The following is a 54,840-nucleotide window of genomic DNA, read 5'->3' on the forward strand; positions in this document are numbered from 1 at the left end:
AGCAGGCTGCAGGCGGCCGCGCAGGCACAGGTGGACTCGACGGCCGGGGCCAATCCGGCCAAATGGGGCTCGTCCCTGGTCTCCGTCCAGCCGGGAACCGGCAAGATCCTCGCCATGGCGCAGAATACGGTGTTCCTTCCCCAGCGCGGGAAATTTGATAGCCAGCTGAACTTCAACGTGGATTCCAAGGACGTCAACGGCAACGACCTCAACGGCGCTGGCGGCTTCCAGCCGGGTTCCACCATGAAGCCGTTCACCTTCGCCGAATGGCTGCACGAAGGCAGGACCATGACGGAAGTCGTGGACGCCAGCAAGCGGGAGTACCCGCTGGGATTCCGCTGGCGGTCTTCCTGCGGGAAAGTGCTCGGCGCGTACAGCACGAAACAGCGAAGGGCCGGCCTGGAAGCCGCCGACGACCTTCAGAACGCCTCGGACGGCTACTACCGGAAGATGCCCGTCAATTACGGACTGTACAACTCCATCAACACGGCCACGTTTGCCTCAGCGGCGCAGCTGGACTTCTGCGGGATCCAGAACATGGTCGACGCCGTAGGCATCCACAGCGGCCTGGACGGCGCCCCGCTCAACATGCACCAGCTGGGCAATCTGCTGGGCGCCACCGGCGTGGCACCGCTGCACATGGCCAATGCCTTCGCGACTTTCGCCGCCGATGGCCGCTACTGTGAGCCGTTCGCGGTCCTGCGGGTGGCGGACGTTGCCGGCCAGCCGCTGCCGGGTCAGGCCCCCAGCTGCCGCGACGCCGTAGACAAGGACGTGGCCCGCGGAGTGAATGCGGCGCTTCAGGATGTGCTTAAGGTGGGATCGGGCATCTACATCAACCCCAAGGTCCAAAGCCGGGTCCCCGTCGCGGCCAAGACAGGAACGAACAACAGCAACGGCGCCACGTGGGTCCTCGGTTACACCACCGGGCTGGCCACAGCGTCCTTCTTCGGCGACGCGCTGGAGGGTCAGCAGCGGCCCGGCAGGAACCTGACCATCAACGGAAAGTTCTACGGCCGCATCGACGGGTACATGATCGCCGGACCCCAATGGGCAAATTACATGCTCAGGGTGGCCAGCCTCTACCCGGCGGCGGCCTTCCCCAAGCCGCCCGCTGCAATGGTCAGGAAGCCTCCCCCCGCTCCGCGGCCGCCCGCAGCTAAACCTGCCCGCCCGCCGGCCAGCCCGGCCACGAGCCGGCCTGCCACGCCGGCCCCGCGCCGCTGAACGGTGCCGAACGGTGCTGACGTGACTTGCGGACCCGCCCGCTGGCCTACGCCAGCAGGCTGTTGACGAGCCGCGCCGCCAAGCGGGCCGTGCGGTTGTCGAGGTCCAGTGCCGGGTTGAGTTCCGCCACGTCCGCGTGCAGCAGCTTCCCGCTGGCAGCGGCCTGGCGGCACACAGCGCTGATCACCGGCAGCGGGACGCCGAACGCCGCCGGCGCGCTCACCCCGGGGGCAACCGACGCCGGCAGCACGTCGAGGTCGATGGTCAGGTACAGGACATCAATGTCAGCAAGAAAGTCCGCAACGAACCCGTGCACCGCGTCCGCTGTGCAGTCCTCATCCAGGAGATATTCCACCCCGAGGCGGTGGGCGGTGTCGAACAGTGCACGCGTGTTGTTCGGTTCGGAAATGCCGACGACGGCGTACTTCAGTTCGCGCCCCGCGGCGGCTTCCGCCCGGGCCATCTGGAGGAACGGCGTGCCCGAGCTGGGCGCGGCTTCGTCGCGGAGATCGAAGTGGGCATCCAGGTTCAGCACCCCGAGCCGCTTGCCCCCTCGGACGGCCTCGGAGCCGGCCACACCGAGGTAGCTAGCGAAGGCGGTTTCGTGGCCGCCGCCCAGCAGTACGGTGAGGTTGCCGGCGTCGAGCAGTGCTGCCACCGCCGCCCCGGCCCGGGCCTGTCCGGCTTCAAGTCCGCGGTCCGTGACTGCAACGTCCCCGGCATCAAGGACAGGCCTGCGCAGGTGGAAGGCCAGGGGCCCCAGCGCCTTCCGGATGACGGCAGGCGCTTGGGCGGCGCCGGTCCGGCCCTTGTTGCGCCGCACGCCCTCATCGCTGCAGAAGCCGAGGATCACTGCCGGGCGGGCAGCCTTGTCTGGAGCGGTGGCTCCGCCGGCGGCCGCCGCGTAGGGGGCCACCGCCTGCCACCACCGGCGGTGCGCATCGCCGTCGCCGTCGAAACGCCCCGTCCAGGGCTGGGGCTGGGCATCGACGGAAAGCGCGGGAAAATCCATGCTTCAAGCTCACCGCATGCAGTCAGCGAAAGCCAGCCAGGCCGCCGTCGTCCTGTCTGAAATCCCGGAACCGCGCCCCGGGCCAACCCGGCTTAAACGGCGAGGTGGCATTTCACGGCAATGTTCTCGAAAAACACTGCCGCCAAATGCCACCTCGGCGAAAGGGAACGCGGTTAGGCCATGCCCAGGGCCTGCTCGAGGGTGCCGATGCCGAAGAACAGGAGGAACGCGGCGGCGACGGCCCACATGAGCGGGTGAACGTCCCGTGCGCGGCCCTGGAAAGTGCGGACCAGCACATACGCGATGAAGCCCGCGCCCAAGCCGTTGGCGATCGAGTACGTGAACGGCATCAGGATAAAGGTCAGGAAGGCCGGAAGGGCGATGCCCCAGTCCTTCCAGTCGATCTTGCCCACCTGGGCCACCATCATGAAGCCGACCACCACCAGGGCGGGGGCCACGGCTTCGAAGGGCACCAGGTTGATGAGCGGCGTGAAGAACATGGCCACCAGGAACAGCAGCCCGGTCACAATCGAGGCCAGGCCCGTCCGTGCGCCTTCGCCGATGCCTGCGCCGGACTCGACGAAGATCTGGTTGGAGGACACGGACGCGCCGCCGCCCACGATCGCGCCGAGTGCGTCGACCTGCAGCACCCGGTCAACGTTGGGGATGTTGCCGTCCTTGTCCACGGTTCCGGCCTCGTTGGCCAGGCCCACCATGGTGCCCATGGCGTCGAAGAAGATGCTCAGCAGGATCACGAACGCCAGCAGTGTCGCGGCGATGAAGCCCAGGTGTTCGAAGGCGCCCAGCGGGTTGGCCTTGCCAATCAGGGACAGGTCCGGGGCAGCCCACTCCGTGAACGTGGGGGCAACGAGGGACCAGCCCTGCGGGTTGACGTTCTTGCCGTCGAAGCTCGGGCCGATGTGCAGGGTGAATTCCAGGATGACGGAGAGGATGGTGGAGGCGATGATGCCGATCAGGATGGCGCCCCTGACCTTGCGGACCAGCAGGCCGATGGTCAGGATGAGGCCGAACACGAATACCAGCGTGGGCCAGCCCAGGAGCTTGCCGTCAAAGCCCAGGCCCACCGGGACAGTGGTGCCGGCCGCATCCGGGATGCGGCGCACGAACCCGGCGTTGACGAGCCCGATCAGGGCGATGAACAGGCCGATGCCCACCACGATCGCCGTCTTGAGTCCGTCCGGAACAGCCTTGAACACCGCGGTGCGGAATCCGGTGAGGACCAGGATCAGCATGGTGACGCCGGACAGCAGGACCAGGCCCATCATGTCCGGCCAGCTCAGCCCCGGGTTGGTGGCCACGGTGACGGCCACGAACGCGTTGACGCCCAGCCCCGTGGCCATGGCGAATGGGTGCTTGGCCCAGGCGCCCATGAGGATGGTGAGGATGCCCGCCACGAATGCGGTGACAGCAGCCACGGCAGGAAAGCCGAGTGTGGCGCCGGAGGAATCCGGGCCGGAAAGAATCAGCGGGTTCAGCACCACGATGTAGCTCATGGCGAAGAACGTGGCAAAACCGCCGCGGATCTCGCGGGAGAAGTTGGACCCCCGTTCGGAAATCTTGAAATACCGGTCCAGTGCAGAGCCCTGCTTAAGCATTAGTCCTCCGGGAGTTTTGGGGTTGGTTGAATCCTATTGGGTTGCAGGCATCCTCCCAGGCAAATTCGCCTAGTCTGTAAGGAAGCCAACACGAGGAGAAATCCGCCCATGCGTTCCACCCGCCAGCTGCTCATCGCCGTACTGGGCGCCGTCGCTTTTGCCGCGATGCTTTTCAGCGCCGGCCCGGCCTCAGCCCATGACGCCGCCGAGTCCAGCAGCCCGGCCGCTGGTGCCACCGTGGCCACGCCTCCCGCGAAGGTGTCCGTCACGTTTAACAACAACCCGCTCGGTTTGGGCTCGCAGATCAAGGTCAGCGACGCGTCCGGAAGCGACTGGGCAGACGGCAAGGTGGAGATCGTTGACAACGTGGCCTCGCAGAAGCTGCGGGACGGCGCGCCTGCGGGCAGGTACACGGTGGTCTGGCGCGTGGTCAGTTCGGACTCGCACCCCATTGAGGGGACTTTCACTTTCACTGCAACCGCCGGGGCTGCAGGCTCGACGGCGGCCGCTCCGGTTCCCACGGCAGGCACACCCCAGCCGGGAATCACCCCGGCTCCGGACAAGGTGCCGGACGCCTCGGAACCGTTCCCGTGGAGCCTTGTGGTGTTCGCCGCCGTGGCGCTGGGGCTGCTGGTTGCACTCGGTGTCCTCGCTCGCCGCAGGCTCGTGGCCGGGAGCGACGACGAGGATTCCGGCGCGGGGGATGCGGCTGACTCCGAAGGCGAGGGCACCGGGGCGCGACCGGGAGGCCGGTCGTCGTAGCCGGGTTACACGGCTTGGACGGAGGCCGGGAGGGCCGCGAAGCTTCCCGTGAGGACTGACGGGACGCTGTCCGGGTGAACCTTGGCCGAGATGGCCTGGCCTACCACCTTGGCCTGGCGGAGCACTTCCTTGGGTGTCGGGGTGATGAGCCCACCCACCCCCACCAGATAGATGCCGATGGCGCGCATGGCAGCCACCAGGTTCTGGCCCACCGAGATGCCGAGATCAGTGAGCATCCTGCGGAGCTGGCTGTTGGCGCAGCGCGTGAGCACGATATGGTCCGCCAGCAGTACGCCGTCGGGGGTGTGGACGGCCCACCGGTGGAGGGTGGGTCCGGCTGTCCCGGGTCCCATCTTGTCCAGCAGCACCGCAGAGGTGTCGCTGCGGATGTCCAGCTGGTGGCTCGAAGCATAGTTGCGAAGGTGGCGCAGGATCTCGTTGCGCTCCTCCCGCGAAGAGCCATCGGCCGCGTCGCACCGTTGAAGGGGTGCCGGCTGGGACGTCTGGCCGCCGCCCGGGGACTCCAACCCGCTCACGATGATGGAGTCCACACCTCGCCGCCGCAGCTCGGTGGCGACTGCCAGGCCGGGAAGGCCGGCGCCGATGACCACAGTGGTGGTCCGTTCAGCTCCGCTGAGACCGGGCATGCTTGACACTAGAGCTTCCTCCTCGAGATTTTCGAAGCGCAGGGCGTCCGAGCCCTGCACGGTCCGCTGCCCCAGCAAGCAGACACAAAATATCGTCCGGACGTGTTCTGAAACACAAATCTCGGATCAACAGTGCCTCGAAGAATACAGACTTTTTCGGACTCTGGATAGCCCTCCGGGAACATTGGCGGGGAACGGCCCGGGGTCAGGGTAAAGCCCCCTGGCAGCCATGCATAACAGGGCCTGAGATTCAGTCGCCGGAGGCACGATTGCTGTGCTCCGGGCATGCTTGCTAAGTACTCTCTGACCGAGAATAGTTGTGTCAAAGAGCACGTTTTCTACACCCGGGTAAAGAAGGCCTGGCGGGTGACGGCGATTGTGCCTCTGTCTGGCAGAATAGCCGCATCATCAGGGCAGTATCGCGAGGAGGCGGACCGAATGGGCGCACACGAGTTGCATCCGGACCCGGCACGGGATGGGGACGGCAGGTCCGCCAGGCCCCAGGGGATAGTGGTCGGCGTCGACGGTTCAGATCATGGGCAGTGTGCGCTGGTGTGGGCAGCCCGCGAAGCCGAGCGCCGGCGTCGTCCGCTTCACATCGTCACCGCGTACTCCGTCCCCATTTTCGCGGCGTCGGGCCTCGACGGCGGGTACGCCACCGTGGACGACTCGGTGATCCGCGAGGGTGCGGAGGCCATCCTGAAGCATGCGGTGGACAAGGTTGCCGGCTACAACGTCGACGTCAGCGCCGCCGTCGAGAACGGCGACGCCTCCGGGGTGCTGCTGGAAATGTCCGAAACCGCCGAGCTTCTGGTGGTCGGAACGCGCGGCCGCGGAGGCTTCGTGGGACGGCTCCTCGGCTCGGTCAGCAGCGCGCTGCCGGCACACGCCAAATGCGCCACAGTAACCGTCCCCCTGATCTGCTCGGACCGCCTGGGGGAGACCACGCAGGACAAGCACATCAGGGCTGAACAGGCCAAAGCCGGCCGCGCTCCCGTGGAGAACGTCGTTGTGGTGGGCGTGGACGGCTCCGAGCAGGCCCGCGTCGCCGTACTTGAAGCCGCGGCCCAGGCCGAGCGGCTCGGAGCGCCGCTTCGGGTGATCTGCGCGGTGCCCCAGTACAGCGGATCGCTGGCGTGGGTGCCGGCGCCGCTGGACAGGGAAGCGCTGTTTGCTGACATCCAGATCCAGCTCAAGGCCGGCGTCGCCTGGCTGCAGAGCCACTTCCCCCGGCTCGCCATCGAAACCCGGCTCCTGGACGGCTCGCCTGTGGAAGTGCTCGTTGAGGCAAGCCGCCACGTGGAGCTGGTAGTCGTCGGCACCCGCGGCCGCGGCGGTTTCGCCGGAATGCTCCTGGGTTCCACGTCGGACGGCGTCCTGCACCACGCCAAGAGCCCGGTCATGGTGGTGCCGGACAGGGAGGATCTGCGGCTTGCCGACCGCGCCAGCTTCGGCCCCATGCTCGGCGCCTCGTAGCCGATGGGCGCGCTGGTTCTCGGCCTCGGTGACATCAGCGCCAACATGTTGCCCCTGGTGGGCGGCAAGGCCGCGAACCTCGGCGAGCTCCTGTCCGCCGGCCTGCCCGTGCCGGACGGCTTCTGCCTTACCACCGAGGCGTACGTTGAAGCGGTGGCCCCGCTCGGGCTCGCCGACGTGCACCGCACCCTGGAGGCCACCCCGGCGGATGACCTGGACAGGCTCGCCGAGCTGGCAGGCCGGGCCCGCAGCCTGATTGAGGCGGCCGAGCTCCCGCCCGGGATCGCCGCCCAGGTGCAGGCCGCCTACGGGGCGATGGGCGGCACGGACCGGCCGGACGTTCCGGTGGCGGTCAGATCGTCGGCCACGGCCGAGGACCTGCCGTTCGCCAGCTTCGCCGGCCAGCAGGACACCTATCTCAACGTGGTGGGGGCGGATGCGTTGGTGGCCGCCGTGCGGAAATGCTGGGCGTCCCTCTGGACGGACCGCGCGGTCGCCTACCGCGCCAGCCGCGGCATTGACCCGTCCACGGTGGCGCTCGCCGTCGTTGTCCAGCGCATGGTGGACGCCGCATCGGCGGGCGTCATGTTCACAGCGAACCCCGTGACCGGCCGCCGCCGCGAGTCGGTGATCGATGCCAGCCCGGGCCTGGGCGAGGCGGTGGTGTCCGGCGCGGTTAACCCGGACCATTTCGTGGTGGACATCGCGTCCGGGAAGATCCTGGAGCGCCGGCTGGGAGACAAACGGCTGGTGGTCCGCGCGTTGCCCGGGGGCGGCACTGAAAGCGTGGACCAGCCTGCTGCGGCAGGGAAGCCCTGCCTGACGGACCCGCAGATCCGGGAGCTGGCCGCGCTGGGCGGCCGGGCAGAAAACCACTACGGATCGCCCCAGGATACCGAGTGGGCGATCGACACGCGCGGCAAGGCCTGGCTGACGCAGTCCCGCCCCATCACCACGCTGTATCCGATGGCGGACAAAGCCAGGCCGGGGGAGGACCTCCGCGTCTACCTGTGCTTCAGCCTCGCCCAGGGGCTGACCCGGCCCATCACTCCGATGGGGCTCGCGGCCTTCCGGATCATTGCGTCCTCCATTGCGCGGGCGGCAGGCTTCGACGTGCCCGACGCACGGAATGGCCCCTCTCCCTACGTCGAGGCCGGCCAGCGCATCTTCTTCGACCTGACCACCGTGGCGCGGAGCACCGTGGGACGCCGCATCGTCCCTAAGGTGTTTGATGTGATGGAGGCGCGCTCCGCGGCGGTCCTGCGCCGGGTGTTCGCGGACCCGCGGTTTTCCATCACCCGGCGAACTCCCTTGGGGCTCATGAAACACGTGGGGCCCGTGGCGGTGCGTGCCCGCGTGCCGGAATCCCTGCTGCGCGCGCTGTTCCGCCCGGAAGCCGCACTGCGGCGCCTCGAAGCGTTCACCAGGAACTTCAGCGATTCCCTGAACCTGCCTCCGGGGGCTTCGCCGCGGCAGCGTCTTGACTACGCTGAGCAGGTCCTGGCCCGTATGTTTCCCATAGTCACCGCCATCCTTCCCCTGCCTGCCCTCGGCTTTGCGATGCTGGCGCTCGCGGGAAAACTTGCGGGAGGGAAGGAACGTTCCGGAAGTGAACGGAGCATCGAGCTCCAGCCGATTCTCCGGGGCCTGCCCAACAACGTCACCACCGCGATGGACCTGGAACTGTGGCGGCTGGCAGCGGCGATCCGTGCCGACGACGGGTCCGCCCGAATGTTCTCCGGGCAGCCGCTGACCGTACTCGCGCAGCGTTTCAGCGCCGGCGAACTTCCCGCCGTGGCGCAGGCGGGCCTGGCCGGGTTCCTGGAGCGGTTTGGCCACCGGGCGGTGGCTGAAATCGACGTCGGCATGCCCCGATGGCGGGATGACCCGACCCATATCCTTGGGGTGCTCGCCAATTACCTGCGGCTCGGCGACCCGGACCTGGCCCCGGACCGCCAGTTCCGCAAAGCCGAAGACGAAGCGGAGGCACAGGTGGCCCGGCTGGTGGCCGAGACCACGGCCAGGAGCCGGGTCCGGGGCACCCTCGTCCGCGCGGCGCTCCGGCGGGCCCGGCTGTTCGCAGGCCTGCGGGAACTTCCCAAGTACCAGCTCGTGGTGGCGCTGGCCGAAGTCCGGCGGCAGGTGGCCGAGGTGGGCGCCACTCTGGCGGCCGAGGGCCGGATCGCCCGCGCCGACGACGTCTTCTTCCTGGACTTTGCCGAGGCCGGGCAAGCACTGGACGGCGCGGACATGCAGGAACTCGTGGCCCGGCGGCAGGGGGCCTACTACCTCGAGCTGGAGCGGCGGCGAATCCCGCGGCTGCTTCTCTCCGACGGCACCGAGCCCGAGACCCTGCTTTCGTCGGACGGGGCTGCCGGGAAAGGTGCCCTGACGGGAAGCCCGGCATCGGCGGGAACTGTGACTGCTCCGGCCCGGGTCATCCTGGATCCGGTGGGCGCGCACCTGGAGCCGGGTGAGATCCTTGTGGCGCCCTCCACCGATCCGGGCTGGACGCCGCTCTTCCTCACCGCCGGCGGCCTCGTCATGGAAATGGGCGGCCCCAACTCGCACGGCGCGGTGGTCGCCAGGGAGTACGGCATCCCCGCTGTGGTGGGCGTCGCGGACGCCACGTCGGTTCTCCGGACGGGACAGAGCATAACGGTCGACGGCGGTGCGGGCACCATAGTGCCCGGAAGCTGACGGCTCCCGCGCACCCAAACTGGCTCACTTAATGTCGTTTTGCGGGCTCAAAGCGGCTTTAGATGCGAGTCAATTTGGGTCCTCCGCCGACTTCCTCCGCCGGATGTAGCGGATGACCAGCCAGACAACGGCGACTGCCAAGGCGGCGTACACCCCGTAGTTCAGATAGCGGGCGTACTGTTCCACCATCGAATACTGTTTGCCCAGCAGGACACCCAGACCGATCAGCAGCCCGTTCCAGATCCCGCTTCCGGCGATGGTGAAGACGCTGAACGTTCCCAGATGCATCTTCTCGGCGCCGGCAGGCAGCGAAATGAGGCTGCGTACGCCGGGAAGGAGCCGGCCGAAAAAGACGGCGGACTTGCCGTGGCGCCGGAACCAGCGCTCGGCGGTTTCGAAGTCCTCCCGGTCGACCAGCGGCAGCTTGGAGAGCCAGCGGATGGACCGTTCCAGCCCGAGCTTCGCTCCGAGGAAATACAGTGCGAGCGCACCCACGTAAGCGCCCAGGGTGCTGGTGAGGAAGACCAGGCCCAGGCTCATTGATCCTTGCCGGGTCAGGAATCCGGCGAGGGGAAGGATGACCTCGCTGGGGATCGGCGGGAAAACCGTTTCTGCGAGCGTGAACAGCCCTACGCCCCATTCGCCCAGCGCGTCCATGGACTGGGCGGCAAAGCCGACTATCCCGGTCAGCTCGTCCGCCGGGGTGGTTGAGGCAGCATAGATGCTCATTTGCTCAGGCTCCCACGGCTGGATGACGGCGTCCCGTCCAGTCTGGCCCAGTACGTTCGCGGGCGAAAGCGCGGCGCCGGAATTAGGGGCTGTCAGGGGATGTGCCGAGGCGTACCCTGAGGATATAACCTGCGACGTCGGAGTGGAGTTGAGATGGCCTCCAAGTGGCTGCGGTGGACGCCCGCCGTGGCCGTACCTGCTGTAATTGCTGCCGGAGTGCTGGCAGGGTCCGTTCCCGCCAGCGCCCGGGATCCCCTGCCCGACAAGACGCCTGCCCAGGTGCTCGCCATGATCGGACAGCACACTACCAAGTCCCTGTCAGGAACGCTGGAACAGACGTCCGAGCTCGGCTTGCCCGATGTTCCCCAGATCGGTCCCTCGTCCGGTGCCGGCACGGGCTCGATTGCGGAACTGCTGGCGGGACCGCACAGCGCGCGCGTCTACGTCGACGGCCCCACCAAAGTGCGGGTCCAGGTCATGGACCGGCTCGCCGAGCGTGACGCGGTGCGGCAGGGCAACGACGTCTGGCTGTACAACTCCAAGGACAACACCGCCACCCACGTGACGCTGCCGGAGAAGGCCGCAGTCCACAAATCGCCCGACTCCCGCACGCCGGGAACCATGGCAACGCCGGAGGAGCTCGCGGCCCGGATGCTGGCAAAGATCGACTCGTCCACGGACGTGACCGTCGGTAACGACGTCGAGGTGGCGGGACGCGCTGCCTACAATTTGACGCTGACTCCGCGCTCGCAGGGGACGCTGGTCGAATCCGTGGCCATCGCCGTGGACGGTGAGAAGGGGCTGCCGCTCAGCGTGGAGGTGCGGGCACGCGGCCAGGCCGAGCCTGCGTTCCGGACCGCGTTCTCCAGCCTGACGCTGGGTGCCCCGGATGCCGGCCTCTTCAACTTCACGCCGCCGCCCGGTGCCACGGTCAAGAACCTGGCGCTGCCGGCAACGCCCCATGCCGCGAAGGACATGGGCAAGCACCACACCAAGGGTAAAGCTACGAACGCGACCGGAAAGTCCCCGTCACTGACGGGCTCCGGCTGGGAGACCGTGGTCGGGTTCCCCGCCCGTGCCGGCGGTGCGAACGCCGGTGCGCCGTCCGCCGATACCCTGCTGAAGGACCCGCTGCTTCGGCAGGCCACAATCGCTGTTCCCGGCGGCCGGGCGATCTCGACGTCCCTGCTGAACGTCCTGATGACCGACGACGGCCGCGTCTTTGCCGGGTCTGTACCCCTGGAGCGGCTGCAGGCCGCCGCTGCCACGAGGTGACTCCCGCTGACCGCGGCGCCGGACTCGCCATCGAGACCAGGGGGCTGACCAAGCGCTTCGGCCACCAACTTGCCGTGAACGCCATCGACTTGGCCGTGCCCCGGGGATCCGTGTTCGGGTTCCTGGGCCCCAACGGCTCGGGAAAGACCACCACCATCCGGATGATGCTCGGCCTCGCCGCGGCCACGGCAGGTTCGGTCACCGTGCTCGGGCTCGACATGCCGCGCCGGCTCGACGAGGTCCTGCCGCAGGTGGGCGCCCTCGTCGAGGGCCCGGCGTTCTATCCGTTCCTCTCCGGCGCAGCAAATCTGCACCGCTTTGACGCCGCGGACCGGCATGCAACGCCTGGCACGCGGCGCGCCCGGGTGGCGGAAGCCCTCGAGCGGGTGGGGCTATCACACGCTGCCAGGAAGAAGGTGCGGGCCTATTCGCTGGGCATGAAGCAACGGCTCGGAATCGCCAACGCCCTGCTTTCCCACAGGGAACTGCTGGTCCTGGACGAACCCACCAACGGACTGGACCCCCAGGGCACCAGGGAGGTGCGCAGCCTGGTCCGGTCGCTGGCCGCCGACGGCGCCACGGTGTTCGTTTCCAGCCACCTGCTCGCCGAAGTGGAGCAGATCTGCACGCACGCGGCGATCATGAGTGCTGGTCGGCTGGTGGCACAGGGGCCGCTGCCGGAGCTCCGCCAGGCGGGTTCAGCGCAGCTCCGCCTGCTAACGCCCGACGCCGGTGCGGCCTCGGGCGTTCTGGTCCGGTTCGGCATGGCCCCGGTCGTCGGTCATCCGGACGGTGCCGGAGCGGTCATCACCGCAACTTTGCCCGACGGCGCCGGCGGCCTGCCGGGGAATGGCGCCCGCAGCACGGAGACCTTCGCCCCGGAATCGATCGTCGCCGCGCTGGTGGCTGACGGCGTCCGCGTCCGCGGCTTCACCGTGGAGCGGGGCAGCCTGGAAGACCGCTTCGTGGCGCTGACGGGGGAGGGCTTCGATGTCGCGCAGTGATGACACCGGCATGGCCGTGCGTGAGGCCCGGCGGTCGCCGTCGAGCGCTTCGCTGGTTGCGTCGGAGCTGACGCTGCTGTTCCGCCGCAGGAGGACCCAGGCCCTGCTGCTGGCACTGGCTGCGATCCCGGTGTTGATCGCCGTCGTCGTCCGGGTCTCGACGGCGGTGCCTGCGGGCCGCGGGCCCGCGTTCCTGGACCGCATCACCCAAAACGGGCTCTTCGTCGGAGTGACGGCGCTGATCGTTTCGGTGCCGCTGTTCCTGCCGCTGACCATCGGAGTGGTTGCGGGCGACACTATCGCGGGGGAGGCCGGCCTCGGAACCCTGCGGTACATGCTCGTGGCTCCCGCGGGGCGGGTGCGCCTGCTTATTGTGAAGTATGTGGGGGCGGCTGCCTTCTGTATTGCGGCCCCGGTGGCCGTGGCGCTCGCCGGCGCGGCTATCGGTGCGGCGCTTTTCCCCGTGGGGCCGGTAACCCTGCTGTCCGGCGACGTCGTGGAGCCCGGCGAAGCAGTGGGGCGGATGCTCCTGATCGCCGCCTACCAGATGGTGTCGCTGCTGGGACTTTCCGCAATCGGGCTCTTTCTGTCCACGCTTACCGATGTGCCGGTGGGTGCCATGGCCGCCACGATCGTGCTGTCCGTCGGCTCCCAGGTGCTGGACCAGTTGCCGCAGCTGGAGTGGCTGCATCCATGGCTGTTCAGCCATTACTGGTTCGGTTTCGCGGACCTGCTGCGCCAGCCGATCGGGTGGGACTCGTTCACCAGCAACGCCCTCCTGCAGGCAGGTTACATCGCCGTGTTCGGGGCACTGGCGTACGGCAGGTTCGTCAGCAAGGACGTGCTGTCCTGACGTGCACCGGCTGGCGCACATTGCACGGAAAACCTTCGGGCTAGTAGCGCGCAGCCACCGGATAGAGCTGCATGCCGGCCATCGCGCTCAGGTCCGTCACGGTGATGCCTGCGGCGGGGTTGAGGGCCTGAACTACCCTGCCGCCGCCCAGGTAGATGGCCACGTGATAAAAGCCCGGGGCGGATCCCCACACCAGGAGATCGCCGGGCTCCGCCTGCGACAGGGGAACGTGGACGGGCGCCTGGGCGAACTGCTCCGACGCCGTCCGCGGGAGGTATTTCCCTGCCGCGGCGAAGGCGTTCTGAACCAGTCCCGAGCAGTCAAAGCCGTAGGCGCCGGTGCCGCCCCATTGGTAGAAGTAGGGCTTGCCCACCTTGCCCAGGGCCACGGAAATGGCGGTCTGGGTGGAGCCTCCGGGTGAGGGGGCAGGTTGCACTGGAGCTGGGGCAGGAGCAGGTGCCACTGGGGCGGGTCGGGCGGGCACTGCCGGGGCAGGCACTGCCGGAGCCGGCACTGCCGGTGAGGGCGCTGCGGGACGTGCCGGCGCGGGCGCCGCCGGCGCTGCCGGGGCGGGCCTGGCAGGCGCAGGCGCCGCAGGCTGCGCTGGAGCCGGTGCCGCCGGAGCAGCCTGCTGCGCGGAGGCGCCGGTCAGGCTTTCCTGTGCCGGCCGGGGGGACGCCGGCGGATTGGATGCGGGCTCATTGGACGCCGAATGGGCAGCCGCAGGCTGATCCGCTGCGGCCTGCTGGGCTGCCGCGGTTATCGCGGCGAGGCGTGCCTGCTGCCGCTGGCGGTCCAAGGCATCAACCCTGGCTGATTCCAGCGCGGCCGTGGTGTGCCTCAGCGAGGCGAGCTGGCCGACCAGGACTGTCCGCTGCGCCGTCGCATCGGACACTGCTTTCAGTTGCGCTTCGTTGGCCTGTTCGGCCTCGGCCCTGAGCGATTCTGCGGTCTTCGCAGCGTCGTCTGCCGCGCGCCGGGCATCAGCCGCTGCCGCGGTAAGTGATTCTGCCGCGGAAGCGCTGTTCACGGCCGTTTCGAAGGCGCGGCTGCGTCCGGCGGAGAGGGCCTGCAGTGTGGAGGCCTGTTGCAGCACATCGCCCTTTCCGGTGACCAGGCTGCTCAGGGCCGGGTTCAGCCCGCCATTGCGGTAGAGATCTCCCGCCAGCTGGCCGATCTCCTTGCGGCTCTTTGCCTGCTCCTTGTCCGCTGCCTCGGCCCGGGCGGTCGCCTCCGCCGCGGCGTCGCCGCGTATGCGCAGCTCCACCAGCGCGTCGCTGTACGCGTTGTTCGCTTCGAGGGTTCGCGCAAAGGTGCCCTCCTGGGCGGCGGCCGCATCGGCAAGGATGTGCTCAATGCTGGTGACCTCCTTTGCCGTCGCGCGTTCACTGGACTTTGCAGCGGCGATGTCCTCGGGAGAGGGGACTTTCGGTGACGCCGGAACCGTGACAACGGCGGCGAGAGCGGACGGCGCTCGGTCAGCCTGCGCCGGCCCCGCGAGGGTTCCAAGAAGGACGACGGCGGTGCACAGTACGGCCGCCTTGCGGCCGGGACCGGACAAACTCATTCGCAAACCTCGCAGCATCTAGGGCCGGGACGAACGAGTAGGGAGGCGGCACGGAAGTGCCCCTCTGCAGATCACCCAGCAGCACTGAGGCTACGTGCCAATAATCACTTTTGCAACACGAGTCACATCAGTATCCTAAACAACACGAGTGTCATTCTGTCGGATTTTGGATGTGCGTGTTGCGCCAAGGGCGGCGCTCGAGCCGCCGTGCGCTCAGGCGTGCTGGTGCGACTCGTGCTCCGAGTGGCTGGCGGGTTCGAGCTGGAACGTGCAGTGTTCGGTGTCGAAATGCGAGCCGAGGCAGGTGGTGAGCTTGTCCAGAACCTGGTCAGCGCCGCGCGCACTCAGGACCGCGTCCTCGACCACCACATGCGCGGAGAACACGGGCACGCCGGAGGTGATGGTCCAGATGTGGATGTCGTGGACGGCAACCACGCCGGCGACGGACAGGATATGTTCGCGGATCATCCGCACTTCCACGCCCTTCGGCGTGGCCTCCAGCAGGACATCCACCACATCCCGCAGCAGGTGCCAGGCGCGGGGAAGTATCATCACGGCAATCAGCACGGACGCGATGGTATCCGCGGCCCGGAAGCCGGTGAGCATGATTACAAGTGCTGCGGCGATGACCGCGAACGATCCCAGCAGGTCGCCCAGCACTTCCAGGTAGGCGCCGCGCACATTGAGGCTTTCCTTCTGGGCGCCGCGCAGGATCAGCAGGGACGCAAGGTTGGCCGCCGCGCCGAGGATGGCCGCGTACAGCATGATGTCCGTCTGGACGTCCGGCGCGGCCCCGATCCGGCGGATGGCCTCACTGAAGATGACCACCGAGATGACGACGAGGATGAGGGCATTGGCCAAGGCGGCGAGGACCTCGGCACGCTGGTAGCCGTAAGTCCGCAGATCGCTGGCCGGGCGGGCGGCGATCCACGCCGCCAGGAGGGCGATGAAAATGCCGGCGGCGTCGGAGAGCATGTGTCCGGCGTCGGCCAGCAGCGCCAGGGAGCCTGACAGGGCTGCTCCGATCACCTGGACGAGCACCACGGCCACTGTGATGGCAAGGACGGCGATCAGTCGGTTGCGGTGCTTGCCCGTCGCCGTAAGGCCGTGGGAATGGTTGTGGTCGTGTCCCATGCCTACAGGCTAGTCCCAACCGAGCTCGTGGAGCCGCTCGTCGTCGATGCCGAAGTGGTGGGCGATCTCGTGGACCACCGTCACGGCCACTTCGTCCACCACGTCCTCGCGCGTGGAGCAGATGTCGAGGATGGGCTGGCGGTAAATCGTGATGCGGTCCGGCAGGGAGCCCGCGTCCCACCACGAGTCGCGTTCCGTCAGCGGGACACCCTCATAGAGCCCCAGCAGAACGGTGTCCGGGTCCTCGCCCGGCTGCGGCGTGTAGTCGTCCTCGATGAAGACCGCCACGTTGTCCATGGCCCGCGCCACATCGGCCGGGATCCGGTCCAGGGCGTCGCTGACAGCCGCTTCGAAATCAGTCTCTGACATGTCGAAGCCAGAGGAATCACCGGCTCCGTCAGGAACGATGGGAAGTCCTGGCGGCAGGTTTGCGGGCATATCCAAACTCTAGCGGGATCTCCTCCGCGTGAGCCCCACGCCCACCAGGCAGATGGCGCCGCCCACGAGTCCCCAGACCGTGGGGATTTCGCTCAGCACGAGCCACGAGATCAGCACGGTGGTGCCAGGTACCAAGTATGTGGTGGCCGCCAGCTTTCCGGCGTCGATCAGGGAAAGGGCGTAGGCCCATGTGGTGAACGCAATGGCGGTGGGGAAGATGCCGAGGTACACGAGGCCGAGCGTGGCCGGCAGCGGCGCTGCCTGCAGTTCGGTCACCAGCTGGCCACCGAAGGGCAGGCAGCACAGGAACCCCACCATGATCCCGAACCAGGTGGCCTGCGCGGCGGGGAACTTCCGCAGTACCGGCTTCTGGACGATGACGCTGACGGCGGCGAGCGCAGCAGCGAGGAGGCAAAGAAGCACGCCGGCCACATCCGCCGTCGACCGCTGCCCCGAACCCAGCGCGATCACGGCAACGCCACCGAACGCAACGAGGCTTCCGATGATCAGCCAGCGCGGGAACCCCTCCTTGAGGATGACGCCGGCCATAACCGCGATGAGAATGGGGTTGACGTTGATCAGCAGGGCGCTGGTTCCGGCGTCGAGGAGATGTTCGGCGGCGTTGAGGGCCACGTTGTAGCCGCCGAACCACATCACGCCGTAGGCCAGGATCGGCCACCACTCGCGTCCCCGCGGCAGCACGCGGAGTTTGGGCAGGACCACAGCCCCCAGCACGACGGCGGCGATCGCCAGCCGTCCAAGCGTCAGAGATCCGGGGGAGAAGCTGGGTCCGACGGCGCGGATGCCGACGAACGCGGAGGCCCAAAGGACCACCGTGATGACGACGGCGGCGACGCCCAGTTTGTTGACTGGCCCCCTGGCCGGGTTATCCGGTGTCGGCGCACCGTGAGGCCGTGAAACATCGCCGGTCGCGGAGGGGGCAGGGGCGGGTGCGGCTGACGGAGATCCCTTGTGAGGACGTGCGGGCTGCATGGGGCTGGTGTCGGCGGTGGTTGCCATGGTGCCAATGTAGTCCTGTTCCACGTTCAAGGGCTGGCGGAAATCGGTCACGTCTAACCGAGAAACTGCCAATTTTCGGCAGCCCACTCCAGTGCCTCCGAAGTGCCATTCCGGCCAATTTTGGATTTCCCCGGGGTAGGCCCTATAGTTTTAGAGGTCCAGTTCGGAGCAACTCGGAGGGACAAAAACGAATGGCTTCGGCCCTTTATTTTTGCCCTGAATGAGCCGGATTGAGTTCAGGCCCCCATCGTCTAGCGGCCTAGGACACCGCCCTTTCACGGCGGCGGCACGGGTTCGAATCCCGTTGGGGGTACGCAAGGAAGTGGTCAAACCAGGTGTGAAAGTCTGGTAGGCTAAAGGCCTTGAAAAATTGCAGTAGCGATACTGTGAACAGCAAGAAACAAGCAAGGCCCTGTAGCGCAGTTGGTTAGCGCGCCGCCCTGTCACGGCGGAGGTCGCGGGTTCAAGTCCCGTCAGGGTCGCTCTGATTGCCAGAAGAAATTCCGGCTCTCATGGTGACATGTCACCTAGGCTCTGTAGCTCAGTTGGTAGAGCGTTCGACTGAAAATCGAAAGGTCACCGGATCGACGCCGGTCGGAGCCACCACTGGGAAGCACCAGTTCTTCGGAACTGGTGCTTTTCTTCTTTAACCCCGCGACCGCTCTGGCGCCCCACAAGCGCTCCGAAGACGCGCGGGTGGTCTAGGGTCGGGCGAAGTCGGGTGGCGCCAAATCATTGCCGTGGATCTGTGCGGTTCGCGCGTCCTCAGGATGCGCCGGCCCTCCCTCGCGGCCGCTTGAAGCCCCGAGGGGTGGGACCGCTCCGCCCTGGATATCTTCGCGAACGCCAAGCCGCTGACGGCATGCGCCTGCCCGACACGCGCGCCTGCCCGACACACGCCTGCCCGACACCGGGCGGGGTCTTGTTCGGGCTCCTCCACTGGAGCGGTGCAGCTGCACCAACTGGATGCGTGGCGGATGGCAACTATCTTCCATGATCCCCGTCACCTCTCCCCGTGATGTCGATTGCTCCGTAACGGCCCTTTTGCAGACCGAATAGGGCCGTTACGGAGCAGTGGTTAGGTAAAGGAACAGTGGATGACGAAAAGAAATCATATTTGTTAAGCAACATTTGACTCGGATATGTGATCGTGGCACGCGCGCGCTAACGGAAGATGTAAGCGCTTGCACAAATTATGGGCTGGGCCGACGGCACTCCGAAAACCGTGTTGAACTCGGGTGACAACGTTGTCTACCGTTGAATGTGGGCCGGGAAAAGCACAAACCTTCCGAGCCATCCAAGCGGGGTTCTACCCAAACCCCGCTCTCCCTCGACACAACGGCGTCCTCGATGACGCATGCCGTGTCAGCGAGGCCTCCGGAGTGCGGGGGACAGGGCGTCAGCCCGTCTTCCACGAAATTTATCTCCGCGAGAAGAGCAAAAAATGCACAAGCACCCCAACATCACCCGGATGCTGCGGTGGCGACCAGCCGCCGCAGCACTGACGGCCGCTGTCGCTGCCACGGCTTTCCTGGCAGTTCCCTCGGCGCAGGCCAATGAGCCGTCGGATCCGCCGTCGAACACCCAGATGCCGGCCCCCGCCCCGGGCTTTCCGCTGCCGACCAAGCACACGCAGAAGGCGCACGATCCGGCGTCTGACTTCACCTCGAAGTGGACCCGCGCTGATGCCAAGCAGATCATGGCGCAGAGCGACTCCACGGTAAAGCCCGGCCAGAACTCCATGAGTCCGGACGTCACCATGCCGGAGATCCCCCAGGATTTCCCGGCCATGAATGACGACGTGTGGGTTTGGGACACCTGGTCCCTGACCGATGAGCACGCAAACCAGATCAGCTACAAGGGTTACGACGTGATCTTCTCGCTGGTCGCCGACCGCCACGCAGGCTACGGCTTCGACCAGCGCCACTGGAATGCGCGCATCGGCTACTTCTTCCGCAAGACCAACGCTGACCCGGCCAAGGACAAGTGGAACTACGGCGGACACCTGTTCCTGGACAACACCTCCATCGGCAACACCGAATGGTCCGGTTCCACCCGGCTCATGAAGGGGAACGAGGTGAACGTGTTTTACACGGCCACCACGTTCTACGACGTCAAGGAGCGCAACTCCGGCGGCGGTGGAATTGCCCCTGACGCCGTCATTGCCAAGGCGCTGGGTAAGATTCACGCCGACAAGAACGGCGTCACCTTCGACGGCTTCAAGCACACCAAACTGCTGGAGCCGGACGGAAAGATGTACCAGAACAAGGCCCAGAACCCGGGCTTCGCGTTCCGGGACCCCTACACCTTCGCCGACCCGGCACACCCCGGCAAGACCTACATGGTGTTCGAAGGCAACACCGGCGGAACCCGCGGCGACTACAAGTGCAAGGACGAGGACCTGGGCTACGCTCCCGGTGACCCCAACGCGGAGAAGCGTGACGAGGTCAACAGCAAGGGCGCCTACTATCAGACTGCAAACGTCGGCCTGGCAGTAGCAGACAACAAGGACCTGACCAAGTGGCACTTCCTGCCTCCTGTCCTCTCCGCCAACTGCGTCAATGACCAGACTGAGCGCCCGCAGATCTTCATCCAGAATGAAGGCGGCAAGAACAAGTACTACCTGTTCACCATCAGCCACCAGTTCACCTACGCGGCCGGCATGCGCGGCCCGGACGGCGTCTACGGCTTCGTGGGCAACGGCATCCGCTCCGACTACCAGCCGATGAACAACAGCGGCCTCGCACTGGCTTCCCCGACGGACCTGAACCTGCCGTCGGAATCCCCGGAAGCGCCGACCCCGAACCAGAACGGCCGCCAGTTCCAGGCCTACTCGCACTACGTGCAGCCGGGCGGACTGGTCCAGTCCTTTATCGACAACGTGAACGGCGTCCGCGGCGGTTCGCTGTCGCCCACCGTGAAGATCAACTTCCGGGACGGTGTCTCCAAGGTTGACCGCAGCTTCGGCCAGAACGGCCTCGGCCCGTTCGGCTACCTGCCCACCAACGTCCGTGTTGGCGGCGAAGGCCACTACAAGTAACGCCGGGCTCACCCGTAGAACGGCAACACTGCAGTAAATCGGCGGAGGCGCCCGGACCAGTTCCGGGCGCCTCCGCTGTTAAACACCTGCGCCTCGTACGCCCCGTCAGCCAGAAACCTTGGGCTGTCAACTTGGAAAGCAGGGTGTCGCCCCGGCTAGACTCGCACGCCGGGGGACACACGGCCGGCGCCTCCGCCGGCCAGACAAGGCCGCCGTTCGGCGGCGGAACCGATCCAGGAAATGTGAACTGTGAAAAACTTTGCCCGTCCGCTGACCGCCGCCGCACTCTTCGCCACTGTGGCACTGACCGCCTGCTCCGCCCCGACAGCCGGCAGCGCGCCGTCGCCGTCCTCTTCTCCAGACAGTTCCGGCTCTTCGAGCAGCAGCCCCGCCGCGGCGCCGACCCCGGGCGCGACATCCGGAGCTTTTGGAGGCTTCGCCACCGCCGCGGAGGCATGCACCACGATTTCCCAACAGGCCACCGGTGCCTCCCTCCTGCCTCTGTCCGCTGCCCAGGGCAAGACCGCGGAACTTGAGCAGAAGAAGGCGGAGCTGAGTGAAACGGCGGAACGCGTACCGGAATCTCTGAAGGCAGACTTCGCCAGGCTTAATGAAGTGGCTGTGGCCGGGCTGAGCGACCAGACGGTGTATTCCAGCGGTAAGTTCCAGGACGCCATGGCCCCCGTGGCCAAATGGCTGGCCAGCAACTGTTCCTAGTTTTAGTTCCTAGTTATTAAGGGTGCTTCCTGAGGTCAAGGAACGGTGCCGGAACGGAAGGGCGAATCGCGGCTCTACCCCTGACGATGTCGGACCTAGGGGATAGGGTTGTGATCAACGGAAGGGGAGCGCCTGATGGAATACCCGAACACGGATCCTGCCGGCATGCGCACACAAACGGCCCTCAGTCGGGCCGGCGGCAGCGGCCGGACGGTCATCTCTGAAACGGCAGTAGCCAAGGTGGCCGGAATCGCCGCCCGCGCCGTGCCAGGGGTTTACTCCCTGGGCACCGGTTCCTCCAGGGCGCTGGGGGCCATCCGGGACGCGGTAGGCAGTTCAGACCACGCAGCGGGGGTACATGCCGAGGTTGGCGAAACCCAGGTCGCGGTTGATATCACCCTGGTCGCGGCGTACGGCACGCCGCTGCACTCCCTGGCCAATCAGGTCCGGGCCGCCGTTTATTCGGCCGTCGAGAAACTCGTTGGCCTGCAGGTCATAGAGGTGAACGTCGAAATCACCGATGTCTATATTGCCCCGCCGGTTAAACCGGCAGGGGCAGCGGCGGCACCTGAGAGGGAGGCGATCCTGTGAGCCTGACGGTCGTGGGAATCGGAATCGGCGCCTTCGTGGCGTTCATGTCGCTCCAGTTCGGCCTGTGGGGGTTCCTGATTTCCCTCCTGTTCATGGGCATAGGTGCCCTTCTGGGCCGCGCCGCAGAAGGGAAACTGGACCTGCGCAGCGTTATCGATGCCCTCAGCGGCCGGCGCTCCTCATCATGAGCGCGGAAGCCGGGGCGGCTCCCAGCCAGCTCTACAACGGCCACAACCGGATCAGCACCCAGGCCCTGACCAGCCTGGCCAAGGCTGCAGCCGGTGACGCCTTGGGGATTCCGCCGCACGACGTCCGAGCAGAGTGGTCGGACGACGACGGCCTGCTGGCCTTGTCACTGGTCACTCCTATCAAGATTCCCGCCCTGACTGCTGTCCTCCGCGATCCGGCACGGGTGCCGGCTTTCGGTGGCTCCATCTGGGACAGGGCCATTGCCGCCAAGTCCGAGATCCTGGCCAGGGTCACCGAACTCAGCGGTGCTCGGCTGAGCAGGGTGGATATCCGCATCAGCGGTGCCCACGTCACGGAAAGGGGCCGGGTCCGTTGAGCTCCGTCATCGAACAGCAGAACCCAACCGGCGAGGAACCGGCGGATGCCTCCGGCGGGCCGGGCCACTCCGCGTCGTTGGACATGCGCCGGATTATGGACCGGGAAACCCATTCCTCCCGCGCTGCGGCGGCAGGGATCGCCGCCGCCCTCGTCATCCTCTTCTGCCTCTACGCACTCCTCGAATCGGCTGTCCGGGCCGTCGGCCAGCCGCCCTGGCTTGTCGATCCCCAGACGGCAGCCGAACGGATCGTTTCGCTTCCGAACGGCATTCCGCCCCTCCTGCTGGGGGTTACCGGCGCAGTGGTCACGGCTGCGGGCCTCTTCTTTTTCCTCAGCGCCATACTGCCCGGGCGCCGGGCACGGCACTTGCTGGACGACCCCCGGGTGGCCGTGGTGGTGGACGACGAAGTGATCGCGTCCGCCCTGGCCCGCCGGGCGCGCCTCGCGGCAAACGTCACGTCGGAGCAGGTCATGGTGGTGGTATCCCAGCGGCAGGCCTTGGTGAATGTCCGCCCGACCTCCGGTGTACCGGTGAGTGAGAACGCCGTCCGCGAAGCAGTTGAGGACGAACTCCGCTCAATGGCGCCGATTCCCATGCCTGCGGTGCGGGTTAATCTGGCGACGTCGGGGGTGATTGGCGCATGAATAACACGCCCCGGCTGCTCAACAGGATCCTCATCGGCATCCTCGGCCTCAAACTGTTGGCTGTTGGCATCCTGCTGATGCTGCTGGCCACTGTTCCCGCCGTTGGATCCTGGTGGCAGTCCTGGTCAGGAGACGTCTGGGACGGCGCCAACCGGCTCTTTGACGGCACGAGGTTCCCTGGCCGGCAGGAAAGCTGGGTCTGGATTGTCCTGGCCCTTGCCCTCGCGTTGCTGATCGTCCTCATGGTGGCCTGGGTCGCCCAGCAAGGGAAAGGACGTGCCGATCTTCTGCTGGCCGCCGAAGATCCCGGCAGCGTTCCCGGAGACGTGCGGATCGGCGGCGGTGTCGCGGAACAGGCACTGAAGAATGCGCTGGCTGAACGTCCCGATCTTGCCGGCGCCACGGTCACCACCTACGAGGTCCGTGGGCAGCCGGCCCTGAAGATCCGGCTGCATCCGAGGCCCGGAGTCGCCCCGCACACGCTCACCGCGGACACGTCAGCACTGGTCGCGGCGTTGGAAGCGGTCGTGGGCCAGAAGACTCCCGTGCTGGTGCATGTTGCCGCCGGAGCCCGCAGCCGCTTCAGCCGTGCGGAGCGCGTCCGCTGAATGTGACCTCCTGCAGGTCCGGCCGCCTTCCCGTTTGGTGCAGGCACGCCTTGGCCATAGTTTTGAAGAGCGAGGCGTGGTTGTCCATTGCGGCAGCCACGGCCCGTATCCGGGCCCAACCGCCCGGCCAAGCCCGTCGACGAAGGAGAACACTGTGAGCGAAGACGTAACAGGAAACCAGGCTGCCAAGGACGGACTCGAAAACGCTGTGGGCCATGCGAAGGAATTTGCGGGCGACGCTGCCGAAAACGTCAAGGAGTTCGCGGGCGAGACCGCTGAACACGTCAAGGAATTTGCCGGTCAGGCGGCGGGGAGTGTCAAGGAATTCCTCGCCGGAGACGTGGCGGAAAATGCGAAGGAACTCGCCGGCGATGTAACCGAGAACGTCAAGGGCTTCGGGGCCAAGCTTGCCGGGCTCTTCAAGGGCGGCAAGTAGCTTTTTCGCGAGTCACTCGCGCCCGGCGCCGTGGTGCCCCGGCACCCCGGGCAGGCTTACGGGCAGCGTCCGGTCTGTGCTACCACCATTCGCGCCGGATAAAGGCCGAAGAGCGCTGCGTTCCCCGCGGAACGCAGCGCTCTTCGGCCTAACGCGGCACTCTTGTCCTCGGCGTCCGGCTATCCCGCCACGAGGTAAGCTGCGCTGTTCGGCACAATAACTGCTGCGTCAGTCACGGCTTCGGCCGCAACGGAGGCGACCGTTTCGGCGCCCGCGGGTCCGGCCGCACTCGACAACACCACGCGGTAGCCATCCGGAACGGTTGTCGGCTCGGCTGCCATGTTGGCCACCACCAGGATGCCCCGGTTCTGGAACGCCAGGACGCCGAGTTCGGGGTCATGGATGTCGGCCCAGCAAAACGATCCAGAGCCCAGGCCATGGCTCTTGCGCAGCGACAGCGCGGATCGGTACAGCTCCAGCGTGGAACCCTCGACGCCGTCCTGCAGGTCCGCGGCCAGCTCGCCGAAGGACGCGGGCTGGGGCAGCCACGGCTCGGCGGGCTGGCGGTGACCTGCCCCGCCGTCTGACGATCCGCCGTCTGACGATCCGCCGTCGGGCGTTCCGCTGGGAGGTGCCCCCTTGGAAGGTACTCCGCTGGAAGGTGAAACGGCCGCCGTGTAGGCCTCGGCGAATCCGAAGCCGGGCTCGCCGGACTTCCACGGCAGCGGAACGCGGCACCCATCGCGTCCCCGCTCAACTCCGTTGGTGCGGAAGAACGTCGGGTCCTGGCGCGCGTCCGCCGGCACGGTGGTGTGCTCCGGCAGGCCCAGTTCCTCGCCCTGGTAGAGGAAGGCCGAACCCGGCAGCGCCAGGGATACGAGCGTTGCCGCACGGCCGCGCGCGAGTCCCAGGGCGGCATCAGGCTGCTCGTCCTCGGCCGCGATGCCCTTCGGGAAGGTGGTGGGGTCCGCAAGTCCGAAGCGGGTCGTATGCCGCACCGTGTCATGGTTGCTCAGCACCCACGTTGTCGGTGCGCCGACCGAAGCGGCTGCCTCGAGCGACTCTTCGATGGCTACGGCCATGCGCTGGGCGTCCCACCCGGCCAGGAGGAAATCGAAATTGAACGCCTGCTGCATTTCGTCCTTCCGGATATAGCGCGCGAGGCGCTCCGCAGGCTCCACCCAGGCTTCGGCCACCAGCATGCGGTCACCGTCATACCCGGCCAGCACGCGGTTCCAGTCGCGGTAAATGTCGTGGACGCCGTCCTGGTCAAAGAACGGCGACGGCGGATACAGCGGCGACACCGGCTGGTGGTCCAGGGCCTCCCCGGGCGCGTCGAGCACGGCTACTTTCGCTCCGACGGCGTCATCCGCGCCGGCGCTGCCGGCCGCCAGGCTTGCGCGGTGGGCTGTGTGCGGTTCGACTGCCTCCGGGTGGGCGCCGGGGGCGTCCGGAAGATGCCGGCCCTCGGACGAGCCTTCCACCATGGCGGCCACGCCTTCCCAGTCCGGGAGCCCGGCCTCCTTGACCATTCCGTGGGCCACGTCCACACGGAAGCCGTCCACGCCGCGGTCCAGCCAGAAGCGCAGCACGGATCGCATTTCCTCCTGGACCTCAGGGTTTTCCCAGTTGAGGTCCGGCTGCTTGGTGTCGAAGAGGTGCAGGTACCAGTCGCCGGGGGTTCCGTCCGCGTTGGTGGTCCGCGTCCAGGCCGGCCCGCCAAAAATGGACTTCCAGTTGTTTGGGGCCGTGTTCCCGTCGCCGGAACCCTCCGTTTCGTCCTTCCCCGGCCTGAACATGTAGCGTTCCCGCGCGGCTGAGCCGGGCTCCGCAGCCAGGGCCTCCTGGAACCACACGTGTTCGTCCGAGGTGTGGTTCGGCACCAGGTCAACGATGACCTTCACGCCCAGGTCGTGAGCCTCGTGTAACATTTCGTCGAAGTCATCGAGGCTGCCGAACATCGGGTCCACCTGGCGGTAGTCGGCCACGTCATACCCGGCATCCGCCTGCGGGGATTTGTAGAACGGCGACAGCCAGACGGCATCGACGCCGAGCTTCTTCAGGTAGGGCAGCCGCGCGGTGACGCCCCGGAGATCGCCCATGCCATCGCCATTGGCATCGGCGAAGGAACGGGGATAGATCTGATAGACGACTGCGCTGGCCCACCACGTCCCGATGTCGGAACCGGGCGTTGAAATCGGGCGGTGGCTCATGGTTGCCTCTCCGGTAACAATTAGGTGTAAACGCTTGCATTTGTTCCGGCAACGTTACTAGTGTGACTGTCACCACATCAAATGCACCAGTGATTTGTCTTGTCACTCAGCGAGGAGTCTCCTGCCAATGAAAACCCCGAAATTCTTACTACCGGTAGCTACTGCCGGCGTTCTCGCCCTGACGCTCTCCGCCTGTGGTGGCGGTGGCGGGGGTACCACCGGTGGCGGTGCCGCCGGCGGCGACGCCGCTGCGGGCCTTGACGGGCGCGGGCCCATTACTTACGTCCAGGGCAAGGACAACAGCAACGTCGTGCGCCCCTTGGTTGCCAAGTGGAACGCCGCGCACCCGAACGAGAAGGTGACCTTCAAGGAGCAGACCGACCAGGCCGACCAGCAGCACGACGATATCGTGCAGCACTTCCAGGCCAAGGACGCCGGCTACGACGTCGTGGACGTTGACGTAGTGTGGACCGCCGAGTTCGCTGCCAAGGGCTGGCTGCAGCCGCTCAAGGACAAGATGGCCATCGACACCGGCGCCATGCTGAAGCCCACCGTTGACAGCGGCACGTACAAGGGCACGCTGTATGCCGCGCCGCAGACCTCTGACGGCGCCCTGCTTTACTACCGCAAGGACCTGGTGCCGACCCCGCCCAAGACGTGGGACGAGATGATGAGCATGTGCTCCATCGCCAAGAAAAACAACATTGGCTGCTACGCCGGCCAGTTCAGCAAGTATGAAGGTCTCACCGTAAACGCGTCCGAGGCCATCAACTCCGCCGGTGGATCGGTCCTGGACAAGGACGGCAAGCCCAGCCTGAACACCCCCGAGGCCAAGGCCGGCCTGGAGAACCTCGCCAAGGCATACGCAGACGGCAACATCCCGAAGGAAGGCATCACCTTCCAGGAGGAGCTGAGCCGGCAGGCGTTCCAGAGCGGCAAGCTCCTGTTCCTGCGCAACTGGCCTTACGTCTACAACCTGGCAACTACTGAGGGTTCGTCTGCAGTGAAGGACAAGCTCGGCATCGCACCGATCCCCGGCGCGACCGGCGCCGGCGCCTCCTCGCTGGGCGGACACAACCTGGCTGTCAGCGTCTACTCCAAGAACAAGGCCACTTCCTTGGACTTCCTGAAGTTCATGACCTCGGAAGAGTCCGAGAAATTCTACGCAACCCAGGGTTCGCTGGCCCCGGTGCTGGGATCCCTGTACACCGACAAGGATCTTGTGGCCAAGCTTCCGTACCTGCCGGTCCTGAAGACGTCAATTGAGAAAGCCGTTCCCCGCCCGGTCTCCCCGTTCTACCCGGCAGTGACCAAGGCCATCCAGGAAAACGCCTACTCAGCCATCAAGGGCGAGAAGCCCGTGGACACTGCACTGTCAGACATGCAGAAGTCCATCGAATCCGCCGGTGCAGGATCGTAGGTCTGCCATGGCAACCGAATTAGGCCCGACGCCGGTCAAGGCACCGGCGTCGGGCGGTACCCCCGCTCATCACGCCCCCAAGGGCGTCGGTGAGGACAACAAGATCCTCAGCCAGGGTAAGTGGGCTGCGTGGCTCCTTGCCCCCACCGTCATCGCGTTGGGCATTGTGATCGTTTACCCGATCATCAGTGCCATCGTGATGTCCTTCCAAAAAGACGCCGGACTCGATCCGGCCACGGGACTCTTCACCGCCGGCGGCTCGGCCGGCATCCAGAACTACGTGAACTGGCTCGCGCAGCAGTGTGCGGCACCTGCCGGCGGAACCGTCGCCTGCCCGCCAGGAACACTCGGCGCCCAGTTCTGGTCGGCCACGACAACAACGTTTTTCTTCACCGTCGTGACCGTTGCTTTCGAAACCGTCCTCGGCTTCTGGATGGCCATGATCATGGCCAGGACCTTCAAGGGCCGGAGCCTCGTTCGTGCGGCCGTGTTGGTGCCGTGGGCCATTCCCACCGCCGTGACCGCCAAGCTCTGGTTCTTCATCTTCGCCTTCGAAGGAATCGCCAACAAACTGTTCAACACCTCCATTCTGTGGACAGGCAGCGAATGGCCCGCCAAGTGGGCGGTGGTCATCGCGGATGTGTGGAAGACCACTCCGTTCATGGCGCTGCTCATCCTCGCGGGTCTGCAGATGATTCCTGCCGAGGTCTACGAGGCGGCAAAGGTGGACGGGGCCACTGCCTGGCAGCGGTTCCGGATGATCACGCTGCCGCTGGTGAAGCCTGCGCTCATGGTGGCCATCCTGTTCCGCACCCTTGACGCGCTCCGCATGTTCGACCTTCCGTACATCCTCACGGGCGGCGCGAACAACACCACCACGCTGTCGATCCTGGTGATCAACCAGATCAGGCAAGGCTTCAACTCTGCCGCGGCGTTGTCGACCATCACCTTCATCATCATCTTTCTTGTCGCTTTCATTTTCGTCCGCTTCCTCGGGGCGAATGTTGTGGAGCAAAGCGGCGCCACCGGTAAGGGGAAGAAATGACCGCCGCGACAACCGAACTGCGCGCGCAGCAGGACAGGGGCAGGAAGGCGGCCCAGAACCGGGAAAAGTGGGCGCAGGGCCGCACCTACATCAGCGCAGCAGTGGTCCTGATCTGGTGCCTTGCACCGGCGTACTGGATGGTGGTGACGGCCTTCCGCGATGTGGGCTTCACGTACGACACCTCGATCCTGCCGACGCACATCACCCTGGACAATTTCAATACCGCGTTCGACACATCGTTTGGCAACAGGTTCGGCCAGGCTTTGCTGAACAGCGTGTTCATCGGGGGAGTCGTCACCCTGGTGTCGCTGGTCATCGGTGTTTTCGCCGCCTACGCACTGGCCCGGCTGAACTTCAAGTTCAAGTACTTGGTGCTGGGCTTCATCCTGGGTGCTTCCATGTTCCCGGGCGTTGCCCTGATCACGCCGTTGTTCCAGCTGTTCACCAACATCGGATGGATGGGCACCTACCAAGCGCTGATCATTCCGAATATTTCGTTTGTCCTGCCGCTGACGGTCTACACCATGACCTCTTTTTTCCGCGAAATGCCGTGGGAACTTGAGGAATCGGCCCGTGTGGACGGCTGCACGCAGGGCCAGGCGTTCCGGAAGGTGATCATGCCGCTGGCCGCCCCGGCTATCTTCACCACTGCGATCCTGGCGTTCATCTCCTCGTGGAATGAATTCCTGATCGCCAGCCAGCTGTCCAGCGATGCGACGCAGCCGGTGACAGTGGCTATCGCCAACTTCGCCGGGGCGCAGCCAAACCAAATTCCCTACACCGCCATCATGGCGGCGGGCACCATCGTGACCATTCCGTTGGTCATCCTGGTGCTGGTTTTCCAGCGCAAGATCGTCGCCGGCCTGACGGCGGGTGCAGTCAAGTGACAGACGGGGCAGCACCGCGGGGCAAGAAGCAGGCAGCCTGGCTGGGGCATAAGCGTGTCCGGTCGGGCGAGGACTTCGACATCATCATCGGATTCCTTGGCTTCTGGGCCGTAGTGCTGCTCGTCTTCACCGTCTGGATGGAGCTCACGGCCCAGCCGGCCCTCGGCTGGGCCCTGGGCCTGCTGGCCATCCTGCTGGCGCTGTACGGGATGATCAGGCTCCGCAGGCGCCTGCCCGCGCGCACCGCCACCCGGCACAGCTGACAGCGGGCCGGACTAAAATGGTTTCTTGCCGCTGGGAGAACGACATGGCGGAAATCTTCATAAGGGCTTTGAAGGGACACTGTGGCGCGCACAACTGACCGGGCACAGCGCGGCGGCCACTCCGGAGTAAGCATCGAAGACGTGGCTGCCGCCGCCGGAGTGTCCACGGCCACGGTGTCCCGGGCCGTGCGCGGGCTGCCGAGGGTTTCACCTGCAACCCGTGAAAAAATCCTGGAAGTGGCCGGCGCCCTCGGCTACGTGGCGTCCTCGTCGGCTTCGGGCCTGGCCACCGGCCGGACCAAAACGATTGGCGTGCTGGCCCCGTTCGTCAGCCGCTGGTTCTTCTCCAAAGCGATTGAGGGCGCAGACCGCGAGCTGCACGCGCGGCAGTACAACCTGTCCCTGTTCAACCTCGGCGGCCACGGCAGCCACCGTGAACGGCTCTTCAGCAAGACCATGGTCTACAAGCAGATCGATGCACTCCTGGTTCTTTGTATGGCGCTGTCCCATGAGGAGCTTGAGCACCTGCAAAAGATCGACATTCCGCTGGTCGTCGTGGGCGGCCACGTTGAGGAATGCGCTTACATTGGCATTGACGACTACGCAGCAGCGTCCGCCGCCGTCAAGCACCTGATCGGCCTCGGCCACCGCGACATCGCGTTGCTCCACGGCGACGACGAAACCGACCTCAACTTCGACGTTCCGCGCGTCCGCATCCTTGCATTCCAGGACGTCATGACCGCGGCCGGCCTCGAGGTCCGCCCCGAGTGGGATGAGTGGGGAGACTTCACGGTCCGAAGCGGCCAGGAAGCCTTCAGGCGGCTGTGGGGCCAGCACGGTCCCAAGCCGACAGCAATCTTCTGTGCTTCCGACGAAATGGCCATGGGCGTCATTTTTGAGGCGAACCGGGTGGGCGTCCGCGTTCCGGAAGACCTGTCGGTGATCGGCATCGACGACCACGACTTTTCCGAAGCCGTGGGACTCACCACGGTCGGCCAGCGGCCCGATGAGCAGGCCGAGCTGGCCACCAAGATGCTCCTGGATGAACTCGTCGGGATTACCGGCGCGGTGCACTCCACCGTCGCGCCGCACCGCCTCATCGTCAGACGGACGACGGCGGCGCCCCGCGCCTAGCGGGCGTCAGGGGTCAGGATGCCCGCGCCAGCTGCCGGATGGGGATCCAGCGCGAAGCGAGCCTGCGGTAGGCGGCAGCTGCGCCGGTCATGTCTCCCTCGGCGAGGCACTCGATGCCAAGGCGCACGTCCATGGGCGAATCATCCGGGTAGACCTTGTCTGCCACCGCCCCGTAGTCCAGTTCGACCATGGCATCCGCATGGAAGAGCTCCAGCCATTCGGTGAGCTGCGTGAGGTCATCGAGCATGTCGAGGTCCGGCGCGGCCAGGGCGAGGTTCGCCACGGCGTAACGCACCCGGTCGAGGGCCTGGGCAATGGGCGTCCAGACCCGGACGGTGAGGATCCGGCCGCCGGACTCCACCACTTCCTGCGGATCAGACTCGAGGAACAGGGAGAACCAGCTGAACGGGATGCCCCAGGTGGACGCCCGGGTGTGCACGCGGGTGGCGCCTTCGCGCGCGTTGACCAGATCGATTCGCTCCTGGTGCCTGTCGCGCTGCTCTTCCGGAATCAGGAGTTCGGCCAGCGGCCCGTGGATTCCCTCCATCAGCGCATTGGCCGCCAGTCCGGCCCGCAGCACCAGCTGGCTGGGGCAGTAAAGGAGTGCAGCGCCGTCGGATTTTTCCGTGTCCGCCGCGTCTTTGGCACCGTTCTCCACCGGCACGCCGGGCGCGCGGGTGATGCGCACCAGATCGGTCCGTCCTGTGGGGAACGGATCGCCGCCGGGCCTGGTGATCCGTCCCAGCGAGGCCAGCAGCTCGGCGTTTTCGACGGCGGCGCGGGAGGCAGCACGCTTGCCGGCCGCCTTGAGGGCAGCCTGCTGGTCCTCGGGGAAGGCATCCAGCGGCTCATAGACCCGGAGCGTGGACGAGAACGGCAGGCCAGCCTGGCCCCGGTAGAGGTTTCCCGTCATGATTGCCTCCCCGTCACTGGTTGTCAGTCCCCATTAGTCGGCAAGCTCCACCAGCACGGGGGCATGGTCAGAGGCGCCCTTGCCCTTGCGTTCCTCACGGTCGATCGAGGCTCCGGTGACACGCGCGGCAAGGGCTGGCGACGCCAGGACGAAGTCAATCCGCATGCCTTCCTTCTTGGGGAAGCGTAGCTGTGTGTAGTCCCAGTAGGTGTAGACGCCGGGGCCGGGGGTGTGCGGGCGGACCACGTCCGAGTAGCCGACCTGCTCGAAGGCGCGGAATGCGGCACGTTCGGGTTCGCTGACATGCGTCAGGCCTTGGGAGAGGAACATGTCGATATCCCAGACGTCGTCGTCCGTGGGCGCGATGTTCCAGTCGCCCATCAGCGCGATCTGCGCTTCGGGGTTCTCCGTGATCCAGCCGGCGGCGTGGTTCTTGAGGGAGTCCAGCCACTTGAGCTTGTAGGGCATGTGCTCATCGTTGAGGGCGCGGCCGTTGGGGACGTACAGGCTCCAGACGCGGACGCCGCCGCAGGTCGCTGCCATGGCGCGGGCTTCCTGTATGGGGTCCTTGCCCGCCTTGCCGAACACCGGCTGGTCCACAAACGCGCGTTCAACGTCGTCGAGCCCCACCCGGGAAGCAATTGCCACGCCGTTCCACTGGTTCAGGCCGTAGTGCGCCACCTCGTAGCCCATCCGTTCGAACAGCTCCCACGGAAAGTTGTCGTCCTTGCACTTGGTTTCCTGAATGGCCAGGACATCGCAGTCAGAGCGCTGCAGCCAGGCTTCCACTCGGTCGGCTCGGGCACGGAGGGAGTTCACATTCCAGGTAGCTATCTTCACAGTTCCTAACTTACCGAACTTGGGCCCCGGGTGAATGGGGCACCAAAGGCGGAACGCGCGCGCATGCCGGTTCCTGGACTCTGGAATTTAGTAGGAAGTCCGAGTATATTCAGGTCCAAGATGACCTGGGTCACATGCAAAGGAGCATTCCATCATGGTGCGCGAACTGTCCCACTACATTGACGGCCACAGGGTCGACGGCACCTCCGGCCGGTTCAGCGATGTTTATGACCCCTGTACCGGTGAGGTCCAGGCCAGGCTGCCGCTGGCCAGCTCCGAGGAGGTCCGCAACGTCATCGCCAGCGCGGAAAAGGCCCAACTGGAGTGGGGGGGCATGAACCCCCAGCGCCGCGGCCGCATCCTGCTCAAGTTCGTGGACCTCGTGAACGAGAACCTGGACGAGCTGGCCAGGCTGCTGTCCTCGGAACACGGCAAGACCATTCCAGACGCCAAGGGCGACATCCAGCGCGGCATCGAAGTAGTGGAGTTCGCTGCCGGGGCCCCTCATCTGCTCAAGGGCGAGTTCTCCGACAACGCGGGATCCGGCATTGACGTGCATTCCATGCGCCAGCCGCTGGGCGTGGTTGCGGGCATCACGCCGTTCAACTTCCCTGCAATGATCCCGCTCTGGAAGTCCGGCCCGGCCCTCGCGGCCGGCAACGCCTTCATCCTCAAGCCCTCGGAACGGGACCCGTCCGTGCCCCTGCGGCTGGCCGAGCTCTTCACGGAGGCCGGCGTGCCGGACGGCGTGTTCAACGTGGTCAACGGCGACAAGGAAGCCGTGGACGCGCTGCTTGAGGACGAACGCGTCAAGGCAATCGGCTTCGTGGGCTCCACGCCCATCGCCCAGTACATCTACGCCACCGCGGCCGCCCACGGCAAGCGCGCCCAGTGTTTCGGCGGGGCCAAGAACCACATGGTGATCATGCCCGACGCGGACCTCGACATGGCCGCCGACGCCCTGATCGGGGCAGGGTACGGGTCCGCCGGCGAACGCTGCATGGCCATCTCCGTGGCGGTTCCGGTGGGTGAGGATACTGCGGACAGGCTCGTGTCACGGCTCCAGGAGCGAATCAAGGGCCTGAAGGTCGGCCACAGCCTGGACAAGGACTCGGACTTCGGGCCGGTGGTGGCGCCAGCTGCCAAGGAGCGGATCGAGGGCTACATCCAGTCCGGTGTCGACGAAGGCGCCACGCTGGTGGCGGACGGCCGCGGACTTGCGGTGGAAGGCTACGGCGGCGGCTTCTGGGTGGGACCGACGCTCTTCGACAACGTCACCAAGGACATGAAGATCTACAAGGAGGAGATCTTCGGCCCCGTGCTGAGCGTCCTGCGCGCCTCAGACTACGACGAAGCCCTCCGGCTCTGCAGCGAGCACGAGTTCGGCAACGGCGTGGCGATCTTCACGCGAGACGGGGACGCCGCACGCGACTTCGCCAGTCGGGTCCAAGTGGGCATGGTGGGCATCAACGTGCCCATTCCGGTGCCCATTGCCTATTACACCTTCGGCGGGTGGAAGGCGTCCGGCTTCGGAGACCTCAACCAGCACGGCGCCGACGCCTTCCGCTTCTATACCAAGACCAAGACGGTGACCACCCGGTGGCCTTCGGGTATCCGCCAAGGGGCCAGCTTCATCATGCCGGAAGGAAGCTGATGGCTGAGCGGCGCTCTGATTCAATCCCGACTGACACTGACACTGACAATGCCGATGCGGAGGTCCTGTTTGAACGGCGCGGCCACCTGGGCGTCATCACGCTGAACCGCCCCAGGGCGGTCAACGCGCTCAACGCCGGCATGGTGGCCGCAATGCTGCACCGGCTCACCGCCTGGGCCGACGACGACGGCGTGGCCACCGTCCTGGTGCAGGGTTCCGGTGAACGGGGCCTGTGCGCGGGCGGGGACATCGTGGCCATTTACCGCGACATCCTGGCCGGCGGCGATGAGACCGCCGGCTTCTGGGAAGCGGAGTACCGGCTCAACTCGCTCATCTCCCGGTATCCCAAGCCGTATGTGGCATTCATGGACGGACTGGTCCTGGGCGGCGGCGTGGGGATCTCCGCCCACGGCTCCGTCCGCATCGTCACTGAGCGGACCAGGACGGGGATGCCGGAAACCACCATCGGGTTCGTGCCCGACGTCGGCGGCACCCTGCTGCTTGCGCGCTCGCCGGGGGAGGCCGGCACCCATGCGGCCCTGACCGGCGCCCATTTGGACGGCGCCGATGCGCTGTTCCTGGGACTTGCCGACCACTTTGTCCAGTCCGAAAAGCTCGCAGACCTGGCGGCAGCGCTTGAACACGAAACCGCGGAAGCCGCCGTCGGGCGCTTCGCCGAAAAGCCGCCGGCCTCGGGGCTGGAGGCGCAGCGGCACTGGATCGACGCCTGCTACACGGCCGGCGACGCCGAAGAAATCCTCCGGAAGCTGCGGGCTGCGGGCGGTGAGGCGGCAGAGGCTGCGGACACCATCGAGACCAAGTCACCCACGGCGGTAAAGGTGGCCCTCGCATCGCTGCGGCGCGCTGCGGGGCTCACTCTCGACGAGGCCCTCACTCAGGAATTCCGGGTGGGACTGCGCTGCTTGGCGGGCCCGGACTTCCGCGAAGGGATCCGCGCGCAGGTGGTGGACAAGGACCGACATCCGCAGTGGCGGCCGCCCACGCTGTCGGAAGTGCACGCGGCCGACGTCGAGCGGTTCTTTGCGCCGTTGGGGGACAGGGAGCTGGTTCTTTTGGAGAAGGAGACTGACAATGCCTGACGTTGCGACACCGGACGCTGCAGGGCCCGGCGGCGATGCGGCTGCCACCGGACCGGCGGCGAAGAAGGAGCACATAGCGCTCCTCGGGCTGGGCCATATGGGCGGCCCCATGGCGGTCAACCTGGTCAAGGCCGGCTACACAGTCGCGGGATTCGACGTCGTGCCGGCCGCCCTCGAAGCCGCGGGTGAACACGGCGTCCCCACCGCGGGCAGCGCCGCCGAAGCAGTGGCCGGGGCGGACGTGGTCCTCACCATGTTCCCGAGCGGCCGGCACGTGCTGGACGCCTACCAGGGCGAAGAAGGGCGGGCCGGTTTGCTCTCGGCTGCCGGCCCGGACACCATGTTCCTGGACTGCTCCACCATCAACGTTGATGAGGCCCGGGAGGCGGCGCGGCTGGCAATCGAAGCCGGGCACCGGGCAGTCGACGCGCCGGTTTCCGGCGGTGTGGTGGGCGCAGAGGCGGGCACCCTGACGTTCATGGTGGGCGCCCTGCCGGAGGACTTTGAAGCCGTGCGGCCGATGCTGGAGGTGATGGGCCGGCGCGTGGTCCATTGCGGGCAGCACGGTGCCGGGCAGGCGGCGAAGGTCTGCAATAACCTGATCCTGGGCGTCTCAATGATCGCCGTGAGCGAGGCCTTCGTCCTCGGCGAGAAGCTGGGGCTGACGCATCAGGCACTGTTCGACGTCGCCTCGGCAGCGTCCGGGCAGTGCTGGGCGCTCACCACAAATTGCCCTGTCCCGGGGCCGGTGCCCACGAGCCCGGCGAACCGGGACTACCAGCCCGGATTCGCCGGTGCGCTGATGGCGAAGGACCTCAGGCTGGCCCTCAATGCCGTCCAAAGCACGGGCGTTGCAGCCCGCATGGGGCCGCTGGCTTCGGAAATATATGACGCCTTCGCCGCCGAGGGCGGTGCCGGACGGGATTTTTCCGGCATCATCACCGACATCCGGGACAAGTCCGGTCAGTAGTCTTAGTTTTACGACCAACCATGAGGGGCACGCATGTCGCAGGAGTACGGGAACATTCTGGTGGAGCGCCGTGGCCGAGTGGGCCTGGTGACCCTGAACCGGCCCGAGGCGCTGAACGCCCTGAACAGGGCGACCCTCGATGAGCTCGTTGCCGCGGTGTCAGCCATGGACACCGATCCTGGGGTGGGCGCCGTGGTGATCACAGGTTCAGGCAAGGCTTTCGCAGCCGGTGCGGACATCAAGGAGATGGCCTCCAAGGGCTACATCGAGATGTACGACGCCGACTGGTTCCGCGGGTGGGAAGACCTCACCAGGCTGCGGATTCCGCTGATTGCGGCGGTGTCCGGCTTCGCCCTGGGCGGCGGCTGTGAACTGGCGATGATGTGCGATTTCATCATCGCCGGGGACAACGCCAAGTTCGGCCAGCCCGAAATCAATCTTGGAGTGCTTCCCGGCATGGGCGGCTCCCAGCGGCTGGCCCGCGCTGTGGGCAAGGCCAAGGCGATGGACATGATCCTAACCGGCCGGTTCATCGATGCCGAAGAGGCGGAACGCTCCGGTCTCGTGGCCAGGGTAGTGCCGGCAGCGGATACCGTGGAGGAGGCGCTGCAGGCAGCCGAAATCATCGCGTCCAAATCAAAACCCGCCGCCATGCTGGCCAAGGAAGCGGTCAACGCGGCGTTCGAGACGGGGCTGGCGCAGGGCGTGCTTTTTGAGCGCAGGCTTTTCCATTCACTCTTCGCCACCGAGGACCAGAAAGAAGGCATGGCGGCTTTCTCGGAGAAGCGCCAGCCGGAGTTCAGGCACCGGTGAACATCCCCCTGGCCGTGCAGCGCACTGTCAAGGGGACTTCCCTGCGCGTCATCCCGGCGGGGATGCTGTCGCTGTCCGGCTTCACCCTGTTCGCGTTGGACCAGAGCGTTCCCGGCTACGCCCTGCTGGCAGCTTCGCTGGTGGTTGCCGCGTTCGTTGATCGGGCGCTGTTGCGCGACCTTGTCCTGATTGCGGTGGGGGTCGCCGCGGTCAGTGCTGTTCCGATCACCACGGATATCAGCACTTCACACATGCTCGTCATGGGATCCGCCATGATCCTGGCCGTGGGGATTCCGTATGCTGTTTCGCGCTGGATCACCAAAGAGCACGCAGTGGTCTTTCCGGTCATGACCGGCAATAAGTGGACGCGCGGAGAGAAGCTGTACCTGCCCCTTGTGGTGGTGCTGGGCTACGGTGTGCTGCCCGTTTACATGATCAGGACAGGGGTCTACGCCAACTGGCCGGCCGTGCATGACCCCGACGGCATCGCACGGCTCTTCGTCGGAACGAACACCCTGGGTATCTGGGACGAGCTGTTCTTCATCTGCACGTCCTTCGCGCTGCTCCGCCGGCACCTGCCCGACTGGCAGGCCAACCTCCTGCAGGCCGTCCTGTTCACATCCTTCCTGTGGGAACTGGGATTCCGGGCCTGGGCGCCGCTGTTCATCTTTCCCTTCGCGCTCCTGCAGGCCCGCATATTCTCGGCGACGAAGTCGCTTTCCTACATTGTGGCCGTTCACCTGCTCTTCGACTTCGTTCTCTTCCTCGTTTTGCTCCACGCCCATAACCGGGCATGGTTCGACATTTTCCTGTACTGAGTACGGCTGATCGCCGCCGCGATTTCACCCGCCGTTAATCGCGGCGCTCTATCGTTGCACTTCAAGCAATTGTGCGAGAAGGGAACGATCGTGGCAGACATCGCTGCTGTACTGGGACGACTCACCCTGGACGAACTTGAGGAGATCCACGCCGCAGGTCCCCACGGCCATTTGAGCCGTCGGATCGTGGAGGCGCTGGACCGTGCGGTAGGTGGCCCGGGATCCGGCCGCGGCTACTACGTGCCGACCGGCAGCGTCAGTGCCACTGGCAGTCCCCACCTGATCCTGCGAAGCGACGTTGCAGCCTGGCTCTTCGGATCGCCCGCGCAGAAAGAGGCCGCAAGCCCGGCCTAGCGGGATGGTCGGTAGCGGGCGTCAGCCGACAGTCTGCAGGCTTCGGGAGGTTTGGAGCCCGCCTGTGGATTGCCGGACGGATCCAAGCAGTCCGGCGGCTGCTTCCAGAAGTTCGCTCACGTCAGTGCAGGACAGTTCGTAAAACAGGCGGCCATCCTTGCGGGATGGGATGACCAGCCGCTGTCGTCTAAGGATTCCCAGGTGCTGGGAAAGATTCGAGGCCTCCAGGCCCGTGTCGTCCCGGAGCCGGCTTACAGCCACGGGGCCGGCAACCAGCATCTCCAGGATGAGGATGCGTGCCGGATGGCCCATCGATTTGAAGAGGTCCGCTTTCACATCGGTCAGGACAACGCCGCCTGGCATGTCATCCATCGAATTTCCCTCCGCCGCAATCCCCAATCCGGTACCGGCGGGGACGAATAGCCGCGCCTAGAATCAAGTATAGAGACAGAACGGTCTGTCTTAGGACCGCCGATTGCCCGGGCAGGCAAATCCTGCATCCTAATGTCTCGGACGGACGCCCGGGGCGGTGCTAAGGCGTGGACTGACCTTGAAAAATGGGCACAACTGGTTCACACTTTCATGAATTCATCAATTCGCGCCCGCCATCATTTGTGGCGCGATAAGGGAACACTTCGACCGCTTCCGGTGCCGACGGCGTCATCGGAAGCCTGATAATTCTCTTGATCGGGGAGGACTTCATGGCCGGCATGTTCGAACTATTCATTGACGCTGATGCTTCGTTCAGATTTCAGCTCACAGCCCCGGACGGTACCGTGATGGCAGTGTCCCGGGCCTTTCCCGACAAGGCAGCAGCAGTGGAAGGTATTGCAGCTGTTCGCGAGTATGCAGGAATGGGCCATGTGACGGAACTTTCGGCGGCACCGGCTGACCGCCAGCCTCCGCGCCGCCCGGCTGCGGTTCCAGCGGGCGGTTCAGGGGCAGGCTTTCGGCGCGGCCTCCCGGCACGCCCCGAGGTGCGGCAGGCGTGCACGGTGTCCGCCCCCGTACGGTCCCTCGTTTCCTCCTCCAGCGGACAGCCGCCCGGGGTGAAATGAGCGGACGCGGTGCGGCTGAAGATGTCGCGATGAACGAGCCGAAGAGCGTAAAAACGTACTCCAGCGCCCTTGGCGACGCGGACTGCGTGGCCGGGACGTTCCGCTATGATGCGGAGTCCCTTGAGCTGCACTGGTCCGATGAAATCTTTGCCCTCCATGGTTACTGCCGCGGGGAGATCGTGCCGACGATCGAACTGCTCTACTCCCACAAACACCCCGAGGACAGGGACCGCTGCCGCGACATATTCGCCGCCGCCTGTGTTTCGGGGGGATTTTTCTGCAGCTATCACCGCCTTATCGACTCCCGCTTGCGCGAGCACCGCGTCCTCACTGCGGGGGAGGCGGTGGTGGAGGCAGGCGTCCTGCGGGCGGTGGACGGGTTCATTATTGACCTCACCAGCACGCTTCGCTGGGAGACCGAACGGGCGTCCCGCGAGGCGGTCGAAGGGGCCGTCGGGACACGAAGCACCATTGAACAGGCCAAGGGAATACTCATGGGGATCCTGCGGATCGGCTCCGATGCCGCCTTCGACCTTCTTTCCACCCACAGCCAGCACACCAACATCAAGCTGTCCAGCACGGCGGCCGATCTGGTGCAGCTTGCCAACAGTCCGCATCAGGCGGCCCTGCTCGACACCTTCGTGCAGGAATTACTCCTGCCGTCCGCGCGGGCAGCAGGCGAGGATGCCGTGCCCGGCCGTTAAGTTGAGGACTCCACTGCGGGCCCGGCCGGCGAGTCCGCCCTTAATCGGAGAAGTCCCCTGCCTGGCGGCGGAAATCGCCCAGGATCCGGATCAGCTGGTCCACCTCACCGTCAGCGAAGCCGGACTGGCTGAAAACCTCGGTGTTGAGTACCGCCGTCGCTCTTTTGGCAACGGTGCGCCCCTCCGTGGTGAGCTCGATCAGTGTGGTGCGCCCGTCCGTGGGATGCGGTGAACGGATCACCAGGCCGGCCTTTTCGAGGCGGTCGACGGCGTTGGTCACCGACGTCGGATGGACCTGGAGCAGGGCGCTCGCCTTGCTCATGGGCAGGGCGCCGCTCCGGGCGAAACTCAGCAGGGCAAGCAACTCGTAGCGTGCGAAGGTCAGGCCAAACGGCTTGAGCGCCCCCTCGATACGGGCCAGGAGAATTTGCTGGGTACGCATGATCGCGGTAATGGCGGCCATCGGCGCGGCGACATTACCCCAGCCGTGGCGTTCCCAGTTCCGCTGGGCGTCGGCGATGGGGTCGCGGGGCAGCGGTGTTCCCATCGCTCACCCCTGGCTTTTCAGGCTCGGAAAGTCCGTTTCCGAATATTCCGTGCCCAGGTTCTGGGCGAGGGGACTGCCGGAAACGGAATTGCCGGCGTGCCGGATCTCTTCGCTGTGCCGCAGTTCGACGCGCCGGATCTTGCCGGAGATGGTCTTCGGCAGGTCGGCGAATTCGATGCGGCGGATGCGCTTGAAGGGAGCCAGGTGATCGCGGCAGTAGCGCAGGATCTCCTCGGCGAGTTCCGGCCCGGGCTCATGGCCAGCTGCGAGGACCACGAAGGCCTTGGGCACGGACAGCTTGACCGGATCCGGAGAAGGCACGACTGCGGCCTCGGCCACCGCCGGGTGCTCGATCAGGACACTCTCCAGTTCGAACGGGGACAGCCTGTAGTCGGAGGACTTGAAGACGTCGTCATCGCGGCCCACATAGGTGATGATGCCGCGCTCGTCCCGGCTGGCCATGTCGCCCGTGTGATAGTAGCCGCCGCGGAAGGCGTCCGACGTCTTCCCGGGGTCGCCGTAGTACGCCTTCATCAGCCCCACGGGGCGGGGGTCCAGGCGCAGGCAGAGCTCGCCGTCGTCGGCTTCTTCCCCGGTGGAGGGGTCAACGAGAACCACATCGTAACCGGGCAGCGGCTGGCCCATGGCGCCGATCTTGACCGGCTGGCCCGGGGTGTTGGCCACCTGCACCGTGGTCTCGGTCTGGCCGAAGCCGTCCCGGATGGTCTGGCCCCAGGCCCGGTGGACCTGCCCGATCACCTCGGCGTTGAGCGGTTCGCCGGCCGAAACCACCTTGGTGGGCGGGTTCCGGAGGAGCGTGAGGTCTGCTTGGATGAGCATTCGCCAGACCGTGGGCGGGGCGCAGAAGCTGGTGACCTTTTCGCGGTCCATCTGGTCCATCAGGGCGCGGGCGTCGAAGCGGTCGTAGTTGTAGATGAACACGCAGGCTTCGGCGATCCACGGCGTAAACACGTTGGACCAGGCGTGTTTCGCCCATCCCGGGGAGGCAACGTTCAGGTGCACGTCCCCGGGCTCCAGGCCGATCCAGTACATCGTGGACAGGTGGCCCACGGGGTAGGACGTGTGCGTGTGCTCCACGAGTTTGGCCTTCGACGTGGTGCCCGAGGTGAAGTACAGCAGCAGGGTCTCATCGGCCTTCGTGACTGCGTCCGGGGTGAAGTCCTCGGCGGAGGCGGCGGAGTCGGAGTATTGGACCGCGCGGGTGGGTGCGGTGCCGGCTTCGCCGATTTCAATCAGTGTGTAGGCGCCGGGAACGTCGGCAAACTTGCCGATGTTGGAACTTCCGACGGCGGCCCACGCCGCCTCGCCGCGCTCCACGCGGTCCTTCAGGTCCGCCGGACCCATCAGGGTGGTGGTGGGGATGAGCACGATGCCGAGCTTGATGCCGGCCAGCATAAGCTCCCACAGCTCCACCTGGTTCCCCAGTATGATGATCATGCGGTCTCCGCGCCGAACGCCCTGGCTGCGGAGCCAGTTGGCCACCTGGTTTGAGCGTGCCGACAGCTCGCCGAAGCTGCGCCGCGTGGCCGAACCGTCCTGTTCCACGATCACCAGCGCGGGGTTGCCGCCGGTGGCCGGATCCGCCGCGACGGCGTCGAACCAGTCCAGGGCGAAGTTGAACTCCTCGAACCGTGGCCACTGGAAGCTGCCCCGGGCCTGTCCGTAGTCATCGCGCAGGGCCAGCAGCTGGTCGCGTGCTGCACGGAAGTCATCGGTGACTGTCATGGGGCACCTTTCGCCTCGAGATGCACGTCCTAGTGATCCACATCACTGTGCAATATACTAGGACATCCAAGGGTTTGGAAGAGCGAAGGGATACATGCCCGTGCAGCCACAAGGACGTGACAGCGCACCATCCACAGATATGCAATCGGAAGGCATGCAATCCGCAGGTGCTGATGCTGCCCGGCGGACGGTGCCTCCGCAGGCGGCAGGTGGGCCGGAGGTTTCCGTGCCGCCGTTCCCCGACGCCGACCTCATGTACATTGCCGACCTACTCCCTCCTGACGAGCGGAAGCGCTACCTGGACATCCGGGAGTTCCTGCAGGCCAGGGTGAGGGCACAGTCCATTGACTACTGGAACCGCGAGGAATTCCCGTTTGGGCTGCTGGCTGAGATGGGAAAGCGCGGACTCGGCGGGCTGCAGACGGACGGCACGTCCAAGCTCTTCAAAGGCCTCATGTACGTGGAGGTGGCCCGGGCCGACGTGTCGCTTTCCGCCCTGGTGGGGATCCACAACGAACTGATTGTGGGCATGATCCAGGAGCTCGGCTCCGACGAACAGAAGCAGCGCTGGCTGCCCGGACTGACTGCCTTCACGCAGTTGGGGGCCTTCGCCCTGACAGAGCCGGACCACGGATCGGACATCGCCGGCGGCCTGGCCACCACTGCCCGGCTCGAGGACGGCGAGTGGGTGATCAACGGGGCCAAACGCTGGATCGGAGCCGGCACCATTGCTGATTTTGCCCTGGTGTGGGCCCGGGATGAGACCGACCAGCAGATCAAGGGTTTCATCGTGGAAACGGACCGGCCCGGCTACGCGGCCACTAAAATCGCCAACAAGATCGGCCTGCGGATCATGCAGAACGCGGACATCGTGCTGGACAACGTCCGGATCCCGGAGGCCAGCCTGCTCCCCGGGGCTACGGACTTCTCCAAGGCCAACGAGCTCCTGCGGGACTCACGTGCCTGGGTCGGCTGGCAGGGGGCCGGGATCCAGCTGGCCGCGTTCGACGTCGCGCGCGCCTACTCGCTGCAGCGCCGGCAGTTCGGCAAGGAGCTGGCCCGCTTCCAGCTGATCCAGCAGCAACTCGCCGAGATCCTCGGCAATGCGTCCGCGTCCCTGGCGCTGATGGCCCAGCTTGCCAGGATCCAGGAGGAAGGCAAACTCGAGATGGCCCAGGCCGCCATGGCCAAGTCCACCACCACCCGGCTGGCGCGTGCCTCGGTGGCCATGGGGCGTTCGCTGCTGGGCGGCAACGGCATCAGCAGTGACTTCGAAATGGGAAAGCTGTTCGGGGACGCTGAAATCCTCTACACCTACGAGGGCAGCTACGAGATCAACTCGCTCATCGTGGCGCGGGCGGTAACGGGGGTGTCGGCCTTCGTCTAGCGCTTGCCCCAGAGCCTAAAGCCGGCGCTAAAGCCGGCGCCGAAACCCAAGGCCTAAAACCGGCGAACCGCGGGGCGCTGATGCCTAGCGTTCAGACACGAACGGCGGCGTTGCGGGTGTTTTCGCCGGAGTGGCCGCTTCGCGTGCCGCGGCCTCGATCCGGCCGAAGTGCGCCGTCTGCTCCGCGGCGCTCCGCTGCGGGATATTGGGGTCGTTGGGCCCTTGACCGGCTGAGCCGTCGATGAGTTCCCGCAGAATGTCGGCGTGCCCCAGGTGCTGGGCCGTCTCTGCGCACATGTGCACCAGGATCTGCTGCAGGGTCACGTGCTTCCGCTCTTCGGGCCACCACGGCACCACGCCGGGCGCGTCGAGGGGCAGTTCCTCGATAGTGGCGTCGCTGTGGGAGGCTGAGAAGCGGTGCAGGTCCACGATCTCATCGCGGGTCTCCGAAGCCGTCGCCCACATATCAGCATCCGGTTCCGCGCCGTCGTCGAGCCAGGGGACGTCCCGCTCACTGGGGCGGCCAAACACCTCACCGAAGTAGCCCAGCTCCACGCTCGCAACGTGCTTGACCAGGCCCAGCAGGTTGGTCCCGGTGGGCGTCATTGGGCGGCGGGCGTCATACTCACCGAGGCCGTCGAGCTTTGCGAGCAGCTGGGCCCGGCGCGTGCGGAGGTAGCGGTGCAGAATCGCTTTGTCATCCATAGTGGGCACTCTACCGAGATCGCCCCGGTATGGGGTGTCTGCGCGGTCCGGATCGGCGGTCCACGAACTCCGTCCATGTAAGTAGGTAAGAAACTGCCCGGGATGTGCCAGTCGGCACATCCCGGGCAGTTTTCAAGCCTTACAGCGGGCGAATGTTCTCTGCCTGCGGGCCCTTGGGACCCTGGGTCACATCGAATTCGACCTTCTGGTTTTCATCCAGGGAGCGGTAGCCGCTGCTGGCAATTGCCGAGTAGTGCGCGAAAACATCTGCTGATCCGTCATCCGGAGCGATGAAGCCAAAACCCTTTTCGGCGTTGAACCATTTAACTGTGCCTGTTGCCATTACTACTACTTCCTTTGTAACCCTTTTCTGGTCCTGCTCCGACGGCAGGCAGATGCGGAGACTGTCTTCCGCTGTCTCAAACCTAGGGTGCGTACGCTGGCCGTGCAATAGCTACCGTCATCAACTGTCCCTCCTGTAACGGCAGATTCGGTCCGCAGGGGGTGGCCGGACCTGCGGTTTCCTAGTCCCGGGCAGGGCGAATTTGAAGACGTCCGCCTGCAGCAGCACGAAATCCCGGGGCATTCCGCGGGCTACGGAGGGTCCCCGATCTGCTCCTCCAAGGACCGGACTACCTCACGGTCCCAACGTCGGTTGCGGCGGTCGCAACCTCGGTAACAGTCCCCGCTGCGCCGTCCACAGTTACGGTCTGACCGGTGCGCAGCCTGCTGGTGGCGTCCGGCACGCCCACGACGGCGGGGATGCCGTACTCCCGGGCCACCACCGCCCCGTGGGATATGACGCCGCCCATTTCCATCACCAGCGCACCAGCGGTCAGGAAGAGCGGCGTCCAGCCCGGATCTGTGGAAGGCGCCACCAGGATTTCCCCGGGTTCCAGGCGCGCGCCCACAGGGTCCAGGATCACCCTGACCCGTCCGGTGGCCGTGCCCGTGGATGCGGGTGTCCCGACCATTCCTCCGGGGGCCGCGGCCGCACCGGCGACCACGGCCTCGACGTCCGTGCCATCGGAGAGCAGGAGCCGGGGAATTCGCCGGCGCCGCAGTTCAGCATCATAAATTTGACGGCGGTCGGTCACCATTCCCTTCAGATCGGCCCCGCGCAGGCCCACGCGGACCTCGTCGAAGCTGAGGAAGAAGACGTCCGCGGCGGCGGCGACGGCACCGGTCCTGGCCATCTCGGCGCCGACGGCGGTGAGCTGCCTGTGCATTTAGCCGAGCACCGTGACGACGTAGAACTTCGGAAGTTCGCGTAGCCCGCACAGCTGCCGTGACCGGTGCAGGCACAGCGCCACCAGACGGCCCCGCAGCTGGCTCCTTGTACGGGCCCGCTCAACGAGGCTGCGAATTCTCGCCTCCGCGTGATCGGACGCCCGCTGGAATTGCCGGTCCGGAGCCTGTTCCGGATCCTCCACCCGAAGGTAGTTGGAAATCATCCCGAGAAGATGGTCCGGCTTCTCGGCCCACCGGGGCATGCCCAAGTCGATCTCCGCCACGGCGCGGTGGCCATAACGTTCCAGGAATCCGCGCAGGCCGGACTGCGCCACAGCGGGCAGCTCTCCTGCGGCGTAGCTGACGGCCAGTTCATCAGGCTGTTTGTCGAGGAATGCACTGCGCGAGGCTGGGTCCCCGGCGATGGACACGGAAAAACGCCAGAGTTCAAGGTCCATTTCGGTGGTCACATTGTGGGGCAATCCGCGGAGGACTGCTTCCAGCTCGCGAGGTTCGGCAATTCCGCGCAGAAGCCAGCGGGCCAGGGCCAGCATCGTATAGCCCGTGGCGGGCCCCGGCAGTGTGGATCGGAAGAGGCCATCAACCGTCCGCGCCGCTGCATGCTCGGCGTGGTCGAGGCGCCGGAAGGCGGTAGCGGGCTCGCGCAGTGCCAGATCCTTCGCGAGGCGTTGTTCGAAGGTCCGTGCCCTGCGCAATTCTGCTTCCGGCCGGAGAGCGGCTCGAATCAGGGCCGGAAGCAGCCACGTCACCAGGCCAGGGCGGGCAAAGGAACCGCCTCCGCGGGCCCCGTCCGCTGTGGCCGGCGCTTTCCTGAGCGGGTGCTTGATGACGCTGAATCTCGGGTCGTCCAGAAGTGCGGGGAGAACGGCTGCCGAGCGACCGTCCGCCAGGGGGAGCATTCTCACCAGGGCCCGGCGGCCGGACTTGCTGCGCACTAAAGGGGTGAGGTCCATATACATGCGCAGGCCGGGGCTGACGTAGGTCCACGGCGATCTGCGGTCGCCCCACATGCCCAGCGCGGAAAGCCCCATTGGCGTGATGGGGCGGGTCAGCCCCTGGAGCAGGGAGCCGCACAGATAAACGCGGACGTCGGATGTTGGCTCGGATTCAACGCCGAACGGTTCCGCGGACGATGGATCAGGCAGGGGGTACAGCGTAGTGATCGGACGCGACTGGGTCAGCCAAATCATGCCGCCGGCGTCGATGACCCATTCGACGTCCTGGGGTTCGCCGAACAGCCGCTGGGCGTCGAGGCCCAGCGCGGTCAGAGCACGGACCTCGGCGTCGGCAAGGCTCGGCTGGCCACCGGCGTTGCCGGGCTCGAGGTCGGCAGTGGCCGCACCGACGCGTCCGCGGACAAGCTGCAGAATCCGCCCCGTCGCACTGTCCACGGTAAAATGGTCCGGATTCACTGCCCCGGAGACCACGGCCTGGCCTGGTCCCGGGCTCGCATCGATGACGGTTTCACCGCGTGTGCCGGTGACCGGATTGGCGGTAAACAACACACCCGCAGTGGCGGCGTCGACGAAAAGCTGGACGACGACGGCGAGTCCTGTGTCACGATGGCTGATCCCGTTGGCCGAGCGGTAGGCAACCGCCCGGTCGGTCCACAGGGAGGCCCAGCATCGCCGGACGGCCTCGATCACAGCGTCGGCACCGACGACATCCAGGAACGAATCCTGTTGCCCGGCGAAGCTCGCGAAGGACAGGTCCTCCGCGGTGGCGGAGGAGCGAACCGCCACCGCCGGGGCGTGTTCGGCGCCGGGCGCGGCACCCAACGCTGCGTAGGCAGTGCGGAGGGCCGCCGCGACTTCCGGTGGGACCGGTGACGTCCCCACAAGCTCCCGCGCCCGCTGGGCAAGCTGGCGCTCGGCAGGCTGGCTCCGTTCAAGCTGGCGCTCGGCAATCGCTGCCTCGGCGTCGATGGAGGCAGCCACGGGGCCGATCCCGTCAAGGCGAGCGGCCAGAGCGTCCAGCTCCCGTGGAACCGCCAGTGCGTAGGCCGAGGTGGTCAGGCAGAAACCTGGCGGCACGGGGAAACCCGCAGCGGCCAGCTTCCCGAGGTTGAGGGCCTTGCCGCCCACGCGGGAAAGTGGTGCCGAGCCGAGGCTGCCGAGCTCCAGCACGAGACTGTCCTGGTCGGCGTGCTGCGGGGAGGCCATTTCCGGCTCCCGGTTTCGCGGATTTCGGCCGCTAGGGAGCGTCCGAAGCCTCGCCCGTGTCCTCCCACATGACGTCAAGGTTGCGGAAGACCGGTGGTCCGTCACACAGCGCCGCCATCTTCGCGGCGAAGTCGGACGTTTCCGGCCGGTTGGAGTTTTCCATGGCCGACTCGTAGGAATCGAATTCGACGATGGTGAAGTAGGTCCCCGGCCGGTCGCGGTCCGCGGTGGCCACGATGCGACGGAACGTGGGGTCAGTCGCTCCCTCGGTCCTTGACGGCCGGCCCAATTCTTCAATCTCCTTGATGCGGGAACTTTGGAATTCGATGATCTGCACAAACCCGGCCATGACGGCTCCTTGAGGGGCGGTGGATGCTGATGCCGATCACGCTAGACCCCGGCCCGCGGCCATGCAATAGCCGGAGCGGGTCCGTCTTATGGAGTCAGCAGCACCTTGATGGCCCGGCGTTCGTCCATTGCCTTGTAGGCCTCGGCTGCTTCCTCGAGCGGCATTTCGACGTCGAACACCCGGCCCGGGTTGATGGTCCCGGCCAGCACGTCTGCCAGCAGTTCCGGGATATATGTACGGGCGGGAGCCATCCCGCCTGCCACGGTGATGTTCCTATCGAACAGATAGCGCAGCGGAATCTCGGCGCCGCCGGTCGGTACCCCGACGAACCCCAGGGCGCCGCCTGGACGGACCGAATGCAGGGCCTGTTCCATGGACTCCTTGGTCCCCACGCACTCCAGCACCGAGTCCGCGAGGACGCCGCCGAGCAGCTCACGGACCTTCGCCACGCCGTCGTCCCCGCGTTCTTCCACGATGTCCGTGGCGCCAAACTCGCGGGCGATGGCCTGCCGGTCAGCGTGGCGCGACATCGCGATGATCCGCTCGGCACCTAAGCGCCTGGCTGCCAGGACACCGCACAGCCCCACGGCGCCGTCGCCCACCACCACAACGGTCCGGCCGGGAGAGACCTGGGCGCTGAGGGCGGCGTGGTGGCCGGTGGCCATGACGTCGGACAGCGTCAGGAGGTTCTTCCGGAGCGCATCGTCTGGGTCGCCGACGTCGGGCACCCTGACCAGGGTGGACTCGGCAAGGGGGACACGCACTGCCTGGCCCTGGCCGCCGTCTATCCTTAATCCTGCATCGTCCTTGCCGCCCCAGCCGGCGAGCCGGTCGCAGGCGACTGTGACGCCGTTCAGGCACTGCGGGCACTCGCCGCAGCTCACCACGAACGGGGCTATCACGAAGTCGCCCTCCTTGAGAGCCTTCACATCATCGCCGACGCTCTCCACCACGCCGATGAATTCGTGACCTATGGCGGAGGGCGCGTGGGTTGGCTTCACGCCGCGGTACGGCCACAGGTCTGAGCCGCACACACATGCTGCAGTCACCGTGACCACCGCGTCCGTGGGGAGCTGGACGGACGGATAGTCCCGGTCCTCCACCCTGATGTCTCCGGGGCCGTGGATAATGGTGGCGCGCATGGCTGCTCCTGTCGGAAGGTGGGCGTGACCTGAACGAGTGTAGACCCCGCACGCGTACGTGGCGGCCCGGCCTAGCGCATGCCCTCCCGGCGGATGGCGGTGGCGATGGCTGCTGCCCGCGTTTCCACTCCGAGCTTGGCGTAAATGTGGGCCAGGTGGGTTTTGACCGTGGCCTCGGAGATGAAGAGCCGCTGGCCGAGTTCGCGGTTGCTGAGCCCCTCGGTGAGGAGGCTCAGCAGCTCGGCTTCGCGCGGGGTCAGGACCTCGTCGGGATTGCGCAGCTGCTGGAACAGCCGGGAGGCCACCGGGGCGCTCATCACGCTCCTGCCCTGTACGGCACCCCGGATGGCGGCGAAAATCTCCTCCGGTGCGGCGTCCTTGAGCAGGTAGCCCATGGCGCCGGCGTCCACCGCGCGGACGATGTCGGCGTCGGAATCGTACGTGGTGAACACGAGCACCGCCTGCCGCCGGTTGCGTTCGCGGATCCTCCGGATGGCTTCGATGCCGTCCATGCCGGCGCCCATGGCCAGGTCCATGACCACCACGGCTGGGGAATGTTCCTCTACCTTCGCCAAGGCTTCTTCGCCTGATGCGGCCTCGGCCACGACGTCGATGTCCGGCTGGGTTCCCAGCAGCGCCTTGAGCCCGCTCCGGACCACGAGGTGATCGTCAGCCAGGAGGACGGTGATGGCGCTCATGCGTCCTCCCTGGCAGGCAGTTGCGCGGCCACGATGGTCCCTTCCCCGGGGGCGCTTTCCACCGAGAATACGCCGCCCAGCTGTTCCACCCGCTGCCGCATGGCCCGCAGCCCGTAGCCTCCGGCGTCCGATGGCGGTGCTGCCGCCGCCGGATCAAAGCCGCCGCCGTCGTCGTAAATGTCCAGGGTGACGGCCTCCGGAAGGAAGCCGAGCGTCAGCGTCGCGTTCGCTGCGGACGCGTGGAGCTGGATATTGGCTGCCGCGCTCTGAACTACCCTCAGGAGTGTGTGGCGGACGTCCGCGGGAACGGGCCGCTGCTCGCCGGTGACCAGCAGCCGCGCCCCGGGGACATACTGCGAGGCGGCCTGCAGCAGGGCCTCGGGCAGGGGAGAGGCGTCCAGTCCGGGGGAAGCGAGCTCGTGGACGAGGCTCCGCGTTTCTGACAGGTTCCGGCGGAGCAGCCCGCTGGCCTGGCTGAGGTCCTGCCGGGACGACGGGGCAGGCCAGGCGCGGTTCGCCGCTTCCAGGAGCAGCAGGCTGCTGGCCAGGCCCTGCGTGACGGTGTCGTGGATTTCGCGGGACACACGCTCACGCTCGGCAATGGTGCCGGCCCGGCGCTCGCTGGCGGCCAGCTGTCCCTGGGCGAGCGACACCTCAGCGTGCAAGCGGCGCTGCTCCGCGGCGTCGTGCTCGATGCGGTCGTAAATCAGGGTCAGCATGACGCCGACGGCAAGCGGACCAAGCAGCATGGCGAGGTCGGTGCCGTCGCTGAGCCGGAACAGCCCGACGGCGGTGGCGGCGGCCGTCGCGCCCGCTGCGATGTAGGCCACCGCCCCCTGGAATGCCGTGCGGCAGAGGAAGAACAGCGCAAACGAACACCACGCGAAGCTGGGCGCGGCAACCACCAAGACCGCCCACACGGCGACGAGGATGAACATCCAGACGGCCCAGGGACGCCCGCGCTGGGCAAGCACGGCGATGACGGCGTAGAGAACGCAGGCGGCGGCGGCCAGGCCGGGGACCATGAGGTTGTCAGCAGGGCTGTGCCGCATCACGTAACGCACCACCGACGCCACCAGCAGCACCGCGAAACCCAGGTGGACGGCGGCGTCAATCCTGCCCAGGGGGCCTGATGCCTGGGCTGTCCGGCCGGGCAGGGTTTCCTGGGGGAGTGCTGGGGCTGAGGAAGGCATGGCGTCCGGTTCCGGTGGAGGGAGTGCTATCCACCATGCTATTGCCCGCGCCGTTGCTAGTCCCTCAGCCTTTTGGCTGATCCCGCTGGCTGTTAGGCGGAGCACGGTGCCGACGAAGGCCCGATGTGCGCGTTCGGAGCAGGCGGCACGATGGAAACGTACCCGATTCCGCCACCGGATTTCAGCTGAGTCTCAGCGCTAAAAGGAGAACTACCGTGAAAAAGTCCAGCAAGGTTTTTGCCGCCGCCGCAGCCGGAGCGCTCGTCCTGACGGCAGGTGCGACCGCCGCCGCCAACTCCCGAAGCGGTTCCTCGGCGCGGGCGGCTGAACCGGCTTCGGTGTCCGCCGCCGTACCCGCCGCCGTACCCGCTGCCGTGCCTGCCGCGGACGTGCAGCCGGTGCCAGCCAACGTTGTGGCTCAAAGCCGGATCACCGTCGGCGCCTCGGCCAAGGCGGTGGGCGCGGCGCTTGCCAAGTGCCAGGCGGACAAGCTGCCCTTCGTCACGGTAGCGCTGGTCGACCGGTTTGGCACCGTGCAGGCGCTCCTCCGGGGCGACAACGCGGCTGAGCACACCATCGAATCGGCCAAGCGGAAGGCCTATACCGCTGCCGCCTTTGGTGCCCCCACGAGCGAGCTGGCCAAGCGCATCACGGGCAACGGCCCCAGTATCGCCGACCTTCCCGGCACGCTCTTCCTGCCCGGCGGAGTGCCGCTCAAGGTCAACGGCGTGTCAGTGGCCGGCATCGGCGTGGGCGGCGCCCCGGACGGCAAGCTCGACGAAGCCTGCGCGGCAGCGGGTGCCGATGCCATCGCCGGGTAGGTTCGGTTCATGCGGTGGTTCAAGGCTGCTGGACGGCGTCGGTACACGTCGGCGCCGGGACAGATGTCGGTTGTGAGCGCACTAGGGGCCGTTACCGTGGCAGCAGCAGTGGCAGGATGCAGCGCCGTGGGCGCCGGAGGCACGGCGTCAGACAGCGCTGCCACCGCCGGACCCAGTGCGCCATCGGCCACCTCGAGTCCGGCCACGCCGCGCCCGGGAACGCTAGGCCCGGCAAAGTCGCAGACTTCCACGCCGACAGGGGCCACGGCTTCGCGCCCGGCGCCGCCCCGGGAGGCCCAGGCGGAGCTCGACCGGCGGCTGATCCTTGCAGCCAAAGCCAACAATGCGCCGCTGGTCAAGCAGCTGATCCGGGCCGGCAGTAACGTCAACGCCAAGGACGCGATCCAGGATTCGGCGTTCCTCTACGCCGGAGCTGAAGGGTTCAACGACGTGCTTCGGCTGACCCTGGCCAACGGTGCGGATGTGTCCAGTACCAACCGCTACGGCGGGACTGCACTCATACCGGCCAGCGAACACGGCCATGTGGACACGGTCCGGATCCTTATCGCCGCGGGAGTTCCCGTCAACCACGTGAACAACCTCGGCTGGACTGCCATGCAGGAGGCCGTCCTGCTCAACAATGGCGGTCCTAGGCAACAGGAAGTGGTCCGGCTGCTCCTGCGGCCGGCGCCGACCCCTCCATCCGTGACCCCCAGGGCCGGACGGCTTTGGACAATGCGGAGCGGCTGGGCTTTGCCGACATTGCGGCCCTGATCCGGGGCCGCAGCTAGATGGCCATGCCCACGTCGCCGTCCTGACCTTCATTCGGCGGCCACGCAGCCGACGCGCGGGTGAATTCGCGTGTCGGCGCGGTCTGCGGACAAAAGAAGGTCAGGACGGTTCGGCGCCTGGGCTCAGACAGCTTCTAGCACGCTGACGTAGTTGGCGATTCCTACGCCGCCCATGTTCTGCACCGCTGCCCGGCGGGGGCCGGCCAGCTGCATGTCGCCGGCGGTGCCGGTGAGCTGCATGGCTGCGATGACGTGCTGGGAAACGCCCGTCGCACCCACGGGGTGTCCCTTGGCCTTGAGGCCGCCGGATACATTGACGGGCAGCTTCCCGTCCTTGAACACCCAGCCTTCCTCGATGGCGCGGACGCCCTGCCCAGGTTCCGTAAGGCCCATTGCTTCGTACATGAGCAGCTCGGCGATGGTGAAGCAGTCATGGACTTCTGCGAAGTCCAGGTCCTTGATCCCGACGCCGGCCATCGCCAGGGCGCGCTGCCAGGAGACGCGGGTGGCGGCGAAGGCGGTGGGGTCGCGGCGTTCTGCGGGGAAGAAGTCGCTCGCGTGGCCGAATCCGGCGAGCCGGACCGGGGCAGTGACCCCGGCGGTCGGTGAGACAGACAGCACGACGGCGGCGGCGCCGTCGGACACGGGGGAGCAGTCGGTGCGGCGCAGCGGATCGGCCACCATCGGGTTCTTGTCCGACACTGTGCGGCAGAACTCCTCGCCGAGGTCTTTGCGGAGCTGGGCGTAGGGGTTGTCCACGCCGTTGCGGTGGTTCTTGGCCGCGATGGTGCCCAGGACGTCGCCGAGGTTCCCGACGCTGGATCCGTAGCGCTTCCCGTAATGCTTGGCCACCTCCGCGAACAGCCCGGTGAAGCCGGTGGTGGAGGCCTTGCCGGCCATGTCGTAATCCGCCCCCAGCAGTGCCGCACCCACGACGTCCGCCCCCGCATGGGTCATCTTCTCGGCGCCAATCACAAGCACGGTCTTTGCGGTGCCTGCCAGCAGCGACTTGGTGCCCTGCTGGAACGCGGCCGACCCCGAGGCGCAGGCATTCTCAACCCGCGTGGCGGGGACGTTGGCCAGCTGCTCCGAGACCTGCAGCGCGAGCGAGGACGGGAACGCCAGCGGCATCATGCCGGAGTTGAACTGGCCGAGGTAGATCTCGTCGATCTGGCCGGGTTCGATCCCTGCGTTGCCGATAGCCTCGGTGGCGACCTGAACGATCAGGGATTCAAGGGTCTCGTCCGTCAGCTTGCCGAAGCGGCTGTGGCCCCAGCCGGTGAGCAGGACGTCCTTGCCGAACTGATCTTTGAGGCTCATGCTGAGGCTCCTTCCAAAGCGGGGGCGGCATTTTCGGGTGCGACCGTGAACTCCGCCTCGGTCTTCCCGCGGATTTCCTCCACGGTCACCCCTGGCGCGAGGCGGGTGAGCGTGAGCTGCCGGCCGCCGTCGTCCGTCTTTTCCAGGTCGAAGACCGCGAGGTCGCTGATGATCCGGTCCACCACGCGGAGGCCGGTAAGCGGCAGGGTGCACTCCTTGACGATCTTGGCGGTGCCGTCCTTCGCGTTGTGCTCGGTGAGGACGACGACGCGCGGGGTCCCGGCGACGAGGTCCATGGCGCCGCCCATGCCCTTGACCATCTTGCCGGGGATGGTCCAGTTGGCGAGGTCGCCGCTGCCGGAAACCTGCATGGCCCCCAGGATGGCAACCTTGACGTGGCCGCCGCGGATCATTCCAAAGGACGTGGCGGAGTCGAAGATGCTGCCGCCTGGCAGCACGGTGACGGTCTGCTTGCCGG

Annotated in this window: 54 protein-coding genes, 3 tRNA genes and 1 pseudogene (1 of these 58 only partly in view); 34 read left to right on the plus strand and 24 right to left on the minus strand. The window is 66.4% G+C overall.

Annotated elements, in window-relative coordinates; translation table 11 throughout:
- On the plus strand, window positions 1-1,227 hold a 1,227-nt coding region (locus AC1DDG_RS17930), incomplete at its 5' end, for a penicillin-binding transpeptidase domain-containing protein (RefSeq protein ID WP_476877120.1).
- A 46-nt stretch (window positions 1,228-1,273) separates the two neighbouring features.
- Here AC1DDG_RS17930 and hutG read toward each other — a convergent pair.
- Both hutG and AC1DDG_RS17940 read right to left on the minus strand, forming a co-directional pair.
- Window positions 1,274-2,239 (minus strand): formimidoylglutamase, encoded by a 966-nt coding sequence (gene hutG / locus AC1DDG_RS17935; RefSeq protein ID WP_476877121.1) that lies wholly within the window; start codon window positions 2,237-2,239, stop codon window positions 1,274-1,276.
- A 173-nt stretch (window positions 2,240-2,412) separates the two neighbouring features.
- Window positions 2,413-3,855, minus strand: a complete 1,443-nt coding sequence (locus AC1DDG_RS17940) for an NCS2 family permease (protein ID WP_476877122.1) — start codon at window positions 3,853-3,855, stop codon at window positions 2,413-2,415.
- 108 nt (window positions 3,856-3,963) lie between these two features.
- On the opposite strand from AC1DDG_RS17940, the gene AC1DDG_RS17945 reads away from it, so the two are divergent.
- A complete protein-coding gene (locus AC1DDG_RS17945) occupies window positions 3,964-4,617 on the plus strand; it encodes a copper resistance CopC family protein (RefSeq protein ID WP_476877123.1) in 654 nt (217 codons plus the stop codon).
- A gap of 5 nt (window positions 4,618-4,622) precedes the next feature.
- Here AC1DDG_RS17945 and AC1DDG_RS17950 read toward each other — a convergent pair whose 3' ends face one another.
- Window positions 4,623-5,264: an FAD-binding protein gene (locus AC1DDG_RS17950; protein ID WP_476877163.1), complete on the minus strand. Its 642-nt coding sequence runs from the start codon at window positions 5,262-5,264 to the stop codon at window positions 4,623-4,625.
- Window positions 5,265-5,702: 438 nt separating this feature from the next.
- Here AC1DDG_RS17950 and AC1DDG_RS17955 point away from each other — a divergent pair, with 438 nt between their 5' ends.
- Window positions 5,703-6,740, plus strand: coding sequence for a universal stress protein (locus AC1DDG_RS17955; RefSeq protein WP_476877124.1), 1,038 nt, complete (start codon window positions 5,703-5,705; stop codon window positions 6,738-6,740).
- A gap of 3 nt (window positions 6,741-6,743) precedes the next feature.
- Window positions 6,744-9,440, plus strand: coding sequence for a PEP/pyruvate-binding domain-containing protein (locus AC1DDG_RS17960; RefSeq protein ID WP_476877125.1), 2,697 nt, complete (start codon window positions 6,744-6,746; stop codon window positions 9,438-9,440).
- A gap of 69 nt (window positions 9,441-9,509) precedes the next feature.
- Here AC1DDG_RS17960 and AC1DDG_RS17965 read toward each other — a convergent pair whose 3' ends face one another.
- Window positions 9,510-10,169, minus strand: a complete 660-nt coding sequence (locus tag AC1DDG_RS17965) for a DedA family protein (RefSeq protein ID WP_476877126.1) — start codon at window positions 10,167-10,169, stop codon at window positions 9,510-9,512.
- Between the two features lie 153 nt (window positions 10,170-10,322).
- Between AC1DDG_RS17965 and AC1DDG_RS17970 the strand changes: the two genes are divergently transcribed.
- Genes AC1DDG_RS17970 through AC1DDG_RS17980 form a run of 3 tightly spaced genes read left to right on the plus strand, consistent with a single transcriptional unit; the run spans window position 10,323 to window position 13,301 of the window.
- The gene (locus AC1DDG_RS17970) at window positions 10,323-11,444 is read left to right on the plus strand and encodes a LolA family protein (protein WP_476877127.1); all 1,122 of its coding nucleotides are present in this window, start codon (window positions 10,323-10,325) and stop codon (window positions 11,442-11,444) included.
- Window positions 11,441-12,448, plus strand: coding sequence for an ABC transporter ATP-binding protein (locus AC1DDG_RS17975; protein ID WP_476877128.1), 1,008 nt, complete (start codon window positions 11,441-11,443; stop codon window positions 12,446-12,448). Before AC1DDG_RS17970 ends, AC1DDG_RS17975 begins: the two co-directional genes overlap by 4 nt.
- A 10-nt stretch (window positions 12,449-12,458) precedes the next feature.
- Window positions 12,459-13,301: an ABC transporter permease gene (locus AC1DDG_RS17980; protein WP_476877164.1), complete on the plus strand. Its 843-nt coding sequence runs from the start codon at window positions 12,459-12,461 to the stop codon at window positions 13,299-13,301.
- A gap of 40 nt (window positions 13,302-13,341) precedes the next feature.
- Here AC1DDG_RS17980 and AC1DDG_RS17985 read toward each other — a convergent pair whose 3' ends face one another.
- The 4 genes from AC1DDG_RS17985 to AC1DDG_RS18000 form a co-directional block, all read right to left on the minus strand.
- Window positions 13,342-14,868: a C40 family peptidase gene (locus tag AC1DDG_RS17985; RefSeq protein ID WP_476877129.1), complete on the minus strand. Its 1,527-nt coding sequence runs from the start codon at window positions 14,866-14,868 to the stop codon at window positions 13,342-13,344.
- Window positions 14,869-15,081: 213 nt separating this feature from the next.
- On the minus strand, window positions 15,082-16,002 hold the full coding sequence (locus tag AC1DDG_RS17990; protein WP_476877130.1) for a cation diffusion facilitator family transporter: 921 nt from the start codon (window positions 16,000-16,002) through the stop codon (window positions 15,082-15,084).
- A 9-nt stretch (window positions 16,003-16,011) separates the two neighbouring features.
- Window positions 16,012-16,440, minus strand: a complete 429-nt coding sequence (locus AC1DDG_RS17995; protein ID WP_476877131.1) for a metallopeptidase family protein — start codon at window positions 16,438-16,440, stop codon at window positions 16,012-16,014.
- Between the two features lie 9 nt (window positions 16,441-16,449).
- Window positions 16,450-17,460, minus strand: a complete 1,011-nt coding sequence (locus AC1DDG_RS18000; protein WP_476877132.1) for a DMT family transporter — start codon at window positions 17,458-17,460, stop codon at window positions 16,450-16,452.
- Window positions 17,461-17,700: 240 nt separating this feature from the next.
- Here AC1DDG_RS18000 and AC1DDG_RS18005 point away from each other — a divergent pair.
- The 11 genes from AC1DDG_RS18005 to AC1DDG_RS18055 all read left to right on the plus strand — a co-directional run bounded on the left by AC1DDG_RS18005 (window position 17,701) and on the right by AC1DDG_RS18055 (window position 24,064).
- Window positions 17,701-17,773: transfer RNA gene (locus AC1DDG_RS18005), tRNA-Glu, on the plus strand.
- A gap of 95 nt (window positions 17,774-17,868) precedes the next feature.
- Window positions 17,869-17,942, plus strand: a tRNA-Asp gene (locus AC1DDG_RS18010).
- 48 nt (window positions 17,943-17,990) lie between these two features.
- Window positions 17,991-18,066, plus strand: a tRNA-Phe gene (locus AC1DDG_RS18015).
- A gap of 838 nt (window positions 18,067-18,904) precedes the next feature.
- Window positions 18,905-20,500 carry a glycoside hydrolase family 68 protein gene (locus AC1DDG_RS18020; protein ID WP_476877133.1) on the plus strand — a complete coding sequence of 532 codons (1,596 nt, stop codon included), beginning with the start codon at window positions 18,905-18,907 and terminating at the stop codon, window positions 20,498-20,500.
- Window positions 20,501-20,749: 249 nt separating this feature from the next.
- Window positions 20,750-21,217: a hypothetical protein gene (locus AC1DDG_RS18025; RefSeq protein WP_476877134.1), complete on the plus strand. Its 468-nt coding sequence runs from the start codon at window positions 20,750-20,752 to the stop codon at window positions 21,215-21,217.
- Between the two features lie 165 nt (window positions 21,218-21,382).
- Window positions 21,383-21,808 (plus strand): Asp23/Gls24 family envelope stress response protein, encoded by a 426-nt coding sequence (locus AC1DDG_RS18030; RefSeq protein ID WP_476877165.1) that lies wholly within the window; start codon window positions 21,383-21,385, stop codon window positions 21,806-21,808.
- Entirely contained in the window at window positions 21,805-21,996 is a 192-nt protein-coding gene (locus AC1DDG_RS18035) for a hypothetical protein (protein ID WP_230119288.1), read from the plus strand. The genes AC1DDG_RS18030 and AC1DDG_RS18035 overlap by 4 nt, the downstream gene beginning before the upstream one ends.
- Window positions 21,993-22,373: a hypothetical protein gene (locus tag AC1DDG_RS18040; protein ID WP_476877135.1), complete on the plus strand. Its 381-nt coding sequence runs from the start codon at window positions 21,993-21,995 to the stop codon at window positions 22,371-22,373. Before AC1DDG_RS18035 ends, AC1DDG_RS18040 begins: the two co-directional genes overlap by 4 nt.
- Window positions 22,370-23,020, plus strand: a complete 651-nt coding sequence (locus AC1DDG_RS18045; RefSeq protein WP_476877136.1) for a hypothetical protein — start codon at window positions 22,370-22,372, stop codon at window positions 23,018-23,020. Before AC1DDG_RS18040 ends, AC1DDG_RS18045 begins: the two co-directional genes overlap by 4 nt.
- Window positions 23,017-23,628 carry a hypothetical protein gene (locus AC1DDG_RS18050; protein WP_476877137.1) on the plus strand — a complete coding sequence of 204 codons (612 nt, stop codon included), beginning with the start codon at window positions 23,017-23,019 and terminating at the stop codon, window positions 23,626-23,628. Before AC1DDG_RS18045 ends, AC1DDG_RS18050 begins: the two co-directional genes overlap by 4 nt.
- 154 nt (window positions 23,629-23,782) lie before the next feature.
- Complete coding sequence (locus AC1DDG_RS18055; protein WP_230119291.1) at window positions 23,783-24,064, plus strand: hypothetical protein; 282 nt, start codon at window positions 23,783-23,785, stop codon at window positions 24,062-24,064.
- A 179-nt stretch (window positions 24,065-24,243) separates the two neighbouring features.
- Here AC1DDG_RS18055 and AC1DDG_RS18060 read toward each other — a convergent pair whose 3' ends face one another.
- Window positions 24,244-26,277: a glycoside hydrolase family 13 protein gene (locus AC1DDG_RS18060; protein ID WP_476877138.1), complete on the minus strand. Its 2,034-nt coding sequence runs from the start codon at window positions 26,275-26,277 to the stop codon at window positions 24,244-24,246.
- A 127-nt stretch (window positions 26,278-26,404) separates the two neighbouring features.
- On the opposite strand from AC1DDG_RS18060, the gene AC1DDG_RS18065 reads away from it, so the two are divergent.
- The 5 genes from AC1DDG_RS18065 to AC1DDG_RS18085 all read left to right on the plus strand — a co-directional run bounded on the left by AC1DDG_RS18065 (window position 26,405) and on the right by AC1DDG_RS18085 (window position 31,026).
- The gene (locus AC1DDG_RS18065; RefSeq protein ID WP_476877139.1) at window positions 26,405-27,697 is read left to right on the plus strand and encodes an ABC transporter substrate-binding protein; all 1,293 of its coding nucleotides are present in this window, start codon (window positions 26,405-26,407) and stop codon (window positions 27,695-27,697) included.
- Between the two features lie 7 nt (window positions 27,698-27,704).
- Window positions 27,705-28,742, plus strand: a complete 1,038-nt coding sequence (locus AC1DDG_RS18070) for a carbohydrate ABC transporter permease (RefSeq protein WP_476877140.1) — start codon at window positions 27,705-27,707, stop codon at window positions 28,740-28,742.
- The gene (locus AC1DDG_RS18075; protein ID WP_476877141.1) at window positions 28,739-29,629 is read left to right on the plus strand and encodes a carbohydrate ABC transporter permease; all 891 of its coding nucleotides are present in this window, start codon (window positions 28,739-28,741) and stop codon (window positions 29,627-29,629) included. Before AC1DDG_RS18070 ends, AC1DDG_RS18075 begins: the two co-directional genes overlap by 4 nt.
- Entirely contained in the window at window positions 29,626-29,892 is a 267-nt protein-coding gene (locus tag AC1DDG_RS18080) for a hypothetical protein (RefSeq protein WP_230119296.1), read from the plus strand. The genes AC1DDG_RS18075 and AC1DDG_RS18080 overlap by 4 nt, the downstream gene beginning before the upstream one ends.
- Before the next feature lie 81 nt (window positions 29,893-29,973).
- A complete protein-coding gene (locus AC1DDG_RS18085; RefSeq protein WP_476877142.1) occupies window positions 29,974-31,026 on the plus strand; it encodes a LacI family DNA-binding transcriptional regulator in 1,053 nt (350 codons plus the stop codon).
- Window positions 31,027-31,039: 13 nt separating this feature from the next.
- On the opposite strand, the gene AC1DDG_RS18090 is transcribed toward AC1DDG_RS18085, so the two are convergent.
- Window positions 31,040-31,939 carry a DUF8083 family protein gene (locus AC1DDG_RS18090; protein WP_230119298.1) on the minus strand — a complete coding sequence of 300 codons (900 nt, stop codon included), beginning with the start codon at window positions 31,937-31,939 and terminating at the stop codon, window positions 31,040-31,042.
- A 33-nt stretch (window positions 31,940-31,972) separates the two neighbouring features.
- Complete coding sequence (locus AC1DDG_RS18095; RefSeq protein ID WP_230119299.1) at window positions 31,973-32,779, minus strand: exodeoxyribonuclease III; 807 nt, start codon at window positions 32,777-32,779, stop codon at window positions 31,973-31,975.
- Window positions 32,780-32,933: 154 nt separating this feature from the next.
- Between AC1DDG_RS18095 and AC1DDG_RS18100 the strand changes: the two genes are divergently transcribed.
- The 6 genes from AC1DDG_RS18100 to AC1DDG_RS18125 all read left to right on the plus strand — a co-directional run bounded on the left by AC1DDG_RS18100 (window position 32,934) and on the right by AC1DDG_RS18125 (window position 38,488).
- Window positions 32,934-34,433, plus strand: coding sequence for a CoA-acylating methylmalonate-semialdehyde dehydrogenase (locus AC1DDG_RS18100; RefSeq protein ID WP_476877143.1), 1,500 nt, complete (start codon window positions 32,934-32,936; stop codon window positions 34,431-34,433).
- Window positions 34,433-35,533: an enoyl-CoA hydratase/isomerase family protein gene (locus AC1DDG_RS18105; RefSeq protein WP_476877144.1), complete on the plus strand. Its 1,101-nt coding sequence runs from the start codon at window positions 34,433-34,435 to the stop codon at window positions 35,531-35,533. Before AC1DDG_RS18100 ends, AC1DDG_RS18105 begins: the two co-directional genes overlap by 1 nt.
- Window positions 35,526-36,503 carry a 3-hydroxyisobutyrate dehydrogenase gene (mmsB, locus tag AC1DDG_RS18110; RefSeq protein WP_476877145.1) on the plus strand — a complete coding sequence of 326 codons (978 nt, stop codon included), beginning with the start codon at window positions 35,526-35,528 and terminating at the stop codon, window positions 36,501-36,503. The genes AC1DDG_RS18105 and mmsB overlap by 8 nt, the downstream gene beginning before the upstream one ends.
- A gap of 33 nt (window positions 36,504-36,536) precedes the next feature.
- Window positions 36,537-37,316, plus strand: coding sequence for an enoyl-CoA hydratase (locus AC1DDG_RS18115; RefSeq protein ID WP_476877146.1), 780 nt, complete (start codon window positions 36,537-36,539; stop codon window positions 37,314-37,316).
- Window positions 37,317-37,378: 62 nt separating this feature from the next.
- Window positions 37,379-38,134 carry a CPBP family glutamic-type intramembrane protease gene (locus tag AC1DDG_RS18120; protein WP_476877166.1) on the plus strand — a complete coding sequence of 252 codons (756 nt, stop codon included), beginning with the start codon at window positions 37,379-37,381 and terminating at the stop codon, window positions 38,132-38,134.
- A gap of 90 nt (window positions 38,135-38,224) precedes the next feature.
- Window positions 38,225-38,488, plus strand: a complete 264-nt coding sequence (locus AC1DDG_RS18125) for a hypothetical protein (protein WP_476877147.1) — start codon at window positions 38,225-38,227, stop codon at window positions 38,486-38,488.
- 21 nt (window positions 38,489-38,509) lie between these two features.
- Here AC1DDG_RS18125 and AC1DDG_RS18130 read toward each other — a convergent pair whose 3' ends face one another.
- A complete protein-coding gene (locus tag AC1DDG_RS18130) occupies window positions 38,510-38,860 on the minus strand; it encodes an ArsR/SmtB family transcription factor (RefSeq protein WP_476877148.1) in 351 nt (116 codons plus the stop codon).
- Window positions 38,861-39,198: 338 nt separating this feature from the next.
- On the opposite strand from AC1DDG_RS18130, the gene AC1DDG_RS18135 reads away from it, so the two are divergent.
- Window positions 39,199-39,546 (plus strand): YegP family protein, encoded by a 348-nt coding sequence (locus tag AC1DDG_RS18135; protein WP_476877149.1) that lies wholly within the window; start codon window positions 39,199-39,201, stop codon window positions 39,544-39,546.
- A 29-nt stretch (window positions 39,547-39,575) separates the two neighbouring features.
- Complete coding sequence (locus tag AC1DDG_RS18140; protein ID WP_476877150.1) at window positions 39,576-40,250, plus strand: PAS and ANTAR domain-containing protein; 675 nt, start codon at window positions 39,576-39,578, stop codon at window positions 40,248-40,250.
- A 40-nt stretch (window positions 40,251-40,290) separates the two neighbouring features.
- Here the strand turns inward: AC1DDG_RS18140 and AC1DDG_RS18145 are convergent, their stop codons facing one another.
- Together AC1DDG_RS18145 and AC1DDG_RS18150 are read right to left on the minus strand one after the other, a co-directional pair.
- Window positions 40,291-40,797, minus strand: a complete 507-nt coding sequence (locus AC1DDG_RS18145) for a MarR family winged helix-turn-helix transcriptional regulator (RefSeq protein WP_230119306.1) — start codon at window positions 40,795-40,797, stop codon at window positions 40,291-40,293.
- Between the two features lie 3 nt (window positions 40,798-40,800).
- Window positions 40,801-42,543 carry an AMP-binding protein gene (locus AC1DDG_RS18150; protein WP_476877151.1) on the minus strand — a complete coding sequence of 581 codons (1,743 nt, stop codon included), beginning with the start codon at window positions 42,541-42,543 and terminating at the stop codon, window positions 40,801-40,803.
- A 253-nt stretch (window positions 42,544-42,796) separates the two neighbouring features.
- Here AC1DDG_RS18150 and AC1DDG_RS18155 point away from each other — a divergent pair, with 253 nt between their 5' ends.
- The gene (locus AC1DDG_RS18155; RefSeq protein ID WP_476877167.1) at window positions 42,797-43,930 is read left to right on the plus strand and encodes an acyl-CoA dehydrogenase family protein; all 1,134 of its coding nucleotides are present in this window, start codon (window positions 42,797-42,799) and stop codon (window positions 43,928-43,930) included.
- A gap of 84 nt (window positions 43,931-44,014) precedes the next feature.
- On the opposite strand, the gene AC1DDG_RS18160 is transcribed toward AC1DDG_RS18155, so the two are convergent.
- From AC1DDG_RS18160 to AC1DDG_RS18195, 8 genes are all read right to left on the minus strand, one after another.
- Complete coding sequence (locus AC1DDG_RS18160) at window positions 44,015-44,635, minus strand: DinB family protein (protein WP_476877152.1); 621 nt, start codon at window positions 44,633-44,635, stop codon at window positions 44,015-44,017.
- Between the two features lie 139 nt (window positions 44,636-44,774).
- Window positions 44,775-44,978, minus strand: a complete 204-nt coding sequence (locus tag AC1DDG_RS18165; RefSeq protein WP_013599688.1) for a cold-shock protein — start codon at window positions 44,976-44,978, stop codon at window positions 44,775-44,777.
- Between the two features lie 289 nt (window positions 44,979-45,267).
- Window positions 45,268-45,864 (minus strand): PEP-utilizing enzyme, encoded by a 597-nt coding sequence (locus AC1DDG_RS18170; RefSeq protein ID WP_476877153.1) that lies wholly within the window; start codon window positions 45,862-45,864, stop codon window positions 45,268-45,270.
- Complete coding sequence (locus AC1DDG_RS18175; protein WP_476877154.1) at window positions 45,865-48,048, minus strand: PEP/pyruvate-binding domain-containing protein; 2,184 nt, start codon at window positions 48,046-48,048, stop codon at window positions 45,865-45,867.
- A gap of 31 nt (window positions 48,049-48,079) precedes the next feature.
- Window positions 48,080-48,397 (minus strand): hypothetical protein, encoded by a 318-nt coding sequence (locus AC1DDG_RS18180; protein WP_230119311.1) that lies wholly within the window; start codon window positions 48,395-48,397, stop codon window positions 48,080-48,082.
- An 86-nt stretch (window positions 48,398-48,483) separates the two neighbouring features.
- Window positions 48,484-49,539, minus strand: a complete 1,056-nt coding sequence (locus AC1DDG_RS18185) for a zinc-dependent alcohol dehydrogenase family protein (RefSeq protein ID WP_476877155.1) — start codon at window positions 49,537-49,539, stop codon at window positions 48,484-48,486.
- Window positions 49,540-49,610: 71 nt separating this feature from the next.
- Entirely contained in the window at window positions 49,611-50,237 is a 627-nt protein-coding gene (locus tag AC1DDG_RS18190; RefSeq protein ID WP_476877156.1) for a response regulator, read from the minus strand.
- The gene (locus AC1DDG_RS18195) at window positions 50,234-51,430 is read right to left on the minus strand and encodes a sensor histidine kinase (protein WP_476877157.1); all 1,197 of its coding nucleotides are present in this window, start codon (window positions 51,428-51,430) and stop codon (window positions 50,234-50,236) included. The genes AC1DDG_RS18190 and AC1DDG_RS18195 overlap by 4 nt, the downstream gene beginning before the upstream one ends.
- A 215-nt stretch (window positions 51,431-51,645) precedes the next feature.
- Here AC1DDG_RS18195 and AC1DDG_RS18200 point away from each other — a divergent pair, with 215 nt between their 5' ends.
- Both AC1DDG_RS18200 and AC1DDG_RS18205 read left to right on the plus strand, forming a co-directional pair.
- Complete coding sequence (locus tag AC1DDG_RS18200; protein WP_476877158.1) at window positions 51,646-52,251, plus strand: GlcG/HbpS family heme-binding protein; 606 nt, start codon at window positions 51,646-51,648, stop codon at window positions 52,249-52,251.
- 96 nt (window positions 52,252-52,347) lie between these two features.
- Window positions 52,348-53,042 (plus strand): annotated as a pseudogene (locus tag AC1DDG_RS18205) (ankyrin repeat domain-containing protein).
- Between the two features lie 123 nt (window positions 53,043-53,165).
- On the opposite strand, the gene AC1DDG_RS18210 reads toward AC1DDG_RS18205, so the two are convergent.
- Together AC1DDG_RS18210 and AC1DDG_RS18215 are read right to left on the minus strand one after the other, a co-directional pair.
- A complete protein-coding gene (locus AC1DDG_RS18210) occupies window positions 53,166-54,362 on the minus strand; it encodes an acetyl-CoA acetyltransferase (RefSeq protein WP_476877159.1) in 1,197 nt (398 codons plus the stop codon).
- Window positions 54,359-54,840 carry the 3' portion of a CoA transferase subunit B gene (locus tag AC1DDG_RS18215; RefSeq protein ID WP_476877160.1) on the minus strand. The gene runs 205 nt beyond the window's last position, so the window shows 482 of its 687 coding nt (coding positions 206-687); the start codon falls outside the window, past its right edge; its stop codon occupies window positions 54,359-54,361. Before AC1DDG_RS18215 ends, AC1DDG_RS18210 begins: the two co-directional genes overlap by 4 nt.

It is taken from the genome of Arthrobacter sp. 10L430 (assembly GCF_056395245.1).

Excerpts from the sequence above, each read along its gene's own strand:
- hutG (WP_476877121.1), bottom strand. The coding sequence starts at position 2,239 with ATGGATTTTCCCGCGCTTTCCGTCGATGCCCAGCCCCAGCCCTGGACG.
- AC1DDG_RS17940 (WP_476877122.1), bottom strand. The coding sequence starts at position 3,855 with ATGCTTAAGCAGGGCTCTGCACTGGACCGGTATTTCAAGATTTCCGAA.
- AC1DDG_RS17945 (WP_476877123.1), top strand. The coding sequence starts at position 3,964 with ATGCGTTCCACCCGCCAGCTGCTCATCGCCGTACTGGGCGCCGTCGCT.
- AC1DDG_RS17950 (WP_476877163.1), bottom strand. The coding sequence starts at position 5,264 with ATGCCCGGTCTCAGCGGAGCTGAACGGACCACCACTGTGGTCATCGGC.
- AC1DDG_RS17955 (WP_476877124.1), top strand. The coding sequence starts at position 5,703 with ATGGGCGCACACGAGTTGCATCCGGACCCGGCACGGGATGGGGACGGC.
- AC1DDG_RS17960 (WP_476877125.1), top strand. The coding sequence starts at position 6,744 with ATGGGCGCGCTGGTTCTCGGCCTCGGTGACATCAGCGCCAACATGTTG.
- AC1DDG_RS17965 (WP_476877126.1), bottom strand. The coding sequence starts at position 10,169 with ATGAGCATCTATGCTGCCTCAACCACCCCGGCGGACGAGCTGACCGGG.
- AC1DDG_RS17970 (WP_476877127.1), top strand. The coding sequence starts at position 10,323 with ATGGCCTCCAAGTGGCTGCGGTGGACGCCCGCCGTGGCCGTACCTGCT.
- AC1DDG_RS17980 (WP_476877164.1), top strand. The coding sequence starts at position 12,459 with ATGGCCGTGCGTGAGGCCCGGCGGTCGCCGTCGAGCGCTTCGCTGGTT.
- AC1DDG_RS17985 (WP_476877129.1), bottom strand. The coding sequence starts at position 14,868 with ATGAGTTTGTCCGGTCCCGGCCGCAAGGCGGCCGTACTGTGCACCGCC.
- AC1DDG_RS17990 (WP_476877130.1), bottom strand. The coding sequence starts at position 16,002 with ATGGGACACGACCACAACCATTCCCACGGCCTTACGGCGACGGGCAAG.
- AC1DDG_RS17995 (WP_476877131.1), bottom strand. The coding sequence starts at position 16,440 with ATGCCCGCAAACCTGCCGCCAGGACTTCCCATCGTTCCTGACGGAGCC.
- AC1DDG_RS18000 (WP_476877132.1), bottom strand. The coding sequence starts at position 17,460 with ATGGCAACCACCGCCGACACCAGCCCCATGCAGCCCGCACGTCCTCAC.
- AC1DDG_RS18020 (WP_476877133.1), top strand. The coding sequence starts at position 18,905 with ATGCACAAGCACCCCAACATCACCCGGATGCTGCGGTGGCGACCAGCC.
- AC1DDG_RS18030 (WP_476877165.1), top strand. The coding sequence starts at position 21,383 with ATGCGCACACAAACGGCCCTCAGTCGGGCCGGCGGCAGCGGCCGGACG.
- AC1DDG_RS18040 (WP_476877135.1), top strand. The coding sequence starts at position 21,993 with ATGAGCGCGGAAGCCGGGGCGGCTCCCAGCCAGCTCTACAACGGCCAC.
- AC1DDG_RS18050 (WP_476877137.1), top strand. The coding sequence starts at position 23,017 with ATGAATAACACGCCCCGGCTGCTCAACAGGATCCTCATCGGCATCCTC.
- AC1DDG_RS18060 (WP_476877138.1), bottom strand. The coding sequence starts at position 26,277 with ATGAGCCACCGCCCGATTTCAACGCCCGGTTCCGACATCGGGACGTGG.
- AC1DDG_RS18065 (WP_476877139.1), top strand. The coding sequence starts at position 26,405 with ATGAAAACCCCGAAATTCTTACTACCGGTAGCTACTGCCGGCGTTCTC.
- AC1DDG_RS18070 (WP_476877140.1), top strand. The coding sequence starts at position 27,705 with ATGGCAACCGAATTAGGCCCGACGCCGGTCAAGGCACCGGCGTCGGGC.
- AC1DDG_RS18075 (WP_476877141.1), top strand. The coding sequence starts at position 28,739 with ATGACCGCCGCGACAACCGAACTGCGCGCGCAGCAGGACAGGGGCAGG.
- AC1DDG_RS18090 (WP_230119298.1), bottom strand. The coding sequence starts at position 31,939 with ATGACGGGAAACCTCTACCGGGGCCAGGCTGGCCTGCCGTTCTCGTCC.
- AC1DDG_RS18100 (WP_476877143.1), top strand. The coding sequence starts at position 32,934 with ATGGTGCGCGAACTGTCCCACTACATTGACGGCCACAGGGTCGACGGC.
- AC1DDG_RS18105 (WP_476877144.1), top strand. The coding sequence starts at position 34,433 with ATGGCTGAGCGGCGCTCTGATTCAATCCCGACTGACACTGACACTGAC.
- mmsB (WP_476877145.1), top strand. The coding sequence starts at position 35,526 with ATGCCTGACGTTGCGACACCGGACGCTGCAGGGCCCGGCGGCGATGCG.
- AC1DDG_RS18115 (WP_476877146.1), top strand. The coding sequence starts at position 36,537 with ATGTCGCAGGAGTACGGGAACATTCTGGTGGAGCGCCGTGGCCGAGTG.
- AC1DDG_RS18120 (WP_476877166.1), top strand. The coding sequence starts at position 37,379 with ATGCTGTCGCTGTCCGGCTTCACCCTGTTCGCGTTGGACCAGAGCGTT.
- AC1DDG_RS18130 (WP_476877148.1), bottom strand. The coding sequence starts at position 38,860 with ATGGATGACATGCCAGGCGGCGTTGTCCTGACCGATGTGAAAGCGGAC.
- AC1DDG_RS18135 (WP_476877149.1), top strand. The coding sequence starts at position 39,199 with ATGTTCGAACTATTCATTGACGCTGATGCTTCGTTCAGATTTCAGCTC.
- AC1DDG_RS18140 (WP_476877150.1), top strand. The coding sequence starts at position 39,576 with ATGAACGAGCCGAAGAGCGTAAAAACGTACTCCAGCGCCCTTGGCGAC.
- AC1DDG_RS18145 (WP_230119306.1), bottom strand. The coding sequence starts at position 40,797 with ATGGGAACACCGCTGCCCCGCGACCCCATCGCCGACGCCCAGCGGAAC.
- AC1DDG_RS18150 (WP_476877151.1), bottom strand. The coding sequence starts at position 42,543 with ATGACAGTCACCGATGACTTCCGTGCAGCACGCGACCAGCTGCTGGCC.
- AC1DDG_RS18155 (WP_476877167.1), top strand. The coding sequence starts at position 42,797 with ATGTACATTGCCGACCTACTCCCTCCTGACGAGCGGAAGCGCTACCTG.
- AC1DDG_RS18160 (WP_476877152.1), bottom strand. The coding sequence starts at position 44,635 with ATGGATGACAAAGCGATTCTGCACCGCTACCTCCGCACGCGCCGGGCC.
- AC1DDG_RS18165 (WP_013599688.1), bottom strand. The coding sequence starts at position 44,978 with ATGGCAACAGGCACAGTTAAATGGTTCAACGCCGAAAAGGGTTTTGGC.
- AC1DDG_RS18170 (WP_476877153.1), bottom strand. The coding sequence starts at position 45,864 with ATGCACAGGCAGCTCACCGCCGTCGGCGCCGAGATGGCCAGGACCGGT.
- AC1DDG_RS18175 (WP_476877154.1), bottom strand. The coding sequence starts at position 48,048 with ATGGCCTCCCCGCAGCACGCCGACCAGGACAGTCTCGTGCTGGAGCTC.
- AC1DDG_RS18180 (WP_230119311.1), bottom strand. The coding sequence starts at position 48,397 with ATGGCCGGGTTTGTGCAGATCATCGAATTCCAAAGTTCCCGCATCAAG.
- AC1DDG_RS18185 (WP_476877155.1), bottom strand. The coding sequence starts at position 49,539 with ATGCGCGCCACCATTATCCACGGCCCCGGAGACATCAGGGTGGAGGAC.
- AC1DDG_RS18190 (WP_476877156.1), bottom strand. The coding sequence starts at position 50,237 with ATGAGCGCCATCACCGTCCTCCTGGCTGACGATCACCTCGTGGTCCGG.
- AC1DDG_RS18195 (WP_476877157.1), bottom strand. The coding sequence starts at position 51,430 with ATGCCTTCCTCAGCCCCAGCACTCCCCCAGGAAACCCTGCCCGGCCGG.
- AC1DDG_RS18210 (WP_476877159.1), bottom strand. The coding sequence starts at position 54,362 with ATGAGCCTCAAAGATCAGTTCGGCAAGGACGTCCTGCTCACCGGCTGG.